General features: G+C 47.0%; 55 protein-coding genes, 2 tRNA genes and 1 pseudogene (2 of these 58 cut by a window edge). 21 read left to right on the top strand and 37 right to left on the bottom strand.

All coding sequences use genetic code 11. From position 1 onward, the window contains the following. The 5 genes from C7R91_RS00635 to C7R91_RS00615 form a co-directional block, all read right to left on the bottom strand. Positions 1 to 6,620 carry the 5' portion of an SDR family NAD(P)-dependent oxidoreductase gene (locus C7R91_RS00635; RefSeq protein ID WP_052773367.1) on the bottom strand. The gene continues 1,639 nt to the left of window position 1, outside the view, so the window shows 6,620 of its 8,259 coding nt (coding positions 1-6,620); the start codon lies at positions 6,618 to 6,620; its stop codon lies off the left edge, out of view. Between the two features lie 20 nt (positions 6,621 to 6,640). Then, on the bottom strand, positions 6,641 to 7,456 hold the full coding sequence (locus C7R91_RS00630; protein ID WP_047068491.1) for a methyltransferase domain-containing protein: 816 nt from the start codon (positions 7,454 to 7,456) through the stop codon (positions 6,641 to 6,643). An 8-nt stretch (positions 7,457 to 7,464) separates the two neighbouring features. Beyond that, a complete protein-coding gene (locus C7R91_RS00625; RefSeq protein ID WP_047068492.1) occupies positions 7,465 to 8,259 on the bottom strand; it encodes an alpha/beta hydrolase in 795 nt (264 codons plus the stop codon). 38 nt (positions 8,260 to 8,297) lie between these two features. Further along, positions 8,298 to 11,600 (bottom strand): ACP S-malonyltransferase, encoded by a 3,303-nt coding sequence (gene fabD, locus C7R91_RS00620; protein WP_047068493.1) that lies wholly within the window; start codon positions 11,598 to 11,600, stop codon positions 8,298 to 8,300. Positions 11,601 to 11,683: 83 nt separating this feature from the next. Further along, on the bottom strand, positions 11,684 to 12,451 hold the full coding sequence (locus tag C7R91_RS00615) for a 4'-phosphopantetheinyl transferase family protein (protein WP_047068494.1): 768 nt from the start codon (positions 12,449 to 12,451) through the stop codon (positions 11,684 to 11,686). A gap of 365 nt (positions 12,452 to 12,816) precedes the next feature. Here C7R91_RS00615 and loaP point away from each other — a divergent pair, with 365 nt between their 5' ends. From loaP to C7R91_RS00595, 4 genes are all read left to right on the top strand, one after another. After that, a complete protein-coding gene (gene loaP, locus C7R91_RS00610; protein WP_047068630.1) occupies positions 12,817 to 13,350 on the top strand; it encodes an antiterminator LoaP in 534 nt (177 codons plus the stop codon). A 241-nt stretch (positions 13,351 to 13,591) separates the two neighbouring features. Beyond that, positions 13,592 to 14,422, top strand: coding sequence for a lipase family protein (locus tag C7R91_RS00605; RefSeq protein WP_047068495.1), 831 nt, complete (start codon positions 13,592 to 13,594; stop codon positions 14,420 to 14,422). 38 nt (positions 14,423 to 14,460) lie between these two features. Further along, on the top strand, positions 14,461 to 15,279 hold the full coding sequence (locus tag C7R91_RS00600; protein ID WP_047068496.1) for a lipase family protein: 819 nt from the start codon (positions 14,461 to 14,463) through the stop codon (positions 15,277 to 15,279). A 156-nt stretch (positions 15,280 to 15,435) separates the two neighbouring features. Continuing rightward, positions 15,436 to 15,846: a hypothetical protein gene (locus C7R91_RS00595; protein ID WP_047068497.1), complete on the top strand. Its 411-nt coding sequence runs from the start codon at positions 15,436 to 15,438 to the stop codon at positions 15,844 to 15,846. Positions 15,847 to 16,151: 305 nt separating this feature from the next. Here the strand turns inward: C7R91_RS00595 and C7R91_RS00590 are convergent, their stop codons facing one another. From C7R91_RS00590 to C7R91_RS00555, 7 genes and pseudogenes are all read right to left on the bottom strand, one after another. Beyond that, complete coding sequence (locus C7R91_RS00590; RefSeq protein WP_015892250.1) at positions 16,152 to 16,286, bottom strand: cyclic lactone autoinducer peptide; 135 nt, start codon at positions 16,284 to 16,286, stop codon at positions 16,152 to 16,154. After that, positions 16,276 to 16,812 carry an accessory gene regulator ArgB-like protein gene (locus C7R91_RS00585; protein ID WP_047068498.1) on the bottom strand — a complete coding sequence of 179 codons (537 nt, stop codon included), beginning with the start codon at positions 16,810 to 16,812 and terminating at the stop codon, positions 16,276 to 16,278. The genes C7R91_RS00590 and C7R91_RS00585 overlap by 11 nt, the downstream gene beginning before the upstream one ends. Beyond that, positions 16,805 to 17,215: a hypothetical protein gene (locus tag C7R91_RS29605; protein ID WP_236697807.1), complete on the bottom strand. Its 411-nt coding sequence runs from the start codon at positions 17,213 to 17,215 to the stop codon at positions 16,805 to 16,807. Before C7R91_RS29605 ends, C7R91_RS00585 begins: the two co-directional genes overlap by 8 nt. Before the next feature lie 678 nt (positions 17,216 to 17,893). Next, a complete protein-coding gene (locus C7R91_RS29600) occupies positions 17,894 to 18,610 on the bottom strand; it encodes a PAAR-like protein (RefSeq protein ID WP_373454617.1) in 717 nt (238 codons plus the stop codon). 592 nt (positions 18,611 to 19,202) lie between these two features. Beyond that, positions 19,203 to 19,463, bottom strand: a complete 261-nt coding sequence (locus C7R91_RS00565; protein WP_047068500.1) for a hypothetical protein — start codon at positions 19,461 to 19,463, stop codon at positions 19,203 to 19,205. An 869-nt stretch (positions 19,464 to 20,332) separates the two neighbouring features. Beyond that, a pseudogene (locus C7R91_RS00560) lies at positions 20,333 to 20,752 on the bottom strand (DUF4280 domain-containing protein); the annotation flags it as partial. 355 nt (positions 20,753 to 21,107) lie between these two features. Beyond that, positions 21,108 to 21,689 carry a hypothetical protein gene (locus tag C7R91_RS00555; protein WP_236697808.1) on the bottom strand — a complete coding sequence of 194 codons (582 nt, stop codon included), beginning with the start codon at positions 21,687 to 21,689 and terminating at the stop codon, positions 21,108 to 21,110. A gap of 535 nt (positions 21,690 to 22,224) precedes the next feature. On the opposite strand from C7R91_RS00555, the gene C7R91_RS00550 reads away from it, so the two are divergent. Next, complete coding sequence (locus tag C7R91_RS00550) at positions 22,225 to 22,614, top strand: hypothetical protein (RefSeq protein ID WP_141336879.1); 390 nt, start codon at positions 22,225 to 22,227, stop codon at positions 22,612 to 22,614. Between the two features lie 172 nt (positions 22,615 to 22,786). Here the strand turns inward: C7R91_RS00550 and C7R91_RS29200 are convergent, their stop codons facing one another. Further along, a complete protein-coding gene (locus C7R91_RS29200) occupies positions 22,787 to 22,951 on the bottom strand; it encodes a hypothetical protein (protein ID WP_162837742.1) in 165 nt (54 codons plus the stop codon). 157 nt (positions 22,952 to 23,108) lie between these two features. On the opposite strand from C7R91_RS29200, the gene C7R91_RS00545 reads away from it, so the two are divergent. Continuing rightward, on the top strand, positions 23,109 to 23,333 hold the full coding sequence (locus C7R91_RS00545; RefSeq protein ID WP_255322473.1) for a tyrosine-type recombinase/integrase: 225 nt from the start codon (positions 23,109 to 23,111) through the stop codon (positions 23,331 to 23,333). Positions 23,334 to 23,458: 125 nt separating this feature from the next. Here the strand turns inward: C7R91_RS00545 and C7R91_RS00540 are convergent. From C7R91_RS00540 to C7R91_RS00530, 3 genes are all read right to left on the bottom strand, one after another. Further along, positions 23,459 to 23,534, bottom strand: a tRNA-Val gene (locus C7R91_RS00540). A gap of 25 nt (positions 23,535 to 23,559) precedes the next feature. Then, positions 23,560 to 23,636 (bottom strand) — tRNA-Ile (locus C7R91_RS00535). Between the two features lie 363 nt (positions 23,637 to 23,999). Beyond that, entirely contained in the window at positions 24,000 to 24,593 is a 594-nt protein-coding gene (locus tag C7R91_RS00530; protein WP_047068633.1) for a phosphatidylglycerophosphatase A family protein, read from the bottom strand. A gap of 176 nt (positions 24,594 to 24,769) precedes the next feature. Between C7R91_RS00530 and C7R91_RS00525 the strand changes: the two genes are divergently transcribed. Further along, a complete protein-coding gene (locus C7R91_RS00525) occupies positions 24,770 to 25,474 on the top strand; it encodes an alpha/beta hydrolase (RefSeq protein WP_047068502.1) in 705 nt (234 codons plus the stop codon). A 2-nt stretch (positions 25,475 to 25,476) separates the two neighbouring features. On the opposite strand, the gene C7R91_RS29195 is transcribed toward C7R91_RS00525, so the two are convergent. After that, the gene (locus C7R91_RS29195) at positions 25,477 to 25,635 is read right to left on the bottom strand and encodes a hypothetical protein (RefSeq protein ID WP_015892263.1); all 159 of its coding nucleotides are present in this window, start codon (positions 25,633 to 25,635) and stop codon (positions 25,477 to 25,479) included. 145 nt (positions 25,636 to 25,780) lie between these two features. Between C7R91_RS29195 and C7R91_RS00520 the strand changes: the two genes are divergently transcribed. Together C7R91_RS00520 and C7R91_RS00515 are read left to right on the top strand one after the other, a co-directional pair. Then, positions 25,781 to 26,290 (top strand): YjcG family protein, encoded by a 510-nt coding sequence (locus C7R91_RS00520; RefSeq protein WP_047068503.1) that lies wholly within the window; start codon positions 25,781 to 25,783, stop codon positions 26,288 to 26,290. A gap of 77 nt (positions 26,291 to 26,367) precedes the next feature. Then, entirely contained in the window at positions 26,368 to 26,823 is a 456-nt protein-coding gene (locus C7R91_RS00515; protein ID WP_047068504.1) for a GNAT family N-acetyltransferase, read from the top strand. Positions 26,824 to 26,931: 108 nt separating this feature from the next. On the opposite strand, the gene C7R91_RS00510 is transcribed toward C7R91_RS00515, so the two are convergent. Beyond that, a complete protein-coding gene (locus tag C7R91_RS00510; RefSeq protein WP_047068505.1) occupies positions 26,932 to 27,831 on the bottom strand; it encodes an NAD(P)-dependent oxidoreductase in 900 nt (299 codons plus the stop codon). Positions 27,832 to 28,031: 200 nt separating this feature from the next. On the opposite strand from C7R91_RS00510, the gene C7R91_RS00505 reads away from it, so the two are divergent. The 3 genes from C7R91_RS00505 (at position 28,032) to C7R91_RS00495 (ending at position 30,114) form a co-directional block, all read left to right on the top strand. Continuing rightward, positions 28,032 to 28,547, top strand: coding sequence for a TetR/AcrR family transcriptional regulator (locus tag C7R91_RS00505; RefSeq protein ID WP_047068506.1), 516 nt, complete (start codon positions 28,032 to 28,034; stop codon positions 28,545 to 28,547). A 111-nt stretch (positions 28,548 to 28,658) separates the two neighbouring features. Continuing rightward, positions 28,659 to 29,081 (top strand): DUF3995 domain-containing protein, encoded by a 423-nt coding sequence (locus tag C7R91_RS00500; RefSeq protein ID WP_047068507.1) that lies wholly within the window; start codon positions 28,659 to 28,661, stop codon positions 29,079 to 29,081. A 127-nt stretch (positions 29,082 to 29,208) separates the two neighbouring features. Next, on the top strand, positions 29,209 to 30,114 hold the full coding sequence (locus C7R91_RS00495; protein WP_047068508.1) for an RCC1 domain-containing protein: 906 nt from the start codon (positions 29,209 to 29,211) through the stop codon (positions 30,112 to 30,114). A 111-nt stretch (positions 30,115 to 30,225) separates the two neighbouring features. Here the strand turns inward: C7R91_RS00495 and C7R91_RS00490 are convergent, their stop codons facing one another. Next, entirely contained in the window at positions 30,226 to 31,071 is an 846-nt protein-coding gene (locus tag C7R91_RS00490) for a PHP domain-containing protein (protein ID WP_047068509.1), read from the bottom strand. Between the two features lie 107 nt (positions 31,072 to 31,178). Here C7R91_RS00490 and C7R91_RS00485 point away from each other — a divergent pair, with 107 nt between their 5' ends. After that, positions 31,179 to 31,541: a hypothetical protein gene (locus C7R91_RS00485; protein WP_047068510.1), complete on the top strand. Its 363-nt coding sequence runs from the start codon at positions 31,179 to 31,181 to the stop codon at positions 31,539 to 31,541. Here the strand turns inward: C7R91_RS00485 and C7R91_RS00480 are convergent. Continuing rightward, positions 31,511 to 32,440, bottom strand: a complete 930-nt coding sequence (locus tag C7R91_RS00480; protein WP_047068511.1) for an MBL fold metallo-hydrolase — start codon at positions 32,438 to 32,440, stop codon at positions 31,511 to 31,513. The two genes, C7R91_RS00485 and C7R91_RS00480, sit on opposite strands and share 31 nt — an antisense overlap. An 86-nt stretch (positions 32,441 to 32,526) precedes the next feature. Further along, a complete protein-coding gene (locus C7R91_RS00475; RefSeq protein ID WP_047068512.1) occupies positions 32,527 to 33,171 on the bottom strand; it encodes a YitT family protein in 645 nt (214 codons plus the stop codon). 283 nt (positions 33,172 to 33,454) lie between these two features. On the opposite strand from C7R91_RS00475, the gene C7R91_RS00470 reads away from it, so the two are divergent. Both C7R91_RS00470 and C7R91_RS00465 read left to right on the top strand, forming a co-directional pair. Beyond that, positions 33,455 to 34,819: a hemolysin family protein gene (locus C7R91_RS00470; RefSeq protein WP_047068513.1), complete on the top strand. Its 1,365-nt coding sequence runs from the start codon at positions 33,455 to 33,457 to the stop codon at positions 34,817 to 34,819. A gap of 71 nt (positions 34,820 to 34,890) precedes the next feature. Next, complete coding sequence (locus C7R91_RS00465; protein WP_047068634.1) at positions 34,891 to 37,305, top strand: UvrD-helicase domain-containing protein; 2,415 nt, start codon at positions 34,891 to 34,893, stop codon at positions 37,303 to 37,305. 155 nt (positions 37,306 to 37,460) lie between these two features. Here the strand turns inward: C7R91_RS00465 and fabI are convergent, their stop codons facing one another. From fabI to C7R91_RS00455, 3 genes are all read right to left on the bottom strand, one after another. Continuing rightward, on the bottom strand, positions 37,461 to 38,234 hold the full coding sequence (gene fabI / locus C7R91_RS00460; protein WP_016742464.1) for an enoyl-ACP reductase FabI: 774 nt from the start codon (positions 38,232 to 38,234) through the stop codon (positions 37,461 to 37,463). Between the two features lie 96 nt (positions 38,235 to 38,330). Further along, a complete protein-coding gene (locus C7R91_RS29190) occupies positions 38,331 to 38,483 on the bottom strand; it encodes a hypothetical protein (protein WP_170207336.1) in 153 nt (50 codons plus the stop codon). A 53-nt stretch (positions 38,484 to 38,536) separates the two neighbouring features. Then, positions 38,537 to 39,262, bottom strand: coding sequence for a ZIP family metal transporter (locus C7R91_RS00455; protein WP_047068514.1), 726 nt, complete (start codon positions 39,260 to 39,262; stop codon positions 38,537 to 38,539). Between the two features lie 233 nt (positions 39,263 to 39,495). Between C7R91_RS00455 and C7R91_RS00450 the strand changes: the two genes are divergently transcribed. Both C7R91_RS00450 and C7R91_RS00445 read left to right on the top strand, forming a co-directional pair. Continuing rightward, positions 39,496 to 40,113, top strand: coding sequence for a MerR family transcriptional regulator (locus C7R91_RS00450; RefSeq protein WP_047068515.1), 618 nt, complete (start codon positions 39,496 to 39,498; stop codon positions 40,111 to 40,113). A 151-nt stretch (positions 40,114 to 40,264) separates the two neighbouring features. Beyond that, positions 40,265 to 41,353, top strand: a complete 1,089-nt coding sequence (locus C7R91_RS00445) for an HD-GYP domain-containing protein (protein ID WP_047068516.1) — start codon at positions 40,265 to 40,267, stop codon at positions 41,351 to 41,353. Positions 41,354 to 41,394: 41 nt separating this feature from the next. Here the strand turns inward: C7R91_RS00445 and C7R91_RS00440 are convergent, their stop codons facing one another. Further along, positions 41,395 to 42,075, bottom strand: coding sequence for a TerC family protein (locus C7R91_RS00440; RefSeq protein ID WP_047068517.1), 681 nt, complete (start codon positions 42,073 to 42,075; stop codon positions 41,395 to 41,397). Positions 42,076 to 42,161: 86 nt separating this feature from the next. Between C7R91_RS00440 and C7R91_RS00435 the strand changes: the two genes are divergently transcribed. After that, positions 42,162 to 42,683 carry a hypothetical protein gene (locus tag C7R91_RS00435; protein ID WP_015892281.1) on the top strand — a complete coding sequence of 174 codons (522 nt, stop codon included), beginning with the start codon at positions 42,162 to 42,164 and terminating at the stop codon, positions 42,681 to 42,683. Positions 42,684 to 42,821: 138 nt separating this feature from the next. Further along, a complete protein-coding gene (locus C7R91_RS00430) occupies positions 42,822 to 43,301 on the top strand; it encodes a chemotaxis protein CheW (protein WP_047068518.1) in 480 nt (159 codons plus the stop codon). Between the two features lie 36 nt (positions 43,302 to 43,337). Here the strand turns inward: C7R91_RS00430 and C7R91_RS00425 are convergent, their stop codons facing one another. The 7 genes from C7R91_RS00425 to C7R91_RS00395 all read right to left on the bottom strand — a co-directional run bounded on the left by C7R91_RS00425 (position 43,338) and on the right by C7R91_RS00395 (position 49,656). Beyond that, positions 43,338 to 44,006 carry a hypothetical protein gene (locus C7R91_RS00425; RefSeq protein ID WP_047068519.1) on the bottom strand — a complete coding sequence of 223 codons (669 nt, stop codon included), beginning with the start codon at positions 44,004 to 44,006 and terminating at the stop codon, positions 43,338 to 43,340. 49 nt (positions 44,007 to 44,055) lie between these two features. Further along, entirely contained in the window at positions 44,056 to 44,652 is a 597-nt protein-coding gene (gene thpR, locus C7R91_RS00420; RefSeq protein ID WP_047068520.1) for an RNA 2',3'-cyclic phosphodiesterase, read from the bottom strand. A gap of 63 nt (positions 44,653 to 44,715) precedes the next feature. Continuing rightward, a complete protein-coding gene (locus tag C7R91_RS00415; RefSeq protein ID WP_047068521.1) occupies positions 44,716 to 45,198 on the bottom strand; it encodes a hypothetical protein in 483 nt (160 codons plus the stop codon). A 149-nt stretch (positions 45,199 to 45,347) separates the two neighbouring features. Further along, on the bottom strand, positions 45,348 to 46,388 hold the full coding sequence (locus tag C7R91_RS00410; RefSeq protein WP_047068522.1) for a hypothetical protein: 1,041 nt from the start codon (positions 46,386 to 46,388) through the stop codon (positions 45,348 to 45,350). A 3-nt stretch (positions 46,389 to 46,391) separates the two neighbouring features. Beyond that, positions 46,392 to 47,213, bottom strand: a complete 822-nt coding sequence (gene surE, locus C7R91_RS00405; protein WP_174769382.1) for a 5'/3'-nucleotidase SurE — start codon at positions 47,211 to 47,213, stop codon at positions 46,392 to 46,394. Positions 47,214 to 47,321: 108 nt separating this feature from the next. After that, a complete protein-coding gene (locus tag C7R91_RS00400; RefSeq protein WP_047068523.1) occupies positions 47,322 to 47,753 on the bottom strand; it encodes a tellurite resistance TerB family protein in 432 nt (143 codons plus the stop codon). A 100-nt stretch (positions 47,754 to 47,853) separates the two neighbouring features. Then, on the bottom strand, positions 47,854 to 49,656 hold the full coding sequence (locus C7R91_RS00395; RefSeq protein ID WP_047068524.1) for an SgrR family transcriptional regulator: 1,803 nt from the start codon (positions 49,654 to 49,656) through the stop codon (positions 47,854 to 47,856). A gap of 134 nt (positions 49,657 to 49,790) precedes the next feature. Here C7R91_RS00395 and C7R91_RS00390 point away from each other — a divergent pair, with 134 nt between their 5' ends. Further along, positions 49,791 to 51,014: an MDR family MFS transporter gene (locus tag C7R91_RS00390; protein ID WP_047068525.1), complete on the top strand. Its 1,224-nt coding sequence runs from the start codon at positions 49,791 to 49,793 to the stop codon at positions 51,012 to 51,014. 10 nt (positions 51,015 to 51,024) lie between these two features. Here the strand turns inward: C7R91_RS00390 and C7R91_RS00385 are convergent, their stop codons facing one another. The 5 genes from C7R91_RS00385 to C7R91_RS00365 all read right to left on the bottom strand — a co-directional run bounded on the left by C7R91_RS00385 (position 51,025) and on the right by C7R91_RS00365 (position 56,381). Then, complete coding sequence (locus C7R91_RS00385) at positions 51,025 to 51,822, bottom strand: ABC transporter ATP-binding protein (RefSeq protein WP_047068526.1); 798 nt, start codon at positions 51,820 to 51,822, stop codon at positions 51,025 to 51,027. Continuing rightward, entirely contained in the window at positions 51,815 to 52,750 is a 936-nt protein-coding gene (locus C7R91_RS00380; RefSeq protein ID WP_047068527.1) for an ABC transporter permease, read from the bottom strand. Before C7R91_RS00380 ends, C7R91_RS00385 begins: the two co-directional genes overlap by 8 nt. A gap of 28 nt (positions 52,751 to 52,778) precedes the next feature. Then, the gene (locus C7R91_RS00375) at positions 52,779 to 53,834 is read right to left on the bottom strand and encodes an ABC transporter substrate-binding protein (RefSeq protein ID WP_047068528.1); all 1,056 of its coding nucleotides are present in this window, start codon (positions 53,832 to 53,834) and stop codon (positions 52,779 to 52,781) included. A gap of 91 nt (positions 53,835 to 53,925) precedes the next feature. Continuing rightward, positions 53,926 to 54,930, bottom strand: coding sequence for an ABC transporter substrate-binding protein (locus C7R91_RS00370; RefSeq protein ID WP_047068529.1), 1,005 nt, complete (start codon positions 54,928 to 54,930; stop codon positions 53,926 to 53,928). Positions 54,931 to 55,061: 131 nt separating this feature from the next. Beyond that, a complete protein-coding gene (locus C7R91_RS00365; RefSeq protein WP_047068530.1) occupies positions 55,062 to 56,381 on the bottom strand; it encodes a hemolysin family protein in 1,320 nt (439 codons plus the stop codon). A 141-nt stretch (positions 56,382 to 56,522) separates the two neighbouring features. Between C7R91_RS00365 and C7R91_RS00360 the strand changes: the two genes are divergently transcribed. Continuing rightward, positions 56,523 to 57,671 carry the 5' portion of a DNA repair helicase XPB gene (locus tag C7R91_RS00360; protein WP_047068531.1) on the top strand. Its footprint extends 516 nt past the window's final position, so only the first 1,149 of its 1,665 coding nucleotides appear in the window; it begins with the start codon at positions 56,523 to 56,525; its stop codon lies beyond the right edge, outside the window.

Here is a 57,671-nt window from a genome sequence, read left to right as displayed (position 1 = left end):
CCCGCTTGGCTGCCGTCACTGTAGCGCACGTATGCCCACATCTCAGAGGTGCACGAGCGGATGATTTCGATTTCCTCCAGGGCAAAAGGCATCACTGGCTTGCGTTTTGCCATACTGTCCGACGACATCACGTGGCGGGAAGAGAGTGTCAGCTCCACAGATGCCTGCAAAGCTGAATCCATCAAGCTTGGATGCAAAACAAACTGATCCTCTGACCCAGTGACCGATAACGGTAAAACCAGCTTTGCCAAGACTTGTCCAGGCCCGACATATACCTTGTCAATTCCTTTATGTCCGAGTCCATAATCAATTTGAATCGCTCTGAAGAACTCATAGAACTCCTCGGATGAAATCACCTGCTCGCTGCACTGCTCTTGCAAAACGGGCAAATCAAGCATGTGCAGCTCCGAGCGCGGAGTAAGTACAGCATTTCCTTGACTGTGCACCACGATCTCAGTATCAATGCCCTCTGCCTCGCTATAGATTTGGTAGGATACCTCACCATCTTCTTCGAGTATGAGTCCCGTATGTACCCGAACAGGCTGATCACCTACAACGATCGGACGTGCCCATACGACATTGTGTAGTTTAATCGACGTAGCCCCGTGGACGTCCTCTCCTACAGCGTGCTCCATCGCGGTTCTTGCCATCTCAAGATAGGCAACTCCCGGCAACACCCGCTGCCCTTTGACTACGTGATCCGCCAAGAAAAACTCTTCTCCCGTGAAGGTGGAGCTAAACCGTTGCTCAGAGAAAGTAGACGTGTTCTGATGCAGCATGGGATGGATCACGGACGCTGCTGTGATGTTATTTGCCGTTCCCCTTGCTCTTGCTTTTGTTTCACTCTCCAGAACCCAATGGCGTTCCTTGGCAAAAGGATACGTGGGAAGTGGGATACGAGAATATTGATCGTTCGCAAACAGCTTGTCATAATCTATTCCATATCCCTGCACAAACAATTCCGCGATCACAGACAGCTGCTCCAAATATTCGCTTGCCTGACTCGTCACATGCAGATTCTCGATGCTTTGATTTCCGTAACGTTTCAATGCGGTTTGTTCACGATGATCTTTTTCATGTAACTCGGCAACAAAAGCCTGAGATGCTTTTCCTGTTTCCAGCCACTTTTTCAGTAGCTGGACAAGCTCGGCTGTATTTTGAACAATGCAGGAGAAGCGGTGATGGAAATGCTTTCTGCCTACTAACAGCGTATAACTGATATTTCCACAATCCGTCTCCGGTGCTTTTTCACAAAACGAAAGTAATTGGGTAACCTGCTGGCGTAGCTGCTCAAAAGTGCGCGCCGACAGCACAAGCAAATAGCCTGGCCTTTTCGCGTGAATCCGCTCTACTTGAGGTGCCTCCTCGATTACCATATGCGCATTTGTACCGCTGGCTCCAAAGGAACTGATCGCCGCGCAACGTTTGGCTTGCGGCTCCACTGACCATTCCCTCAGGCTTGTATTGACATAAAACGGGCTGCCTTCAAACTTAATGTTTGTGTTCCCTGCTTCAAAATGCAGGGATGGCGCTATTTGTTTGTGTTTTAATGACAAAAGGATTTTGATGACCCCTGCAACGCCTGCTGCGATCTGAGTATGACCAATATTCGTCTTGATCGATCCAATCGCACAAAACTCTTTTTTATCCGTATAGGCCCGAAAAGCGCGAGTGAGCGCTTGATACTCAATCGGATCTCCCAGCTTTGTCCCTGTTCCATGAGCCTCGACCATCGTAATTTGCTCAGGATTGATGTCGAATGTATCGTAGACATTGCGTTCCAAGCGCTCCTGAGATTTCGCACTCGGCGCAGTAATCCCATTCGTCGTCCCATCCTGATTGATTCCCGAGCCTCGAATGACACCGTAAATATGATCGCCGCAAGCGATCGCTTCCGAGAGACGTTTCAGTACAACGACACCAGCGCCTTCCCCTGTCGCAAAGCCATCGGCACGCTCATCAAACGTATGGCAGCGTCCTGTAGGTGACAGCATGCCTGCTCGCTTGGCAGACAAATAGAATCCCGGCGTTGATTGAATGAAGACACCGCCTGCCAATGCCATGTCGACCTCACCTGTCCGCAAGGCTTGACACGCCATATGAATCGCCACCAAGGAACTGGAGCAAGCAGTATCAATCGTGACGGCAGGTCCCTGCAAGTCCAGATGGTAAGCAACCCGAGCAGGCACTATGGACTCCATATTTCCCCAGAAGGCTTGGGCGGGAGGATTCTCTCCCACGAGACGATCGTAATCACCTTTGGCGCATCCTGCGTAGACGCCGCATTGGATTCCTTGCACGCCTTGACCCGCATAGCCAGCATCCTCCAACGCCTTCCAGGATTCCTCCAAAAAGAAGCGTTGCTGCGGGTCCATATAGTCAGCTTCCAGACCCGAGATGTTGAAAAAAAGCGGATCAAACAAGTCAATATTTTCTACAAGCCCACCGTATTGATATCCCTCTGCCTCGTCCAAGCCGTACGCTGATAAATCCCAACGAGTCACTTTCGCAACCAAATCCGAACCGTTCACCAAGTGATCCCATAAGTCTTCCGTGTTGCCAGAGGAGGCAAACGTACCGCTCATTCCAATAATCGCAATGGGTTCAGTGAGGAACGAAGCTTTTTCTGACACGCTCCCTTTATCCACTGGAAGCATTGGAGCTGCTTGAATAAATGGCTCGGCCACAATAGCAGAGACGGAATCTTCCCTCTGCTCGGATAGACTGATCTTCTGCCCTAACGCTTGAGCAATAACCTCTTTGTACTCAGACAAAATATAGCCTGTAAGTTGATTTACTGTACTGTAATCAAAAAGAATCGTCGTCTCAATTTCAATCATCAACGCTTGATTGATCTCTTGCACTAATCTAACGCCAAGAATGGAATCCAAACCATAATCTCTGAAAGGCTCGTCCACATCGATCGAATCGACATCGACTTCCAAAGCGGTAACCAGCTTTTCAATAATCATATCCTTCACATAATCCGTCACCGTCTGCTCGGTCACCACAGACTGGCTCGGAAGGTTTTGCGGTGCTGGCTGCGATGAGACATTCCCTTCTGCTTTTGCCTGCTGTACATTCTCGCGCACGATAGGCGAAACAGTCGTACCGACACGAACATCAGGGTGAAGGACGCCATCGCTTTTTCCAATGACAATCTGTTGTCCCAAATCATGCGCTTCCCGAGCTGGAAAAGAGATCGAGTGAAATCCTTCCTTTTCCAATACCATTTGCCAACCTGCCGGAGTTAAGGCAGGAGAACCAGGAATACGTACATCCGTATCTTCAGACAGCCACCAACCCTCCAAAAGACCAAAGGTCAGATGAAGGAACAAGGAATTACTGCTAATCTCATTTAAAAGAACCAAACCGTTTTCTCGTAAAACCGCTTTGGTATGGCGCAAGGTTTTGCGAATATCTTTGGTAGCATGCAGCACATTAGCCGCAATCACCAGATCGTAATATCCCTCTCGTACTCCTTGCTCAGCAAAAGGCGCTTCCACATTAAAAATTTGATAGGTCAGATACGGAACATGCGGTCCATATTCCTTTTGCGCGAACATCAAAAATGCTTTGGAGATGTCGGTGTAACAATATTCTTCAATAAACTGCTGATAAGGCTTCAGCTTATCAAAAACAAAGGTGCTCGTTCCGCCCGTCCCCGCACCAATCTCCATGATGCGGATTTTTGCAGAAGGATCTTTTTTCAACCGTTCTTCCACATAGGTTGCCACTGTCTCTGCGAGCACTTCATTGTAGTGATCTGCCACCGGGTTATTTTTATAAATATGTTGCACCAATTCCATCGAAGAGCCTGGAAACATGACATCCGTAGCAAGTTTCTTACCTGTTACGATGTGCGGCAGAGATTTCATCGTAGCTTCCAACAACCTTATCCGCATTTCCAGATTGGCATCTTCTCGCCATGCCACCTTACGTCGATCCCATTCTTCCCATACCGCTTCTACTTCGATTAAGGTCGGATCGACCACGAGGCATTGCTCTCCATCATAGCCATCGAGGTAGCCGTGACGAGTTAACATCGCCATACTTTCTTCCATCCATTTTTCATAACGCTGAAGAAAGCCTGTTTTTGCCTTGAGGTCGGCGACATTCACACTCTTGTCAGTAAACCAACCGATGGACTGCATTTGCCCCCATAACAGCTTGCAGAGAAGCTCGTCCATCTCCTTCCACAATTCGGGGTGGGTCTTGGGCAAGCGATCCTGTCTCTCTGTTTTGGGCAGCCAATAGCGTTCCCCTCTAAATGGATAGGCGGGCAAAGGCACCCGGATGTATCTGCCGTTTTTATATAAGGAACGCCAATCCAGCTTGTATCCTTTTACAAATAAATCGGCAAGCGTGGCCAGCTTTTCTTTCCTTGCGTGGTTGGATAGCGAACGGTTCTCTGCTACTTCTGCCATTAATTTTTCTCCGAGCTCTTTCAAGCTCTTTTCCAGCCGCACGGAATCTGTCTCATCATGGGCAAAATAATCAGCAGCTGTACCCGTTTCTTTTACTTCCGCGATTTTTTGCCGTAATTCATCCGCGTCCTTGGCAATAAACATGCAACGGTGCGAAAAATGACTTCTCCCGGTGAACAAGGTATAGGAAATATCTTGTTCGTGAAAACGTCCCGCTTCTTTTGCTAACCATTGGGACATTTCATCCATTTTTTGCGTGAGAGCTGACTCGCTCTTGGCTGAAAACGGGAACAAGTAATAAGCTCCTGCTTGCTGAATGCTTGTTTGCGGTTGTACCGTCGGCGCTTCTTCCAGAATCAGATGACAATTGGTTCCGTTCGAGCCCAAAGCGCTCACACCTGCTCTTCGCGGAGTCGCGTCACTCGTATTCCATTCCATGAGCTCGGTATTGATGAAAAAGGGACTTCCGGTCAATTTAATATGCTTATTGACTTCCTTGACGCTGATCGTCGGAGCGATCTTCTTATATTTCATCGCCATGACCACTTTAAACAGACTCGCCAGGCCGGATGTCATCGTGGCATGACCGATGTTGGGCTTATGTGATCCAATCGCGCAAAATTGTGTTTTATCCGTAAACGAACGGAATGCTTCAATCAATGCCTTCACTTCAATAGGGTCACCCAGCTGCGTTCCTGTCCCATGCGTTTCGATATAACTGATCGTCTCCGGATCGACCCCTGCATTTTCATAGGCATCCACAATCAATTCTTTTTGGGCAAGCATGCTTGGTGCTGTAATCCCGTTTGATTTTCCTGTCTGATTCACGCTCGAGCCCTTGATGACGGCATAAATATGGTCGCCATCTTCCATCGCTTTCGCAACTGGCTTCAGTACGACCGCTCCAACACCTTCTCCAAACACCATGCCATTTGCATGATTGTCAAAGGTGTTGCATGTTCCATCGGGTGAGACTACCCCCATTTTTGCGGACATCACAAAAAATTCAGGGGAGCTGTGAATCGCCACGCCGCCTGCAAGAGCCATTTCGGTTTCTCCCCTGCGGAGACTGTCGCAAGCTAAATGAATGGCTACCAAAGCAGAAGAACAAGCTGTATCTACAGCAAGACTGGGTCCCTTGAGATTTAAAAAATAGGAGAGTCTTGCCCCTAACATCGACATTTCATTGCCTAGCATCGTTTGTGAAGAGACACCTTCGGCCAACACGGATTTCTCCTTGTAGTCTGAATGGCGTCCCCCGACAAACACACCAACTTTTCTCCCTGATAACTGTTCAACCGAGTATCCACTATCTTCAAAAGCTTTATAGGATTCTTGCAGGAACAACCGTTGTTGAGGGTCCATACTTTTTGCTTCATCAGGGGTAATATTAAAAAAGGATGCATCAAAGTGATCAATGTTCCTGAGAAGACCGCCGTAATATTGATCCGCTTCCCAGCCACTGCGCGTTATTTCCCCGATACAACTGTCGCCAGACGCAAGATGCTCCCAAAACTCTTCCACTGTATCCGAGCCAGCAAATCTGCCTGCTATGCCGATAATCGCGATATCGGAGTGGCGAATTTCGTTTCTTGTATGATTCGAATGATTCCGTTCATTTTCTAAACCAGTAGGCAAGATTTGGCTGTTGTCTGCTGCTATCTCTGCCGCAAATTGCAGAGAGATATATTCAGCCAGCTCACCCACCGAGGTATAATCAAAAATAGCTTCTACGCCAAGATTAATCCCCAAGTCAGCATTGATTGCTTCTACTAATTCGACCGCTAATACAGAATGGATGCCAAGCTCGATGAAACTTTTATCGAAATTCAAAGTCTCCGTAGGTGTATCTAGTAGTTGAGCAATGATTGTACCCATCTTGCTTGCAATCGTTGATGAACCGTTAGCGGCTTTAGTACGCTCTGTTGTTGGAGCGATTTCCTGATATTTTTCGAAAATGTGCGTGGCTAGTTGCTTGGTATTCTCATGATCAAAAATGACCTCAATCCCCAAGTCAATGCCTAGCTTCCCATTCAACATCTCTACCATTTCGACTGACAATACCGAGCTGATACCTAATTCCACAAAGCTTTTATCAAAATCCAAGGGATTCGTCGTATCTTTTAATAAGTCGGTCATTACTTCTTTCACTACGGTTTCTACATCATAAAATGAATGAAAAAGTACCTTCATACTCGACTCCCCCCTTTCATCTACACTGATTTCTCACCAACAGCCATGTACAGCTGTCTGAGAATGGAATGACCTTCCGTATTCAGCATGTTTCGCCATGCCACAGATAGCTTGCCCAGCGCCTTACTGGATAAATAGCCGTCACGCACCAACTGCACAGGAATGCCTACACCCTCCGACTTTAGAAACATTTCATACCCGAGAAGCTCACTGTGGGCACAAATGACTTCGAAATCTATTTTTCCAAGTCCGCCTTGCTTGAGGACTGTTGGCAGTTCACGACCGATTTTCGGGTTGCCGCCTTCCGCATAGCGTGCCGCACAGTAGGCGTCATACAGCTCTCGCAATTCAGGTACATGCGGGGTGGTCATGATGTGCATCTCGAAATCATTGTCGATAAATACCGCTTTGCCACCTGGTTTTAACAACCTCGCTACTTCACGAACCGCACCGACTGGGTCCGGTAAATGCTCCAATACGAGTCGAGTAATGGCAAAATCATAGGAATCGCTAGGTAAGCCAGTTTCCATAATCGATCCCTCGACTATCTCAAATCGATCCGATTGCTTTTGTGTCAAATAGTTTTTGGAATAATCAACGAGTAGAGGATCAATCTCTAATCCCGTCACTCTGCCATTTGGAAACGCCTGCATGACCTTTTCCATCACGAATCCAGGCCCCGAGCCCAGCTCTATGACCGACATCCCATCTGTCAGACCAAACTCGATATAATGCTTCAGTTCTTTCTCCCAAAACAACTCCACCTGTGATTTCAAACGTTCTATTTCTACCTCAACATTCGTTGCAATGTTTGCGATTTGATAAGAACCTTCCATGTTATTCCCTACCTCCGCCATTCAGATATAGATTCGTTCAAAAAAGCCAAAATGTGGCCAGCAACAGCTTCCCATTCAGGATCAAGCATCATATCATGACTGACATTTGGGAACAGAACAGGCTCGATTCCGTATGTTTTGCCAATTCGGCGCGTTGTTTTCTCAGAAATCATCCGATCCTGCTTGGAGCCGAGAACCAGCATCGGAGCTTTCGCACTGATGTTTTTGGGAACAATTTTTCCATTCATCTCGGTTCTTGCTTTCAGTGATTCAGGCTGCAAGAGCTTCACCCACTCGTCCTTTTTTTCCATCGGCAGCTCCTTGGAAAAAAAGACATTGGCAAGCAGTGAGGCATCTCGTTTTTCGTTATATGTAAACAGTTGCATAGCTTCTTTAAAATTCCTGAACATCAATCGGAATAAGTCACGCATCCCGCCATGTGGAGGAATCGAGGCAACGAGAACAGTACCCGAGATTAAATCTGGATGCTGGTGCAAGATCTTTTGCACAATTCCTCCGCCCATGGAGTGTCCAATCAGCACTGGCTTGTTTCTTAGACGCGCGATTACTTCAAGAACATCATCCATGTAGTCCTGAAGTGTGTAGGAATGAAGATTTTCAAAGCCGTCGCTTTCACCGTGTCCACGAAGGCTCAGTGCATAAGAAGAAAAGCCTTTGTCCGCAAAATAAGGAAGGAAGTTTTTTTCCCAACACCATGCTCCATGACATGCTCCATGCACAAAAAGAAGAGGCGCTTCGCTAGAAACGCCTTGCGGATGGTATTCTATTAGTTCCAAATTCATTTTCGCCGTTCCTTTCTTATTTGAGAGTCATTCCTTCTTTACTTGCTTGAACCTATTAAAGCGTGGATACGCTGATTCAAAAGGTTGGCTGTCTCCTTGAGCAGCATTTCACCGATTTGATCAACATGACGGTCTCTCCAGTTTTCAACAGCCGTTCCCTTCACCCATTGATTAAAAGAACCTAACGCAGGACCGCAGTAAATCTGATAATCCACTTTATAGCTTTCGGCTCCGTCCAAAGCCCAGTCAAAACAGCGGTTAAAATACCATTTGAAAAGTAACGCCATCTTGTATTTAGGCGTTCGTTCCGCTCTTTTCAGTTCCTGAGGCGGGCAAGTCGTTTTCATCTGCTCATACACTTCTTCAAAGCTGCGTTTAAAATACTTTTCCTGGAGCTGCTGCTTGGTTTTCTCATCGATTTCATCAAGCGAGTTGTATTGACGATAGAGGTCGTGCAATTTGTTCGCTCTCGCTGGAAAAAATAAGCCTTTTTTCAACACCTGAATTTTGGCTCCCATTTCAAACATCTCACCCGCTGGGGCATATTCTGTGTCTTGAACATTGGCCAACTGCAACGAATCCTTCACCGACTCGCTGGTCGCCGCCTCCACTGTACACTGGTTAATCGAACCTGTAACAATATAATCTGCCCCAAGCATGAAAGCGACCGCAGCAGCCTCAGGAGTTCCAATGCCGCCCGCAGCCCCGATTCTGATCAGCTTACGGTAACCATACTTGTGCATCATGTTATCTCGGAGCCGGATCATTGCAGGCATCAAAGCAGAAGCTACACCGTGATCGGTATTTCCTCCAGAATCGGCCTCTACCGTTAACTCATCCGCCATCGGAACTTCTCGCAACAGACTCGCTTCTTCCCTTGTAAGCTTTTGTTCTTGCACCAATTTTTCTATCAGATACTCAGGTGCGGGACTTAAAAAGGCTTCCGCTACCTCAGGCTGTGATACCTTGGCAAAAATTTTGTTTGCCGCCTCCACTTGCCCGTTCATCCCCCGCTTTAATCCCTTGGCCCGATAGATGATCAACGCAGGGGTAATCGCCATAAACGCAGATGCTTCAATCACCCTCACTTGATAAGCAAGATACAGATCAACGATTCTTTCTTCCATGGATGGATCACTTGGATGATGCAACAAATTCATCCCATACGGCTCGCCATGCTGTAGTTCACGTTGAATCTGTTGGATGGCTCGCTCGATTCTATCCAGCTGTAAGCCACCGCTTCCGAAAAAGCCCATCATCCCGGCTTTTCCCATTTTAATGACCAGCTTTTCCGATGAAATTCCCTTGTACATCGCTCCTGCCAGGTAGGGATATTTCAGTTTGTAGTCCTGTTTAAATTGCTGATTCCCCAGCGAAAAAGCGGTAATTCCTTTTGGCTGCTCCGTGGCGCTCGCTCTCTCTTCGGCCTGTACGTTGACAGAAACCGGCTTTGCCTCTTGCTCCATGTTTTCTTTCTCTTCTTCCACATCTATGATCAGCGGCTCTGCTTCATTTCGGATCGTAGTTACTAATTTGGTCAACACAGTACCAGGGCCGACTTCTTCTATTTCGTTTTCCCCCACGGCCAGGAGATATCGAATACTGTCATTCCATTTCACTGGGTGTGTAATTTGTTCAACCAAATTCCGTTTCACATCGCTCTGTTTATAGGGTCTTGCGTGGACATTTGAAATTACAGGAATCGTCATACTGGAAAACGCAAACTGATTCAAATAGTTCTCAAAGCTCTGCTTCGCATCATTCATGTAACGGGAATGGAATGCTCCGCTCACCTTTAGCGGTATGTAAACTTTTACGCCCGCTTCCTGAAAAACAGGGTTGGCACGCTCGATATCTTCTTTCCGACCTGCAATCACAAATTGGGAGGGAGAATTGTGATTGACAATATCGATGCTGGTCAAATGATTTTCATGTAATACCCGTTCCACTTGCTCCAAAGTGAACCCGATCACAGCCGCCATACCTCCACCCACGGCCTGACTCATCAGCTCTCCCCGTTTTTTCACCAAATGCAGCCCTGTCTCAAAATCAAACACCCCTGATGCAAAAAGCGCATTGTACTCACCCAGGCTGTGTCCCGCCACATAGTCAGGTTTTTTCCCGGTTTCCTTCAGTTTCTTCAGGTAGCTAAGCGCATTTACCACGTACAGAGCTGGCTGGGTAAATTGCGTTTTACTTAACTGTTTGTCTGGATCATGCAGACATAATTCTTTAATGGAATAACCTAATATCTGATCAGCTTTGGCCGTTATTTCTGGAAACTCATCAAAAAGAGAGCCCCCCATTCCTTTTATTTGGGAGCCCTGCCCTGGGAAAACATATGTGGTCATTTTTCTGCCTTCCTTTCTATTTGTATTCAAACGTTTCTTTGAGAATAGCTGCTTGATGCGCTCTACATTTTCGCCGTCCTTTTTAAAAGGCGTGATAATCGAGTAGCATTCTGACTGTGAATCTTGCCGCAGATTTCGCTTTGTAAAATTACTCAAATTCCCTGCTGGTCCCAAATCCAAATAGATGTAGCTCTGCTGTTTCTCCAGCTCTTGGACAGCTTTTGGAAGCTGCATTGGCTTTCGCACGACTTGCCAAAAGTAGTCAACTGGCAGTTCCCTCATAATCTCACCATGAACACACGATACAAAGGGAATCTGGGGAATTCCAAACGATTTCTGTTTCAATACCTCCCGATAATGTGGTTCAGCCGGATCGATGTAAGAGGAGTGAAAAGCATACGACACGGGTAGGCGTTGACAAATAATCCCCTTGCCTTTGACATAATCCTCCATGCGTTGTAACTGATGACTGCTCCCAGCAATGACAAAATGCGAATGAAAATTCACCGCTACCAACTCGCTATTTCGATGCAAGAGCGGCTCTTGGTCATACAAATCGGGATTGTGGAGAATCGCAAGCATACTCCCTTTCTGACAATACGTTTCGTAAAGGGTGGCTTGTTCCACCACGAGTTGCAGCAATTCTTCCACAGGCATGATCCCAGACACAGCCGCCGCCACAAACTCCCCCAAACTGCTCCCCAGACAATAGTCTGGCTTTATTCCACTTTCCATGAGAACCTGGGCCAGAGCGTATTCCACCATGAAAATGGCGGGATGCGTATAAAGGGTGCGATCAAATAGGTCGTCGCGACGCTTCGTGCCATCATATAACTGGGCAAGAACAGACTCCCCGATCAGGGCATGTACCTTTTCATCTAGCCTTAGCATCCATTTGCGAAATACCGGATTCTGATCAAAAAGGTCTTTCCCCATCTGATAGTACTGAGACCCCTGTCCAGAAAACATAAACACAACAGGCTTTTCCATGTATGATGCACCCCTTGTTTTTATAAAAGGTTTTTATAAAGAAAACTCCCCACAGCCTGGTCAATTGACCGCTAATGGGGAATTCATAAGCGATTTGTCATGCATTGTTCTATCTCCTGGAGTACATCCTTTACTACAGCAATACTCCACTCTGTCTTTTTCGGGTAGGTGATCGAACATACATAGTCACCAAGGATATAGGAAGCAGTACGGTATTGGGGAAAGTTTTCAAAAAGACTAAACACAACCCCATCCCTTACCTCCACTTGGCTTATTTCATAGATATGAAAAGATGTTGTTAAGCCTGTCTTCAAGATTTTGGATAACGCTTCCTTGACTGTCCAGAAAAGAGTGAGAGTCGCTTCATAGGAATAAGGCAAGCGTGACAACAAGCTGCTCTCTTTCACAGTCATTTGCGTCTCCAGAACTTTATTTCTATCAACGCTAATTCTCTCTATATCAATCCCCATCGGTAGTTCTTCCGAAAAAGCAATGGCGGCTGCAAGATCGTCACAGTGGGTGATACTCACTTGGACATTGGTTGTATTCGGCAAGTTCACGACAGGGTGATGAAGAATGCCCTGTGCAATACATATTCGGTCTAAGCTGTCTTCTCCAGTCAGAAACGAAACGGCTTTTTTGGCGACATATCTCCCAGTCAGGTAGCTTTTGACTCTCCTCTCAAACTCCAGATGAAAATAATACTCAAATTCTTTTGGGTGCAAGAATTTTACCATTTTAAAAAAATCAGCGGGAACAGAAAAGTAGCCAATGCTCAAGCTGGCACGAAACTCTCTATTCGTAGCTTTTATAACGAATTCTTTCGTAAAGATCTGTGGGAACACATGCATCCAATCTCCGCCTTCTCTCGTTCTACGACTATGCCAAAGGGCAGAGCTTCCCCGGTTCGTGGGTAAATAGTTATACACACTACCGTTTCTCCGTATGACCTCCCCAGTTCCTTTAACGTGCCGAAACAGCGATTAAATTCCCTTAGAGATATTACTTTCGATAAGAAGCTTATGTAGCTGAAGCGTTCTATTTATACAGAATGTTACAACAACCGCATTTATTGCATAACACGAAAGAATTGGATATATTTAGTATAATACCACAAATTTTGAGAATTTATCTACTCAATCATTCCTATTTTTTGGTAAGCAGTAAGCACTCCAGTTACTTACGAATCTACTTCATAATGAAAGGATTGCTCATCTTGAAATGGTATGCCATCTTTGTAGAATCCGGTAAAGAAGAAGTCGTTCAAAAGTACCTCAGACTCTATTTTAATGAGCAGTATTTAAAGTCCGTTGTACCGAAGAGATTGGTTCCAGAGAAAAAGTCAGGCATTGTGTATAATGTCCTAAAGAATATTTTTCCTGGATATGTACTTATTAAGACTGAAATGACTAACGAAATGTTCCATAAAATCAAAAATATTCCTAGGAGTTTGCGTTTGGTCAATAGCGGTAGTTACTATTCGCAAGATGAGGGCGCTTATTATTCGAGCATTGACGAAAAAGAAATCACCCCGATTCTCCAACTCATGGGGAACGGTGAGGTTGTCGATTATTCAAAAGTTTATCTAGAAAATTCAAAGGTGATCGTAGAATCTGGTCCCCTCAAAGGACTAGAAGGCATTATTAAAAAAGTGGATAAACACAAAAACAGGGCAAAAATATTTCTAACCTTTATGGGAGTAGAGAAAACAATTGATGTGGGAATTGAAATCCTCTCAGAACCTTTGTAAATGGGGAGCGTTGCGACGCGCCCCTTTTCCTTTTTCTACCACATCCCTTTATAATTCGTCATCGCAATCCCCTCTCCTGTCCGATAAGCAGTCATATATTTTCTTCATACAAGCACGCATTTCATCGTAAAAACATAGGCTCATGGTAAGTGTCATTCGAATAGCCTTGCCCTGCTTTCATTTGGGAAAGACAGATAAAGGCGTTAGATTCTTATTCTTGTTTGGAAAGGAATTTGTCTGCATGGTTTTCTCGGACGAAGACAACATGTTTACTAGTCAGGCTGCCATTTTCCTTGCAGCCATGAGCTATCAGACTTATCTACTATTTTTTCAAGGGAAGCTTATCTTACCCAAAGGTTTTCAGCTTCGATACACGATTCGGGCTTTTGCAGATGCAGAGAATCCAACAGAACATGTTTATGGTTTTGTAGCAGAATCTAAAGATCAAGTTATCATTGCCTTCAGAGGGTACGCGGCATATCCAGCAGACCTTTTGGCAGCCTACGACATTTTGCAAGTTCCCTATCCTTTTGTGAAAGAGGCTGGAAAGACCTCACGTGGATTTACATGCCTGTATCAATCAACGCGGGAGCGTTTCATCAGAAAAATAAAACAGTTTTCCGGGTCAAAAAAGCTCTTTATAACTGGACACAACTACGGCGGTGCTCTGGCTGTGCTGGCAGCTTTAGATATTGCAGTAAACACGCAGTTTAGGCACCCAATCGTTTACACCTATGGCAGTCCGCGTATTGGTGACCCCACCTTCGCTTCACGCTTCAATAAAGTCGTTGTAAATAGTCTGCGCATTGTCAATGTTCACGACTCTTTTCCTACCTTCCCCGATCAAAAATATCCGCCTCCTTTTACCCAGGAAGGTATCTATTATCAACATGTAAAAAACAAGTTCCCTCTCTCGTTTCAACTGAATAATACGCCTCGTAACGATAGTATCGCCTGCTATTTTCATAGCCTCACTCAGTATGACCCTGATTACGCCCACACGCTCTGTGTGGAAAATCCGGGGTTTTGTCCCGATACGGATACGTGTATTCCGTTTCAAGGTAACTGCTAGCTTTTACAGCCTTGAAACTTAGAAAGGGAGACACATGAATGGTCGATCGTATTTATAACAGCGAAGATGCGATTTTACTTGCAGCCATGATCCATCAGGCCTATCTGCTTTTTGAAACAGATTCACTCATCTTGCCAAAAGGATATCGTCAGCGCTCGACGATTCGAGCAATGGCTGGTGTAGAGACGCCGGAGCCGGAGGTATTTGGTTTTATAGCCGAGTCATCAGACAGTATCGTTGTTACTTTTCGGGGAACACGAACGTTTAACGACAATGAGTCTGATCAAGATTTGTATCAAGTCCCCTATCGTTTTGTCAAAAAAGCAGGAAAGACTCACCGCGGGTTTACTTGCATTTATCAATCCGCGAGAGATGAATTGATTCGGGAGTTGAGCAAGCTCTCTAGATCGAAAAGACTATTGGTTGCTGGACACAGTTTAGGGGGAGGCTTGGCCGCACTTGCTGGTTTAGATATTGCGGTGAATACGAAGTTTACGCGACCCTTTGTGTATACGTATGGGAGCCCTCGTGTCGGAGATCCTGTCTTTGCTTCGCGGTTTAATGAGACTGTAAAGAACAGTATTCGGATCGTGAATGTTCATGATATTATTCCGACTTTGCCGTCCAAGGTGTATCCGCCTCCGTTTACGAAAAAAGGATTGTACTACCAGCATGTGGATCGGAAGTATTTGTTGGATTTTCAGTTGAATAGTTTAGCTGTAAGGAATCATGAAATTGTTTGTTATTTTAAGTTTCTCGCGCAGGAGGAGCCTGGGTTTACGGAGAGGTTGTGTGTGGAGAATGAGGGGTTTTGTCCGGATACAGGGATGTGTGTGCCGTTTTTAGGGGGATGTTGATTCCATTGAATCACTCTCTTTTTTTATGTCCTGTTTATCACGCGGTGAGATGCAAAAAAATATTTATTGATAATCATTTTCAACGATACTATAATGGTTGTAATTTCCAAATATTTACTTTCGCTCATGAATGAGCCAAAAAGGAGGCATTACGATATGAAAAAAGCTATTTTAGCAGGGGCATTAGGAATTGCAGTACTTTCTGGTGGATATTTGCCTGGATTAGAAGTCTCAAAAGCTAGCGCAGCAACAACGGCTTTAGACACGCAAGAGGTTACGAAATACTATTCTTTGAGTTCATATGAAGTGACGCAAAAAGAATCTTTTTCACTTAAAAAGGGAGAGGAACTTACAATTTTTGTAAACAATTCAGGATTCCCGATTTCTTATACAGTCTTTGGTGCGGATAATCAAGTGATTGGTACATACCCCGCTAATTCACCATACGGACGCGTCTTCCAAGCAGAAAAAGACGGCAATTTTTCTGTCCAATTTCAAGCCGGAGCGAATTCCTCCTATATGAAAAAAATGAATTTTACAGCCAAATTCTCTATTTCTAAGCGTTAGGCGTATGTAAAAACAGTAAGGGGCTGTCTCAAAAGTCGATTTTCCGACTAAGAGACAGCCCGCTTGGATTCATTAACGATTCAAAGACGCCAATGGAACCAGCCGCAGTAAAATAAGAAACCCCCTTGTCTAACAAGGGGGTAGATAATTTGCAATGCTCTGAAAGAAGCAGTCTATAAGTACCATACAATCATACGCGAATGATCTGTTATAAAGTTAAGATTTACAAAAGCGCAATGAGGCAACCAGTTTTCCCCGTTCGAACTGAAGTCGAGTGAGAGATGGTCTGTGTCGTTCATTGCTCCTTATTTCTTTAATTCTTCTGGAATTTCAGGTTTCCCCACGAAACCAAAGGATGCTGTAGATACTGCCAGTACCGCAACGAATGAAGCAATTGCTGAAACATGCTTCGCTACGAACATCATCGCTTTATTTTTCATCTTTTCCACCTCCTTTCAGTGGAATTAGCGTCAGTGCTTGCACAAAGAAGGTCTTAACCAGTGTCTCGCTTTCTATGAAAAATAATGAACTGACGATGGTAATTGAAATGATCTTGAGGAGTAAAGTCTGATTCTGTTTGAATAGTCGTGATTGCATTTCCATATCTTGCGGTGCAAAAAGTGCTACCAAGACTAATGTGATGATAATTATCGGGGTGACAAAATCATTAGGAAGGGTGATAAGAGGGATGAATACAGCTCCCACAATACTTGTCATCGTGCAGTAGACAGACGATGAATAGTGAAATCCTCCTGAAAATTGGCGCAGGACCAAAAATCCGGCCAATGTGAGTAATGTTCCTTGGAACGTCCCTATCATGAGTGAAATGGTAAGGCTAATCGTAATGATGAGCAGCATGTTGATGATAAGGATTAACCCAAACTTCATGGTAGGGACTGACTTTGTTTCATGTGGATTGATCGACTTTAGTTGTATGGCTATTCTTTCAGCAAGAGTTTCAATCATATTCCCCATCCCTTTTTATAGCCAGCCATGCCAGTATCGTGATTCCGATTGCCATTCCAAAGAAAATCCACACCAAGGAACCAATTCCATATGTACTTGCTAATTTAAACAAGACCGTTATCAATACACCTGTTACAATGATCAGTGACAGAATCACCATGTTGATTCTATGATAAAGAGAGAAAGGCGCTCCGTCTCTGACAAATGTAAATTGCAGTCTACATTTCCGAAGTCCATAGCATAATGCAAAGGTAAGTAATGCGGAGATTGTCTGGAATATGAACCCTGTGTTGATGCTTCGATCCTCTAACGATTCAATCGTTTCTAGCGTTCCTATGACGGTCAGGAAAAACACTTCCATCATCTGAATACCCAAGTAGATTCCTGCTGTTATAATGGTCATTAAGGCAGCATGTCCCCAATTCACGTTCCATACCAGGACTAATGCCCCAAAGATTATGACGACTTGAGCTATAGTCGCATAGTCTCCATATGGTGTAAATTGCCGCAGCCCAAACGAGAAAAGCATTAATACCAGACTCACAAAGAGAATGCGGTTGATATGAACAATAAAACCAAACCTAAATAGCGTAGTCATAAGAGCAAATATTGCAAGGTATTCCAATGTTGAAAATAGGACAAACAGCATGGAACTTTTTCACCTCAATTACTTATTGAGGGTTATATTCTACTAGAAACGACAGATTCCTTCTTGTTTTTACCAAATTTGACATTTTGGAGCGTTCAAGCTCCATTGAGCACAGAAGAATGAGTTTTGAAGAAAAAATAGTTGGGGTACAAGTTTTCAAGACCACAAAAAAAGAAACCATGATAGCACGAAGCCAATCAAGGTTTCTTTCCGGTAAGTTTTAAGGAATTACCTTTTTGAAATTTGGAATGTGTGAAGTAAGTTCTGAAGGTGCACCAAATGGTATTATCTTTGCTTGCTTAGGAATATCAATCCTTGAAATATGCAATCCTTCTAAACAATCATTGCACCAGATTAAAAAATATCCCTCTCTCTTCTGATTATCTCCAATAAATTCATACTCAATATTTTGACCGCTACAGTTAGGACAAATCAGCCTGAATGTGGTAACCGAACCATTTCAGGGTCTCTAATTATTCTAACTTTTACACCATCTAATCCAATTCCTGCTAGTTCTGCTAAACGCTTAACTTCTTTTAATTGCATAGGTACTTCCAGATGACTAAACTCACCAACGTTTGCTGTTCGACGGTATAGTTCTATACCTTCACCTGTCATCTTCTCCCCTTTCCTTGCCGCATCCACTAAATTTTTAACGTTTTTACTTCTCCCCAGTGTTAGTACACCTAAGGCAATCCCACCGATTGCAATTCCATCCGCGAGATCGATTTTTTCATCCCGTAGCGTATCCAAGTCTTCTTGCATTGGCTCGATATAGCCTTCCCTCACAAACACGCCAACACCCTTGGGCAAATCCTGAGCTGCCATTTTCAAACCTTTTGGCAAATCAATAGTTGCTTTCTCCAAGGCCCCCGGCAATTCACTTGCCGCTTTTTGCATCGCAGCTGGAACATCTCCCAGCATCGAGATTCCTTTGACGAAACTATCCCACATTCTAGGCTTTTCCTGCGGCTTTTCGCAAGCTGGTCCTTGTCCAAAACCAGCAGCGGGCGGACCGGTATTTGTTGACGACTGAATTCCTACCGTCACACCACCCAAATCCTGCCCGTCATCTTCAATCTTGATCTGCCCACAATAGAAACACATATTTGTTGATTTATTTAGCAATGCCGGATGTCCACCGACCATTTTGTCCGCTTTCCCATCTATCCATGGCATTGTCGTCAGAGGTATGCACGGCATTGGCGTACACACTATCAGTTTACAATGAGTCGAGTCCTTTCCTGCCAAGCTAGTCCTGCCTCTGTTAACTCGTGAGTCACCCTATCATGCATAGCGTTGTGCTACTTGTCGCTGAGAGAAATAAGGTTGCAGTCCACGAATGCTAGTTCTGGATAAAACTCTAGTAGGTATATATGATGCACTGTAGTAGTTGGTTTAGTCTTACCGTACCGCTTACTCTCTTGACACATGTATTGATCTCTCCGTAAGATGGCTGCCCGCTTCCGCTTCCAACACCGTGACTTGTACACCGACTGGCTCAATACTCTTCCCCCTTTCGAATTTGTCGGACTAAAACAAAAGCCACCCAGGTATATTCCCCTGAGCGGCTTATTCATCGTGCGTACACTTAGTATTGCAAAAACCGTCAAAAGCGTCAGATGTGTCAACCAGTTAGATAACCTCAACAATTTTATTACTTGTATGAGGAATTGACACCGCACTGGGGTATCGGTCAGGAGACAAAAGCCCCATTATTAGTAAACATGGCAATCACTTCTTAATCATAGCTTACCAATCTTTTTCCTATTAAATCCTCGGCATTATAGTCTCCAGGCTCTAATTGAAGAGTTATGGATTCTAGAGGACTAATGTATTCCCGCCCATTAACCAATGCAACTCCTTTTACATTATAGGACTTTGAATTATCGGTCTCATCATGAAGAACTTTAGCCTTTAAATCACCATTTGCCTTACCTTCGATAGCAACTATATTGGCAACTTTGATAAAGAAAGCTGTTTTGACCTCAATTGAAAACATATTCACCCTCCTCAATTCCCTAGTTCATCAAATTGTTGTCTCAAATCTCTTAATCTATTAATTGTATCTCTTGTTTCAATGTTCGGAATGCCGTATGCCTTTCTGTATTTTATTAGTTTTTCAGCAGCTTCAATTTCCACGGTCAGTACTGTTCTTGGCGTTTGGTCGGGGATTTTCCCTGCTCTATATTGCGCAGTATGAATAAACTCTTCGAATACAGCAGAAGTCGTTGGATTCTGCCTTAATTGTATTGTCTTCTCATTCCAAGTGACAGCCTCTGCCCCACGGTAATCTAAATATCTTATCGCTTCTTCTGACTGGTCAATTATTCCCCCCTGTTTTTCAAATGCTTTTTTCATCCTATCAAATTTAGCTGGATTCATAGAACTAGTGGAATCCCCGGTGCTTCTTGTAAGACCTACACTTGTCCTCTTCTTTCCTTTTCTTGCCGCATCAACTAAATTTTTTACGTTTTTGCTTCTCCCCAGCGTAAGTACACCCAAGGCAAGTCCACCAATTGCAATTCCATCCGCAAAACCAACTTTATCATCCCGCAACGTATCCAAATCTTCTTGTATTGGCTCGATAAAGCCTTCCCTTACAAACGCTCCAACAGCCTTAGGTAAATCCTCTGCCGCCTTCTGTAAACCTTTTGGCAAATCATTAGCAGCTTTCTCCAAAGCCCATGGCAGTTCACTTGCCGCTTTTTGCATCGCAGCAGGAACGTCTCCCAACATCGAGATTCCTTTGACGAAATTATCCCACATGCTAGGCTTTTCCTGCGGCTTTTCGCAAGCTGGTCCTTGTCCAAAACCAGCAGCAGACGGCCCGCTATTTGTTGACGACTGATTTCCTACCGTCACACCACCCAAATCCTGCCCGTCATCTTCAATCTTTATCTGCCCACAATAGAAACACATATTTGTTGATTTATTAAGCAATGCCGGATGACCACCGACCATTTTGTCCGCTTTTCCATCTATCCATGGCATTGTTGTTAGAGGTGTGCACGGCATTGGTTTAAGTACACCATTGTTGACTGCTGTGGCAGAAGCGACTGTGGGATTTTGTAAGCTGCTGCACTTTCCGAATGGCATGATATTTACGTTAGGAACAAAATCCATGATGTTCATTTGCGGCTTTCCTTTTACAAAAACACCATGGCTGAACGGCATTTTCAGCCGACTCTGTTTACTTCCGCTGCTGCATGATAAAATGGCTCCCACAACCACGTAGCTCTTGCGTTCAGCACTTGACTGCTGGATATTGATACCTTCAATATTGGGCAAACAGTCTCCTCCTCTCTGTAAAGGTTTCTATACAGATGGGAGATTCTCATGTTGATCGATACGCCTGATATCCAATCTAATATAAAAAGGGAATAATGCCCACGTAATGAAGTATCGGATGTGGAACGCACACTAACAATAGACACAAAGTAACAAACACATCATTATAACCATAGGTTTTTAGAACCACAAAAAGCCACTCGGTTCATTCCCGAGGGCTTCTTCATCATGGATTGCCTGAGTATTTATGCATCTGCTCTTCTTTAAAAACGTCATTCCGCCAACCTTTCAGGAACCTAACAATTCCTCGCTGTACAGCTCCTTTGCTAATCGGTTAACGATATCCCGCTTCATCTCATTTAAATAGTTGTCGGGAAACTCCTACATGTCGGGCAATGCTGTTCATACGCATCCCGTCCATCATACATTCAAGGACTGTTCTGTACTTGTTATCCTCAAGATTATTTGCAAAATCGCTTATTTGCCGCACCTTCTCTTCAAGGCTTTTCATTCGCTCGATGCGCTTTTCATACCGTTCTTCCGGAATGGTCAAGGTGGAGAGGCGTAAGCCTTTCCCGCTCGGCATGCCTGCAGCATTGCCATAGGTAGCGACCAATTTCTCTTGTATCGACGGATTCGAAGATATCACCTTGTCTATTTCCTTCCTTAGACGCTCAACCTCTTTCACCATCCAATGGTAATCCTTGATTTCTTCCTCTACCTTTTGCACAACTTCAAGAGCTGGCTCAAGATTGATATAGGCGAGCTGCCCGTTCCGATCCAGTAATCCTTGATTCTCTATGATGTAATTGTCCCACTCCGGGCAGGTTTCGATCTTACCAACGTGGAGGTTGTAGACACTACAGATTGATTTTTTACCCCATTGAGTAGCTGGACATTTTTCACCTACACCACCTCCCCTTTTCTTAATTCTCATTTAACAAATCGTGTGTTGTGTTACCAATTTCGAAGTAACGGCTACACCATCCGTACTTTCTACAAAACTAAATATCTATTAATCACTTTACTAAAAGCCGTTTTTGTATTACCATTTACTGTAAACAAAACCATATTATTAGGAGGGACTAACAATGCAAAAACAAGATTTGTTTGATTTAGATATACAGGTGAAATCTGTAAGTCTAGTGAGACCAGACTTGCACAAGCCTAATATGACCCAATGGTGCATAACATTTGTTGGACGCTGCAGCTTGTCTTGCTGAGAAAAGCAGTCTTTTAACATAAGTCGGAATACAAAATTTCCAACCCACTGGCGACAGTGGGTTCTTGTTTTGTCTTAAGTAGGTAATTTGCCCATTTTCCTCAATTACCGTTGTGTTAAGTCCCCTCACAATTTAGTTCAATAGCAACTATTTTCCTGATGATAGACTTACCAAAATATGGTGTTTTTTTCGTAGTAACTATTCTTTTATAGTGAGGTGGATATTATAAAGAAAAGGTTGAAACCGGTATTGTCCATCATGATGTGCGCATCTTTGCTTCTTAGCTCCGCAAGTGCTGCAATTGCTGCTAAACAAAATCCAAATGCGACGGTGTTTTTAGGGACTTACGAAGACATCCCTTTTGGGATAGCAGGTTGGTTAAGTGAGGGATGCGAAGCAACTAAGTCCACAATGAAATTGACAGTTAGTAACAGTTCTGGTGAAGGCAATTTTCAAGTACAAAGAAGAACAAGCAAAGATGCACTTTGGTTGGACTTAGGAACTGGTATTACACGTCTGAATGGTCAGGGTACCTATACTGACTCCTTATCTACCACCGTTGGTTACGAATATAGAATTGTTATTATCAAACCTCTTTGGGCTAACGGATCACCAAAAGGTGCAGTATATTGTGATTGAGTTGGAATAACTCTCAAGTTGTATATGGGGGTGGTGTCAGCTACGCTGGTACTACCCTGCATCTCATTTTGACACAATAGCATCTAAACCCATTCTCTTCCTCCTTGACACTATGAGCATTTTGTATCCGGCGGCGCATTTGATCCGCACCGCCGGATACACTTATATCAATTTAATTAATCAATCCGTGTTTTTCTTCTGCCTCAATTGCCATTTCATCCACATGCCCTGACAAGCATCCCAAGGTACAAAAATGTTCGACAGAAGGTTTCTTGCTTACCAATATCCACTCAGGCTTGTCAGCCACGATCTCTTCATCACAAAATACACACTTCATACTATCCCTCCTTGTTTGTGGGTGAAGAACAGAGGATTACTCCACTTGATAAACGTGTGCATTGTAGTCTTTGTTGGCTTTCCCGAGTAAGTAGACCAGTTGCTCAGATGACGGCCGACCACAAGACCCTCGCAACCTACTGTGACACTACGAACGAATCACGAAGAAAAGCGGACTCCCAGTCATTTGTTTTCACGATCTACGTCACATTCACGCCACTATGTTATTACAGATGGGCGAGCATCCTAAAGTTATATCTGAACGTCTTGGGCATAGCCGGTTTGGATTTACAATGGATGTATACAGCCATGTCATGCCGGACATGCAAAAAGATGCTGCTGACAACTTCGAGAAAATGATGAAACAGAAACGCTCAAAATGACTTTAGTTGAATAAAGGTTGTCAAAATGTTGTCAAGCGACAACGTAGAGGGATTTTGTTGTCAGGGTGGATGTACGAGGACATAAGAAAAACCCTTGATTACCAAGGGTTTCAACATTCGATATATGGTGATCCGGACTGGGTTCGAACCAGCGACCCCCACCCTGTCAAGATGGTGCTCTCCCAACTGAGCTACCGGATCATGGGATATGTGTGTGATCGTTTAATGGTGGGCCCTGTAGGACTCGAACCTACGACCAATCGGTTATGAGCCGACCGCTCTGACCAACTGAGCTAAGGGCCCGAATCGTATCGGACGTCGATCACATTTATTACTATACAGCATCGTAAAATGGATTTCAAGAGGAAATGAATAATTTCTTGTAAAAATTTTCACTCGTACCAAAAGAACACTAAGAAACCCAGTGAAATCGGGCTTGTCTTCACCTTGTAAAAAGCCATTCCCCACCGCTGCTGCCCACATCGCCCTACAAAACAGGGGATTACCTGCATGATGGCATCACTTCATACATGACTGCATCAAGCATATGAGCTGCACCGGTGAAGAATTGGCTCCTGCCAGACGTAAGGTGATCCAATAAGGGTACAACAACAAACAAGATAATTAGGTAACGATTGAAGCAAACTCCTTCATCCCAAACCGAACCTACCCCGCCTGCTCCGTCCCTTTCCCTTTCTCCTCGACACGCAGCTCCGCTTCCTGTAGCTTCAACGCCTCACTTCGTGCCAACTCGGCCTCCTGCTCATCTCTCATCCGATGCGCCATGCGGCTAGAGGCATTGGCTGCCACACTCGCCACGAGGTCGTCCAAAAACGTGTGAACACGTCCCTCTGCCGATTTGGTATCCAGCCTTTTAATCACGCCAACCTTGTGTTTATCCAAATGTCCAAAGGTGGTAACCGCGATACTTCCATATCCGAATACGGAGCCTAGCGCCAATGTTTCGTCGCATCCGAACAGTCCTTCATCTGACGCGATAATGGATTGAAGCGGCTCAGACAAGAGGCCCTTCTCTGCTAACGTATCCAACTCAACGCCAACCAGGATGGCGTGCTGCATTTCCCTTTTTTCCAAGACTGCTTTTACGCTCTCGATGCACTGCGCCATCGTGAGATCTGGATGGTAAGGCGATTGCATGAGATAGACGATCTCTGCGATATCATCCACCGTCACTCCGCGTTCTGCCAAACGTGCGAGAGCAGCGTTTCTGACTTCGATGCTGTGTACTTGCTTCTTCATATAAGAGACAACCCCTTCCACAAATCGAGTGAAGTCGTTTCCTACCATAGTATCACACGCTGACCAAATTGCGACAATCTTTCGCCCAAAGCCTGACTCTGCACCCAAACTCTTGGGCATGCCCGCTCGCTCCTGTATAATAATGAACAGAATATCCCATTAAGGAGGACAACGCAGTGGCCCTTGAGGAAATCATCTTGGAAAGCCGGCATTTGGGGACGCCGGAAAAGCTGATTGTCTACACACCCCAACGCTACTCGCCACTCTACTCGTATCCAGTCCTCTACGTGCAGGATGGAGAAGACTACTTGGCAATGGGCAGGATGGCTTCTTTGCTGGATCAATTAAATCGGGACAAAGAATTGCCTGATATCATCGCTGTCTTTCTCCCTGTCGAGAAAAGCAGACGAAACGACCGTTATCATCCGGATGGCAAGGAGCACATGGCCTACCGACGCTTCCTCGCCGAAGAAGTCGTGAGCTATGTCGATACGCATTACTCTACACATCCTTTGGGAAACGCACGAACACTGCTTGGCGAATCTTTGGGCGGGGTTGTCTCTCTGTTCACTGCTCTTAACTATCCGCATACGTTTGGACAAGTTGCCTGCCAGTCGATTGCCATGGACGCAAAGTTAAATCGTCTGGTAGCTGACACTGACTTTTCCGTACCGCAAACCATTTATTTGGAAATCGGGACAGAGGAGACTGCGGTAAGCACAGGCCGAGGCACATTGAATCTTCTAGCAGCCAATGAGGAACTGCGCGAGATTTTGGGCACGAAAAAAGCCACCCTCGTTTATGAGACGTTTGAGGGTGACCATACGTGGGGCCATTGGCAGCGTAATCTACCGCGTATGCTAAAGACGCTTTACGGGTAAACTTACCGTGGCTGTTCTTCTTGTGGACCTTCATCCTTGATAGTCGATACGAGTGCCTCTTCGAATTCTCCTTTTCGTATCGCGGTCAAGATCGTGAAGGTCAGCACAGACAGTAGAAGCAGGACGAGAAAAATGAATGTGATCATCATAGCCGTATGCATGCAGTGCGGCACCTCCTTGCACTACACAGTCTTTCCTTTGGCGCAAGGAATATACGGACCCACGCTTAACATTACACAAATGAAGAATTTTCTGTTAAAATAAGTTCTTGTAGAGCATGATAGATAGTAAGGAGGAGTGGTTCTGATGATGTACAGTATCGTAATATTCCCATCTAGCAAGGTGCAAGAAGTAGCCAACTCTTACCGGAAACGTTATGACCCAGGCTATGCTTTGGTTCCTCCATATATCCGTTTGAAGGAAGCCTTTGAGCTGGACGAAGCCAAGCTGCCTGAGCTGGTGAGCCATCTGGAGCAAGTTGCCTCCTCTACCGACAGCTTTTCAGCCCAATTCCATCGGGTATCTTCTTTCCACCCTACCAACAACGTGATCTATTTGGCTGTGCAAAACAAAGAACCATTTAACGAGCTGCATCAAAAGATTGCCAATCAATGTGTGAATGAAAAAGAAACCTACGCATACGTACCGCATCTGACCATCGGGCGCGACCTATCCGACGATGAGCTGCGGGATGTAACCGGCCAACTGAGCATGGCAAAAATTGACCTGACCAGCGAGATTGATCGCTTCCACTTGATTTATCAGCTTGAGGATGGCATCTGGAGCGTTTACCAGACTTTCCTTCTCAAAAAATAAGCACCCTTTCCTCTAACACCAACCCTCCCCGCGAATAATCGCAGGGAGGGATATTTTCTAACAAAGGACGAATACCGATGAACCTGCAAACCTACCAGATCCAAAGAGTCACCACTGAACAAGAATTGGCGGATGCCCTGTCCGTACGCCGAGTCGTTTTCATCGAGGAACAGGAAGTACCGGAAGAGTTGGAAATCGATGAGCATGACACACTGGATGGCGGGACGATTCATTTTGTGACCTACCGCGATGGAAAACCAGTGGGCGCAAGCCGTATCCGTACCTACGCACCTGGGGTGGGAAAAATTGAACGGGTGGCGGTTGCCAAAACAGAACGCGGTACCGGACTGGGCCGCCAAATCATGCTCGCGATGGAAGAGCTGGCCAAACAACACGGGTATGACAGCCTGAAGCTAAACGCACAGACACAAGCCCAACGGTTTTACGAAAAGCTCGACTATGAACCTTTTGGCGACTTATTTGACGATGCGGGTATCGAGCATATTGCGATGGTCAAATCCATTCGCGAATAACAGAAGCTGCGTGCAGCTCCATTCCCTCATTCGGAAAAACAACCTCGTTTTCGCTCTGATCATTACGCGAAGCGAGGTTGTTTTTTCATTTTGCACCAGAGAAAAGAATTATTTCACCAGCGGCTTCCTGATTGCCTCAATCACGCGATCAAAAGAGTCAGCACCGTAGCCCTCTGCTACTTTCTGTGTGGCCAATGCTAGCAATGGCATCAACCAATCAACGGGGATTCCCTGTTCCTTGCTGGCATGGATGATGTGTTCAAGTCCGAGCTTGTTCGTATTCAAATTGGACACATCGGTCGTGAAGTTTCCTTCATCACGCGCACGTGCGGCAACCGGATCTGATAAGAGCGGGGCAATCAAGTGATTTATCCAGTTGGTTGCGTATGGAAGAAACTCTGTTGCTGTTATGTTTGCCGTACTTAACAAGGCATGAGCATGCATGGAGCCATACCAAGCCCCATACATCATGGTGAGCAGCGACAAATCATAGATCAACGGAACACCATAGTCTTCACCAAGATAGGCAGCGTTCCCTCCCAACAGTTTCAATGTCGGTTCATATGCTTCAAATAGAGCCTTCGACCCGCCGTAGAAAATGAGTGTTTCGGGCAGTCCGATCATTTGAGGCACAGCCATGATCGCTCCATCGAGATATTGTCCACCGCGCTCGCTCACCCATTTTGCTGTCTTGCGCGCATCCTCAGGTGTTCCGGTAGTAAGGTTGACGATGACACGCCCTGACAGTTCACTTTCCAAGGGCTCCAGCAGCTCTTGCATGACTTTGTAGGTTGATAAGCAGACAACGACCAAGCTGCTTGCCGCGATTGCCTCTCTCACACTGCCCGCCAGCATTGCTCCCTTCTCGACTAGACCTTTGGCTCTATCTGCTGAACGGTTCCAGACAGTCGTTGGATGACCGCCTTTTAAAAAAGCATCCGCGAGTGCTACCCCCATATTGCCAAGGCCGATGACTGTTACAGTCGCAGGAATTGATGTTGATTTCACAAGTCGACACTCCATTCATTTTATTTTTTGCAAGCGAGATGATCCGGCGCTTCATGCCAGGTCTATCGCTCTTGATTGCGATTCTAAAGCTTTACACTAGTGTGAATGTCAATACAAAAATCAATGCTTCTTGACACTCCACACCAGGTGGAATAACATAGAAACGGAAACATACGATACCGTATCTTTTGGGGTGAACCATGCAATACGTACGTGAAGATTGGATTCGGGCGGGGCTCGATATGTTAGCTGAAGCAGGTATTGACGCTGTTCGTGTGGAGCCTCTCGCCAGAAAACTAAAGATCAGCAAGGGAAGCTTTTATCATCACTTTCCAGATCGTCAAGCGCTACTGGACTCCATGATCGACTATTGGGAGGAGCATGCGACCGAGCGGATCATTCGCGCGCCACACTCGGACAATATGTCGCTGGAACAGCTGTTGTCGAACGTTTTTAGCAGCGAGCGAAAAATCGAAGCCGCTATCTACAACTGGGCGAAACAGCATCCTGCCCTTTCCAAACGTCTCGTAGAAATCGAGCAGCGCAGGATCGGCTTCGTTGCCTCCTTATATGAGAAAAAAGGGCTGGCTCCCGCTGATGCAACGGCACGCGCTCAGCTCGCGTACCTCCTCTATGTTGGTTGGCTCGTGCGCAGAGAGCTGGAAGCACCTTTTGATATGTCCACACCCTTGCATCATTTTATGGCTTGGATTTAATTACCCTCTTCCTGCCTGACAGACCGTCTGTTGCGCAGGGACCTTTTTACCCAAAACATACGGATGCGTATTTTTCACAATAATCCTAACGAATCGATAGGAGGCATTCCTATGACGCATGTTTTTTCAATCTCATCTGCTATCTTCTTAGTCATCGTGTCTTTGCTGCATTTTTATTGGGCCTGCGGAGGAAAATGGGGGACCGATTCCGTCATTCCCACAACAGCCGATCATTCACGCCGGACTTTTTCCCCTGGGAGGGGCGGAACGATCGTCGTGGCCTGCTTGCTGGCTTGTGCCGCTTACCTTTTGCTTGCCCAGAGCGGTTATCTATCGCCTGTAATAGCTCCTTCTTTGATTCAATGGGGATGCATTGTCTGTGCCGCTGTATTTGTCCTGCGCGCTGTGGGAGACTTCAACTACATTGGCTTTTTTAAAAAAGTAAAAAATACGAAGTTTGCCCGTCAAGATACGGCATTGTATACCCCTCTTTGCTTGTGGTTAGGGATATCATTTCTTATCGCATTGTTTTAAGCTCACCAAACACCCTCTTCCTATTGTTCTGAGTAATTAAAGTTGTGGACTGAAAAATAAAGTGTTAGACTGGCAGCGCGTTGAGCTGACAGGCAGATTAACAATGGAACGTACAAGGAGGTAAAACATGGATTACATTTCACCGAAAGAAGCATTGTTAAAGGTGAAACGGTGGTCTAAATGGTCTAAAGATACCATTGCGGCGGGGCGTCGTCATACCATTGGACTTAAAGCAGACGGCACGGTGACGGCTGTAGGTGATAATAAATTTGGCCAATGTGAGGTAAGCGGCTGGCGCGATATTGTGGCGGTCGCAGCTGGTAATGTTCATATGGCGACGAACACGGGTAATGCTCATACCATCGGTCTTAAATCGGACAGAACTGTGGCTGCTGTGGGTTGGAATAAGTATGATCAATGCAATGTAAACAACTGGCGCGATATTGTGGCGGTTACGGCAGGTTGGTGTCGTACCATTGGGCTTAAATCGGATGGCACAGTGGTAGCAGTGGGCCGAAATAATGAAGGTGAATGCAATGTAAGCGGCTGGCATGATATTGTGGAGGTCGCGGCGGGTGACTGGCACACCATCGGCCTTAAATTGGACGGCACGGTGACGGCTGTGGGTAATAATCGGTATCGCCAATGCAATGTAAGCGGCTGGTGCGATATTGTGGGGATCGCGGCGGGTTATCTTCATACAATTGGTCTTAAATCGGACGGTACGGTGACGGCTGTAGGTTTGAATAAACATGACCAATGCGCTGTAAGCGGCTGGCGCGATATCATAGCGATTGCGGTGGGTAGTAATCATACCGTTGGCCTTAAATCGGACGGTACTGTGGCTGCTGTGGGTTGGAATGAGTATGGGCAATGTAATGTTAGGGAATGGCGCGATATTGTGGCGATTGCGGCGGGTTGTGCCCATACCGTAGGGCTTAAATCGGACGGCACGGTGGTTGCTGTGGGTGATAATGAATATGGCCAATGCGATGTAAGCGGCTGGCGTGGCATCCAACTGCCCGAAAATTAGTTTTCAATATTATTACATCGCAACTCAGGTTGATGAGAGCTCAATAAACAACGCCATGAAGCCGCAGACTAAAACTTTATTTTTCAAGTCATAGTCTACGGCTTTTTATTTTTACACCTTCCGCTTCTCTGCGATCGCACGTAGCTGTTCTACGGCATCCATCTCTGCGGTATGTGAGCCGAGCATCGCATGAAACGGCTCCTCTCCACGCCAGCCATGGAAATCAGAACCGCCCGTTACAACAAGTCCGTATTGGGCTGCCCACTTGCTGTAGCGCATTTTTTGTACCTCATCGTTGTCTGGGTGGTTGACTTCAATCCCGTCCAATCCGAATACAATCAACTCTTCGACCAGCTCATCATCGTCATATAGACCTGGATGAGCCAGCACCGCCACTCCGCCAGCCTCTTTGATCAGCGTGATCGCTTCCTGCGGGGTAATGCGTGGAGGATTGACATAAGCCGCTCCTCCTTTGCCCAAGTACTTATCGAAGGCCTCTGCGATCGTTGAAACGACGCCCAGCTCCATCAATTCTTCTGCAATATGAGGTCGCCCGATGTTTTTGTCCGTGCCCTGCTTGCGGCGGTATACCTTTTCCAATGAGATGTCGATACCGAGCTCTTGCAGCCGTGCGATCAGCAGTTGGTTACGCTCATGCCTTGTCTCTCGCAAACGGAAGAGTCGCTCTTCAAAAGCCGGATCTTCATAAGGGACAAAATAACCGAGAACGTGAATATCCTGCCCCTTCCCTACGGAGCTCACCTCGACTCCTGGAATGATTTCAACACCGAGTGCGCTGGCAGCCTCGATTGCTTCTGGAATTCCTGCTACCGTGTCGTGATCCGTGATCGCCAGTGCAGCAAGTCCTGCCTCCTTCGCCAACCGTACGTTTTCCGCAGGCTCGCAGGTACCGTCTGACGCTTTTGTATGGGTATGCAAATCTGCCATAAGTTTCATCCTCGTCCACTCCTTCTTTTCTTTATTCTTCAAGTCTGAATCGGTATTGCCGTACATAGTATGAGACTAAGTTCGATTTCTCAATGGTTGAACCGAGGAGGATGTCCATGCGGTTAAAAAACAAGACCCTTACCGGTGTCGTTCAGCCACTCTCTTATGTTGACAAAATGCTGCGGCAACAAGGCTTTCATCGATCAGGCGGGGACAGTATGCCCACGTACGATGTCGTCATGTACGATTCTGCCAGCAGCAGCGCGTATTTTTTGCGCATTCCTACGAACTACACCAGCACAACAACCGGAAAAGGGGAACTGAATGTCAAACTGGGTCATCCGTATTTGGAAGCAAAGTTCTATATGAACACCTCATCCGAAGAAGTTTTTTTCATTCCCAAGGCAGTCCGCGAAGCTGCAGAGCATAAGCTAGCAGAAATCGCCGATTACCTTTCTGCTCCCTCGGCTCCATCCTGAACAGTTCTCCACAGCCACCGATTTTGTTCAAACCGGTATGCCACTCTCTTTGTTTTCTGCAACCCGACCAAGTACCCCATAAACGCTGTCCGAAACAGGACATAACTCGAAGCATTCTCTATGGAAATGTGTAACCGCTCACACAGGAGAGTTAACGCTTCGTCTGGTGTTCTCTCCTCTACTAAAATGTCGCAGATCACCGAGAAAATCCGCTCATGCCAAGCAATATTTTTGTTCACGGCATCTTGAGAGGTGGTGGTATATGCTCCGTGCCCAGGCAAGTATCCCCTGTAGTTGGTTGCAAGCAGTTTATGAAGACTGAGCAGGGTCTCATTGGCATCCACAAGAAACGGCAGCTTGTGCTTTTCCAAAACCTCTTCGCCTAAATAACTGTCGGCAGCGAAGCAAATCTCGTCACAGACGACGCCAACCTGTTGCCAGCTATGCCCCGGCAGAGAAAGGATAAAGAAAGGTACGTCAGCAATTTCGATCCCTTCATCCAGTGGAAGGAGGTGGTCTACCCGAGAAGGCTGCGCCAGCAAAAACTTGTTTTTGAGATCCTCAAGTGGGGCTGCACCCATGTTCAAGTAAATGGGCTCAAGTATGGGATTCCGAATGATCGCCTCTTCCAGCGGTGGCGCATAGACCCTTGCTTCGGGCCAGCATCCGAGCAAGTAAGCATTGCCGCCGAAGTGGTCGGCATGAGAATGTGTCTGAATAATTGCACACAAGGGCTGGGCGATAGCGTCCAGTCCTTTCTTGATTTTTTTGGCGTTTTGGGTATCCAGACCAGAATCAATCAGGATCGCTCCATGCTCACCAATGACAAGTCCTATGTTAACATGACCGGGAAAATAGCCGACACGCTCCGTTATCATTTGAAATGCTTGTCCAGACAAAACAGTCCCTCATTTCATCCTTTTCCTATTTATTTTCTCCAAAATATCGCCTTCCCCTTCCCTGTTCCTAAATGTCGTACTCGTGATTACATAGAACGTGGGGAGTTATCATCCACTTTTCGCGAAATAAGCGGGCCTATTATCGTATACGGTGGCAAAGGTCTCCCGAGTCCACTGAACATATGCGTGGTTGCCGCAACTGCGACGATTGTCAGCAAAGAGAAAATCATTCTCTCCATCCCGATCGTCTGCGTAGAGCAAAGTACGATCAGCCCATCGATTAAAAAAATCAGCAAAGCAACGCGCAGCTTGTATCGTCTGGCAAGAAATTGCGCGAGCAGGTCTGTCCCGCCCGTATTCGTCTCGTAGGCAAGCATCAAGCCGACACCCATTCCGATTAATACACCGCCAGTAACTGCGGAAAAAGAAGTTGACCATAGATTCCAACCACGCATATCCGAGAGAATGTCTATAAAGAAAGCAGAAATCAGCATGCCGTGAAAGCTGTGAAAAAACAATCTGCGATCATAAAAAAAGACGATGACATACACAGGGATGCTTATCAAAATCATTACCAACCCCGTCGGCATCTGCATGTAATACGTCGCCAACAAACCGATCCCGATCATGCCTCCTTCCATTAGGCGATGCGGAACCAAAAACAGATTAACCCCAATGCCTAGAAGCACGCTTCCTGTGAGAATCGCTACACTTTTTTGCAGCCAGTACATGTCGCTCCCCTCCTTGGATCGTGCTCGTTTATGTTTATGATCGGAAAGAAGCAGGTATGTCCAAGCAGCCTCAGAATGCGCTCGTTCAAATCGGAACGTTTTGACTGTTCGGTTGACCTATTGGTATACTTACGAGTAACAAGAAAACCTGTAGAGTGGCTCATGAAAAGCATTTCCATTGCAGGTTTTAGATCGAATATTTATCTGTTTTTGGTCGTACACGTAAAATACCATTATCGTATCGGAGGTGAATGCTCCACCTTTCGCACTGCGGGAGGCGGAGGTGTGCTTGGAGAGTCCGATCGGGGAGATTACGCTGAATCTGCTGCTTGTGGTATTTTTGGTTCTTCTAAACGGCTTCTTCGTCGCAGCAGAATTCTCGTTGGTAAAAGTTCGCCAAACTCGTCTGACCCAGCTCGTCAGCGAAGGCAATAACAAAAGTGCCCGCTACGCGCAAAAAGTCACACGAGAGCTCGATGCCTATCTGTCCGCGTGCCAGCTCGGAATTACGCTAGCTTCGCTGGGGTTAGGCTGGGTCGGTGAGCCTGCCGTCGCCCATTACGTCGCGCCCGTCATGGCATTTTTTCATTTCCCATCTTATTTGGTCGGTCCGACCTCACTTGCGATCGCTTTTGCAATCATCACATTTTTACATATCGTATTCGGAGAGCTTGCGCCTAAGTCTTTGGCGATTCAAAAAGCGGAGGCCACTTCCCTATGGACTGCCGCACCGCTCATGTTCTTCTACAAGCTGAGCTACCCGCTCATCTGGTTTTTAAATGGAGCAGCCAATTTACTGATCAGACGCCTTGGAGTCGAGCCTGCCACCGAAAACGAATCTGCTCATACCGAAGAAGAAATCCGCCTTCTCATGAACCAGAGTCATAAAAGCGGTCACATTGACCAGACAGAGATGGCTCTCGTCGACAATGTCTTCGTGTTTTCCGAACGTCTTGCCCGGGAAATTATGATCCCACGGATTGAAATGATTTGCCTATACGACGACAACACGTTTGACGAAAACCTCGAAATCATGAGAGAATCTCGCCATTCGCGCTTTCCCGTCGCCCATGAGGATAAGGACAGGCTGATTGGCTTTGTGCACATCTCAGATTTTTACCTCTCTGCGCTGACGACAGGGAAGGCAGAGTTAACTGATTTTCTCCGCCCATTATTAACGGTGCCGGAGTCCATGGAAATTAGCCACGTCTTGCGCTTAATGCAAAAACGCCGTTCCCAGCTCGCCATCGTGATTGACGAATACGGAGGTACAGCAGGGTTGTTAACGATGGAAGACATTTTGGAGGAAATCGTCGGTGATATTCAGGATGAGTTCGATGAAAATGAGCGCCCTGAAATTGAAGAAAGCTCTAGCAATACGCTCTCGGTTTCCGGCAAAACTCTCTTGACAGAACTGAATGATTACATATCGATTGAAGTCGTTTCCGACGAAGTCGACACCATTGCCGGATGGCTCTACAGCCAGTTAAATGAAGAGGTCGCGAAAGGCAAAACCGTCACATTCCAAGGCTATCTTTTTGCGATCAGCGAACTGGAAAACCATCGCATTACACGGGTGAGCATCACGTATTTGGGAGCAGAAGATTCGTCTGCTCTTCCTGAGGACATCGTGTCGCTGCACTCCTAATCGAAAAGAACGACCATAATGGCAAGTGTCCCCTGCCGACAGGGGGCACTTCTTGTTTCCGAGGTGTCATGATGAACTACGCTTTACTAGACAACAAACCCATCCTGTTGCTACCACAGAACTACAACCGCATACCGTTTTGGCGCATGGCTGCCCGGCAGGACAAGGTACGCTGTCCAGCCTGTGCATCGGCGCTTCGTCTTCATGCTGGCATCAGCTTTGAGCCTCATTTCTTCCATCCGGAAGGAGCAGAATGCCCGCTTCTGACGGAAAATGGTCCTGCTCCGCTCGATTCGCTGCAAGCGATAAATGAGACGGCTGCCACTGCTTTTCAGGCTGTCTTGGCTATGGCTGAAAAGGAGCACAGCGACGATAACGCGAAAGAACCACTTGCTTTCTCAACTAAGGAGCAGAGCGAGGCATCCATAGACGCAGACGAAACAAATACAGCGACCATCGGCTCCTTTCGCCTTCCAAAAAAGCGAACGATCGGTACAAGCACGACGCCTTCCCCGCCAGCTCCAAAGCCACCGGTTTTCCGCAAACGCTTGATGCCGAAAAAGACCATCTCTCACATGGCTGAGCAAATGCGCGACCAATCGCTGCACCCGGGACAACAGCAAGCGGTGCACGCTACCGAGGGACCTTTTCTCATCCTCGCGGGAGCGGGAAGTGGCAAGACGCGCGTCATGACTGCACGCACGACTCACTTGATCTCAGAGTTGGGTGTAAAGCCGAATCAAATCATGGTTGTGACCTTTACGACCAAAGCCGCCGATGAAATCCGTCAGCGTATTGCCCGGCAGTTACCCGCTGGACAAGCCCGTGAGCTGATTGCCGGTACGTTCCACAGCATCTTTTACCGAATGCTCTTGCATCACCAGCCAGAACGCTGGGATCAACAGCGCCTTTTGAAAAAGGATTGGCAAAAATGGCGATTGATGCGGGAGACCGGTGCACTGCTCGGTCATGACGACCTTGCCACGCTAAAAGAAACAGAGATCACCGAAGCACTCGGCATCGTTAGCCGTTGGAAAAACGAATACATCCTCCCCCATGAGGTCGCGTATCGGGAAGCAACGAACGATGCAGAAAAACGGGCGATCCAGCTTTATCCTCTGTACGAGGCCACAAAGAAAAAGCATCAATGGTTTGACTTTGACGACATGCTCATTGGCTGCTACGAAATGCTGCGCGATGACCCAGGGCTTCTGCGCCGTTATCAGGAACGCATCACCTATGTGATGGTCGATGAGTTTCAGGATATCAATCGCATTCAGTATGAGACGGTCAAGCTATTAGCCGCTCCACAAAACAATTTGTGTGTCATCGGGGATGACGACCAGTCTATTTACGGCTTTCGCGGCAGTGATCCGCAGTACATCTTGGGCTTCACCAAAGACTTTCCGCAGGCGTCGACATTTACACTCGAGGTCAACTACCGTTCCCATTCCTCGATCGTCAGTCTTGGCTATTCGCTGATCGGTCACAACCGGGAGCGTTGGGCAAAGGAATGTCAGTCCTTTCATCGCGAGGAAGGCGACACGTATTTATTCGAGCCGGAAGATGAAGAAGAACAAGCTTCCCGGATCGTCGATGAAATTATCCATCGTCGTGAGCAGGGCGCCATTTTGGGTGAATGCGCGATCTTGTACCGCACCAATGAATCTGCACGCCCCATTTTGGAGCGCCTGAGCGAAGCAGGGATTCCTTTTCATTACACGCAAGAGGAGGATTCCTTTTACCAACGCCAAACGGTTCGCTGGACGCTCAATTATTTGCGGCTCGCGTTAAACCCGGATGACACCGATGCGCTTAAAGAAATATTGTCGACCCTCTACATCTCAGCCGAAATGTGGAATGTCTTGCGCAGCCAAGCCATCATCGAGGACAAGCCGATTCTGCACGTTCTTCCGCATCTGACACAGCTCAAGACGTATCAGCGCAAGCACATGCAGCAAATCAATGAGATTCTCACCGCGTGCAAGGATGTTCCACCTGCTCAGGCGCTGGAGCTCATCTATGAGGATGGCAAACTGCGCGACTATCTAAAAAAACGCGCGAAAGACCGGGAAGATGGCCGGGAACGTTGGAGCGATGAGTTGCAGCAAATCCTGGCAGCTTCCAAGCGCCATGCGACGATTAGCGATTTTTTGGCTTATATCGATCAAATGGCTCGCCAAGAAAAAGAGTGGCGCACGATGCGGCCACTCCCTGACGAAGCTGTTCATGTTTTAAGCATCCATCGGGCAAAAGGTCTCGAATACGACCACGTCTTCTTGCCTGATCTGGTAGAAGGTGCCCTTCCTCATGAGTACACATTGGATGAGCTGCGAAAAGGCGGCTCCGGTGCGCTTGAAGAAGAACGCCGTCTCCTATACGTCGCGATTACCCGGGCCCGTCACAGCTTGTGTATCGGTATCCCCCGGGAGCGCTTCGGACGAAAGACCCGCACCTCCCGCTTCATCGCCGAGATGGGCAGGTAAGTACTGAAAGCCGCCGCCCATATAGATCAAAAACTCTTCCATGTTCGTAATCAACGGAAACATAAAAAAACAGGCCCCCTTTCACGCATCATTTTTTGGGTATAGTATGCGAGAAAGCGGGGCCTGTTATTCTTTTTCGGGAAATTGACTTCTGGTTAGCCGCCCATAATGCTGTAGCCAGCATCGACGTGCAGAATTTCACCCGTGATTCCTCGGGAGAGATTGCTGAACAAGAAGAGAGCAGTGTCGCCTACTTCCGATTGATCAATCGTGCGGCGCAATGGCGCTTTTTCCTCAATTTCTTTCAGTACGGAGTTGAAATTGCGGATTCCTTTTGCAGCAAGCGTACGGATTGGACCAGCGGAGATCGCATTGATACGAATGTTCTCTTTGCCCAGGTCGTTTGCCAAATAACGAACAGATGCATCAAGCGCAGCTTTGGCTACACCCATCACGTTGTAGTTTTGAATTACGCGCTCACCGCCAAGGTAAGTCAAAGTCACGATGCTTCCGCCCTCCGTCATCAACGGACGAGCAGCACGAGCAACTGCGACCAGGGAGAATGCGCTAATGTCTTGTGCCAATGCATATCCTTCGCGGGAAGTGTTAACGTACTCGCCTTCGAGCTCTTCCGTTTTCGCAAACGCAATGCAGTGCGCTAGACCATGAATAACGCCCACTTTTTCTTTGATTACAGCAAATGCCGCTTCGACATCTTCATCCTTCGTGACATCGCAATTTACCAACAGCGACTCTACTCCCAATTTTTCCGTGAGTGCTGCCACGTTTTCACGCAGACGCTCCCCTTGGTACGTAAAAATCAAATTCGCTCCAGCATTATGTAAGGATTGCGCAATTCCCCAGGCAATGCTGCGGTGGTTTGCTACGCCCATGATGACGATGTTCTTTCCTTGCAACAATGTATTCATTATGTATCTGCCCCTTTCCCAACTTATTCCCCTGCATTATAACCGATCTTGTCCAAGGATACGAGTGGATAAACGGGAGGGGCAGTGTAAAAACCTTTAATCGGTACTTCCAGGCTGATCGGTTAGCGTAGATAGAGCTTCAGAGGAAGCCCACGATTCCTGCAATGGATTCAACGATGTCCCCATGACCGGGAATTCAGTCAATGACTGCAAGAGATCGTCTGTTTTCATTTGCTCTTGATGGTTCATACTGTCAGTCCACACTCCTTCCTCCAGACTAGACTGGCTAGGAATGGGACCTTTTATGCATGTAAGTGACTCGCGTGTAAAAAAGCAGACAAAATCAGATACACGGCCATCGCGCCAACAAAATAAACCCCGTACTGTGCCTTTTTGGTTTGTCCGATATATGGGACGAGATGGCTGGCGGATACATACAAAAAAATACCAGTCGTCATGGCCAGCATAATGCCAGACCAATTCGGCGGAAACATTCGCTCAGCAAAACCAAAGCTGAGAGCTCCTGCAATCGTCGCGATCCCAAGGGATGTCGCCCCCCAAAATGCTTTCTTTCTCGAGTTGGTCGCTGCCAACAAAAGAGAGGCTATGGTTACACCATCGGGAATTTTGTGCAGCAGCATCGCCACCAACACGGATACCCCAACTTCTGAATCCATCCGCAAGCTTGCCACTAATGAGACGCCTTCGACAAATGCATGCAATAAAAAACCCGTCATGACCCCAATCATTCCGGTGGACCCAAACTCTCCGCTCGACTTGCTGATTAATTCCAGAGCAAAAAGCGTCACAAAGCCAACGAGCACAAAAGGCATCAACCACAAGCTCTTGTCAGAAAACACATGCGGCATCAAATCCAGCAGCGTAATCGCCAGCAGCAGCCCAGCCCCTGCACTGATCATCGCAAACAATGCCTCGGATGACCAGGCACGCAAACATAACAGCAGTCCCCCGATACTGCTCGCCAAGGCAGCAGTCAAAAGGACAATCCAGAAAACAGATTGCATCATCCGGTCCTCTCCTCACCCAACGAGCAAAAACATGCTTACTCCTTCCATATGTACGCGCCTGTCCCGGTCATTATGAGCAGACAGCCAATTTAGACAAAATACGACGAGCTGTCCGAATCGGACGAAAGATCACTAGTTTTTAGAACCTTTGTCGATTCTCTCTTACCCGGAAAATTTTGGTGCTATAATGAGTCCACCGGGAATACCGAGAGGAAAAAAAGGAGTGATTCGGGATGGATGTACAGGTTTGGATGGCTTCAAAAGAGGTAGCTGATCGCCTTGATGTGCATGTTCGTACACTGCGTAACTGGCTGGACTTGTTCGTACCTGCTCAGGAACGTCTAAAAAATCCGCAGGGTCACTATTTGATCAGCGAAGCAGGCTTTGAACTGCTCAAGGAAGTGAAGGAAAGAAAAGACAACGGCAACAGCTCGTTAAAAGATATTCAGCGCCAACTGATAGAAGAAGGTCGCCTGTCCGAGGAAATGCTAATGGAAGAAGAACTCGCAGGTGCGGAAGAAACCGCTGTTACACTCAGCGCCACAAACAAGCTGGGAACGGGCATGCGAGAAGTGGAAATGACAGTCCACGAGACACTCGTCCAATTTCAACAGGAGCTCACTCAGCTCTCCTCTATGAATCATATGCAATCGACCATTCTGCAAAAGATTGCGGACATTGAAGAAATGCAAGAGTCCCTCCGCTTAGAAATGCGCCGTGTTACCTTTGAACTGGATCTTATGCAACAACGCTTAACTCGTCGCAAGGAGCGCTATGCCCGCTACGAGCCTCGCTGGTCACTCAATCCATTCCGCTGGTTTACCCGTTCAGATCGTGCAGCAGAACAGTAAAGAATTTGAGCAAGGAAAAAAATGACAATTAAAAGAAGTCCCTCAACAGCGGTAGTCTCCCTCTGTTCAATTGTGATAAAATGGAACTATATGAACTGACTGATAATCAGGACTATTTACATTCCATTAAAAAAGGACTGGGGCTTTCGTTGTGAGAAAATTGCATGTTACTTCGGTGAAGCCTGGCGATATCATCGCAAAGAGCATATTTCAGGAAAATGGGAACGTTCTGTTGGGGATCGGGGTACAACTAACTCCCCGTTACATTGAACGACTTGTTCAATTGGGAATTGATACCCTTTACATCCAAGACAAGCACACAGAAGATATCATGCCGGAAGATGTAATCCGCGATGAGACACGTAAAGAAGCCGTGGATGCCGTGTACAAAACGATGACCACCCTCATGGATCAGCCGCAGATCAAGCGCCGTACGTCCGTACCTGATTTCGGGAGCAGTTTTCAAAAGGTTTTTCGGGAAATCTTTCAAGACTTGAGTAGTCGCAAAGACATCTTGGTCAACCTGTCCAGTCTTCATGTATTGGACGGTTACCTTTTTCATCACGCTGTCAATGTCGCCGTTCTGTCTGGTGTGGTCGGGATGGCCAAAGGCTACAACCAGCAGCAGATGATGGAATTGGGCATTGGTGCGCTTTTGTTCGACATCGGCATGACACAGGTTCCTAAGGAGCTCTGGACCATGCGTACTGAATTAAGCGCAGAAGAACGGCAACGTGTCCAATACCATACCGAAGAAGGCTTCAATATTTTGCGGAATCAACATAATATCTCGGTCGTCTCCGCACACTGTGCGCTGCAGCACCACGAGAGATACAACGGAACAGGATACCCCCGTCAGCTCTGTGAGAAAAACATTCACGAGTATGCACGCATCGTGGCAATCGCGGATGTTTACGATGCCTTAGTTTCCCCGCGTCCATTTCGGAAAAGCTACTCGCCGAGTGATGCTACCGAGTATCTGTTCGCCACAGGAAACACCTATTTCGACCTTGACCTGCTCAAGCTATTCTTGCAGCACGTCGCCATATATCCAATTGCTTCTACTGTATTACTGAGTACAGGACATACCGGAGTCGTTTCCAAAGTGAATCCATTGGCAGTGAATCGGCCCACGATCCGTATTTTAACCAATGAAGATGGATCTGACGTAGCCAGCCCCTATGAAATCGATCTGTACGATAAAGAATGGATGAGCGTGACGATCGTCAAAACCTTATAGCCCAAACACAAAGCTGAGATTCATTATTCATCTCAGTTTTTTCATGCGTGGGTACGTGTTGTTTTCGTACGCTGTAAATACCCCCTAACTAACACGAGAGCGACCAATCCGATTTTGATCGCATATTCGAGCCAACTCCTCCCTGCGATCCACTCACGCACCGTATTTTCCATGAGAATCATATTCGCCGCTGTCACTGCCAGCACACCTGAACCAACATAAACAAGCCATACAAAGCGCTCCATCGCTCTTAAAATGAGCTGGCTACCAAAAACCATGAGAGGCACACTGATCAAGAGGCCCAGCACGATGAGGACGATGTCTCCTTGCGCTGCCCCCGCAATAGCGAGTACATTATCCAGTCCCATCATTACATCTGCCACGACAATCGTCTTGACCGCTTGAACCAAGTCTTCACTAGAGTTGATTGCTTCCTCTCGCTCGTCCTCGCGCAACAGGTTGTAACTGATCCATAGCAGAATGATTCCGCCAATCAGGTACAAATACGGGATTTTCAGCAAATAAACAGCAAGAATCGTAGCGATCACGCGTACGATGATAGCAAGAAACGTCCCCCACAAAATGGCTTTTTTTCGTTGTTCGACAGGGAGCTTCCGACAAGCGATGGCAATGACCACCGCATTATCTCCACTTAATACGAGGTTGATGGTTATGATGAGTAGCAGCGACGAAAAAAAAGCAGATTCAAACAAAGGATGCACCCTCCCTGAACTTTTTGAGCCCAACTCGCCACCCTTGTACGGTGCCCCTGATTTTTTGTATGATGGTAACGAGGAGGGTTGTCGAAATGTCGAAACAATTCGTTATAGAAGCGATCATGTTGGCTATCTACGGGGAGTTGATGGTCCCATCGCAACCAGTAGAATATCTGATACCCGCGTCGACAATCTATGAATTGGACGAATTTATCCAGAGTCCTGAACCTATCATGCCCTACTCTGCTGATGATCAGTATGTCCGACGGATTATGAAAGAAATGAGCCAGTTTTTTGCCGATCCATTCAATCGCAAGCGAATGGAAAAAGGACTGATAGCCCCATGGTCCAAGGTTCCCTTTTCTTTTCCGAACGGCGTGACCCTGACGGTGGTAAAAGTAGAGGACAACGCCATGTGGGGGGAGATATTTGATCCCGTAGAGACACAGCTATTGTTGACGGCCATGAAATTTGAGGCCCCACTTCTCACAGACCAGCCTGATTATCAGGATCGGATATTGGAATATATCGTGCCTGTTCAATTTTACGATGTGGATGATTTTGATTTCGCGCTCGAGCAAGGAATTTCATTGAACGACCTTCGTGAACCATAATCAAGTGCTTGTCTTTCCAATCGATCCTCTTGATCGTTCATAAGTCTTTGCCTAAGACAAAAAAACGTCCTGAGTAGGTTTGTCCATGGTACAATATGGGTAAAGACATGGAAAGCGGTTCGGGGAGGAATCATGCACATGGAAATGACGAAAAGAAGCAACGGTTCGGATTGGGAAGCAGAAGCAGCTGTTGACCAACAGATTTTGTTTAGAATGGGGAATGAATATTACGGACTGTCGATTTCGCTCGTACGTGAGATCATCAAGCCGCTGCCCATTACACGATTTCCAAAATCTCCACCTTATGTCGAAGGAGTCATTGATCTGCGTGGGCGGATTTTACCGATAATCAACTTGCGGAAAATGTTTGATTTGGAACCTATGGAAGAAACCGATGACACTCGCTTTGTCGACTTGCAGATGGATGGGTTGAACATCGGGATTATCGTGGATGCGGTCTCTGAGGTCATGAATATTCCGGAGAGCTTGATCGAGCCTGCACCACCCATTATCGCTGGTGTAGAGGGCAAGTATTTGCACGGTATTGCCCGATTGAACGACAAGCTGATCATGCTGCTTGATGTGGATGAAATTTTTGGACAGTGGAAAAAGAAGTAAGTGGCAGTGTAAAGCCCAGTGCGAAGATGCACTGGGCTACTCTCTTCCTCCGCTTGCTAAATACGCAAAGTTGACCCACACCATCTCTTCGATTCCCAAAATTTCTTTGAACAGGTCAACCGAGTCGTACAGCAGTGAAGCCCCTGTGTCGTCATCGACGTTCGTCAACAACTGCAAATCAAAAAGGGAACGTAACTGCTGAATCTGCTTCGGACCCACGATCCGACTGAACGACTGCGGCTTGATACGTGTGATCCCTTTACCTACCTCGCGCCGATACAACTCCGAACGCACTACCCTCTCCAGTATGTCTTCATACTTTTGCCGAACGTCCTCGCTGTCTACAATTCCTTCCTGCAGGTCAATCTCTGGGTAAAGCCTGCCAAACTCGGCTTCCGCCATTTCCACATCGAGCGAGTAGCTGATTGTCGCTGACGCAACCTCGAAGCCTGCATCGAACAAGCGAAAGCCCCAGCCGTTGTCCTCAGCGTCATGAAACCAGAGGAGGGGAACGAATTGCTTGGACAGTCTCAGCAAAAAATCAATCGTCATGGAGGTTTCCAGCCACTCATCCTGCAAGAAAAATGCATTCCAGTCGCTGTTGACGTTTCTGTGGAAGTATGGCTGCTCTGTCTTGGATAAGGCAATCAGTACTTTCGGTTCGTATTTGCGTGGATAAAGAATGCCGGTCGTGAACTCACCCATCCGTTTTCCACCGCTTTCTGGAAGGCTTCCCTGATCCTTTCTTCTTAGTCTATTCAGGCAACGCTTGTTTTTTGCTGTGATCTTTATCAAACGTGCTCGTGTGGATAATCGTATGTACCGCGCCCTCCGGCAACAGCTCAGAACGATACAAATGGAAATGCCGTGCCTTCCATTGCGGCGGCTCCTGGGCTAAATAACGTTCATTCCAATCCAAGAGGGCTAGCTCATCCCCACTGCGATGCGGACCACGTGCAAGCGTAATATGTGGCCGATACCGCTTCCGATCGTAGGACAAGCCTTCGTGCAATTCGAACCGTCTGCCCAACAATAAATGCAGCTGCTTGAGAGAAGAAAGCTGACCGCGCAATCCCAGCCAGAGCACGCGTGGATGCAGGGCATTCGGAAAAACCCCAAAGCTGCCAACACGCAGGGAAATTGGCTGGATGATCGCGCTGACAATATCCATGTCCTCACAGATAGCGGGTACGAGCGACTCATCCACTTCTCCAAGGAAATGCAGAGTCAAATGCAAATTAGCGAGAGACTGCCACCTGTCTACCGTCACATCTTGCTTCAACCGTTTTTGAACATCGGCAATATAAGCGGCAGCCTCAGCTGGAATATCCAATGCTATGAATAAGCGCATTTCTGTCCTCCTTCGAAAAAAATAGCCCTCCTGTGACGGAGAGCCATTCTCTTTCATGCCGCGTTAGGCAGCCATCATCTTTCCGGTTACGATTCCCAAAACACTCCTGACATATTCCGCAAGACGATTCGTTCCAGGCTGATAGGTAAAGCGCAGGGTCAGCTCACTGTGACCCACATGGCCAGCGGGAGGGATATTCCAGAAATACTCTCCTTCCCCGTATAAAAACTCTTCAATGCGTTGCTTCTTTCCTTCGATATCGATACTCGGATCATGCGTCAAAGAAAACTTCATCCTAACAGAAAACGAATCTGTCCAAACGTGATCGCGCTTATGTAATTTCCCATGAATGACAACTAAACCGGCTTCTCCCCACAGATTGTACTCGAGCAAAGCCTGAAACTGCGGATGTACTTGCAGCTCCAAGGCAGGAAGCCCTCCTTCGATTGTAAGTGCATGACGTTGTGCCAGTTGCTCAACCTCCCCTTGAAAACGGTGGGCGCATTCAGAAACAGCCTGGAACAAATTGGGTTCAACAGCGTACATCGTCGTCACCTCTCCCCAATGGAATGTCTGTCTTACCTAATTCGAATTCCCGCTTGTCATATCCTTTGTTGAAAAATGACTTATTTACCCATATTTCATCGAAGACGAAAAAATTCCGGGGAGAGTCTTTTTTCACAATCTCTCAACAATTACAGGTAAGGGACAGGCATTCCTGGAAACGCTTTCGCAAACACCTGCGCGAGTCGGTTCTGTACCTCTTCATCCAGCTCCAAATGATAGAGGCGACCGCTCTCATAACGCAATAGTGGATAGGCTCCCAACTGCAAGGGAGAAGCGTCCTGCGTCTGCACGTACTCCGGCAAGGTCATCAAAAAGCGCGAGAACGGATTCGCTTCATCCTCTGACATATGAACGACCTCGAATAAATGCGAGAGACTTGGCGTCAGCACGAGCATCGCGTAATCGCCCGCTTCCGCAGCCCATACAGTAAACGACGTATTCCGGACCTCGCTGCGGGCGTGCCTGCGCATGACCCATACTGCTTGCTGCACAGTGCTCATCAATAAATGCTGCGCTCCTTCTTCACCATGGACATCTCTCATGTGCTTGTAACGCAATAGGAAGGCCATCCCGGATTCTGTTAAAATAGATGCAGGCAAGCTCATCGCTGAGATGCTTTCAGTCTCATCCTCACGCACCTGCACCTCTTCTGGGAGTGTATCGGGTGTTCCCTCATAAAGCGCCTGAATCATCTCATGCGTACGAGCCACTTCCGCTGGCGAAAAAGAAATCGACTCGGAATAGATGTGGGTAAGCTCACAATCCGCGTAAGCCAAGTAGTGCAAAGAAGTATACGGCTGCTCGATCAATCTCAATGCCATGCTTCGCTCATGAGCACGCGCTATGTCGAACGTCAAGGGAAACCCAAGTGGATTCAACGGGTCCGACAGTGTCCAAATGACCGCGAGCAGTTTATTTTGATACGTCTTGAATTCGAGCGAAACGGCATCTCTCGTCTGCTCACTGAAAGCATCCACCGATTCGAACACCAAATACAGCTCCACTTCCCCAGTGCCACTAAGACGGACAAAGTAAGGAAGCCCCTCTTCCTCTGCCAGCTTGTACAAATCGTGATAAACCACTGGATCGAGCACCTCTCCCTGTGTTGACTCGTCTGGAGAACACAGGGTGTCATCGGGGGTTAGCGGAGGAAAAAAACCATCGTTCATGCGTTATTCCTCCTGTTTTCCCCAAGCTTTTAGCAATGCCCAATTGTCCATTTGTTGTAAGAGAGTCCGATCTGTCGCGTCAATGTGGACAGGGGTAATCGCAATATAGCCATGCTTGAGCAAATCATAGTCCAGCGGCTCCGCAAGTGGCATGACTTGAGGATACTCACGGGCCAAATAATAGCCTTCCGCTTCTTCGCTATATTTGTCTTCATAGTGGTTCATGGACAGGGTGGCCGGAACCATTCCTTTTACCTCAGCCAGCGGTACATGCGGGATATTGATATTCCAGAATACCTCTGACGCCAGTTCTCCTTTGACCGCGCGATCGCTGAACTCTTTTACAAGCGGACGAATCATCTCCACTACATCGCCGTAGTTGTCTTGATCGAACCAGTTATCATAGGAAAGGGCAACACCAGGAACACCCAAGATTACTGCTTCTCTGGCACCGCTGCACGTACCGGAGTAATAAATATCACGACCGAGATTCGTCCCGACGTTAATCCCCGAGAATACAATATCCGGCTTTTTCCCATGTTCAAACAGGAGATGGTAAGCAGCTTTTACACAGTCTGCAGGGTTGCCATTGACCGCCCACGCTTTCACCGGCATTCCGTAAAAATCACGCTGTTCAGGCGAGAGGGCACTCCGATAAGTGATCCCATGTCCGACCCCGCTTTTCTCTTCGACCGGTGCTACGATATAGACTTCCGCTCCCTCCAAAGTGAGCAAAGCTTCTACCAACCGCTTGATACCAAGAGCATCGATGCCATCATCATTCGTAACCAAGATCCGCAAAATAGGGTCTCCTCCTTCATCCATAGTGTTGCCATTTGCTGAGACGTTATTTTTCTTATTGTACTGTAGAAAACGAGGCTGCGCCAAGCTTCCTCCTCAAAGGAAAGGACCCCAATTATATTGGGGCCCCGGCTATTCTTCTACAATATCTTTCCATCGTTCGCGCCAAACAATCCCTTCGCGAATCCACTCTTCTACTTGACGCTGCTTTTCCTCCGAGATTCCGATCAGGCAAGCGATGCGGGCAATCTCTTTTGTCTCCGACGCGGATAGCTTCCGATCGATCAATGCCATGTGGTAGAGCTTGCGCATCATAACGAGCTTTTCAGCCTGGGTCATGGCTACCAGGTCTTCCACGATCACTTCCGGACGCTTTGGATAGTCCATATCATCCATTAAAATTTGTCGTTCTTTCAATGTAAAATGCTCCGAATTCACGATTTCATGAATACGGTCCATTTCTTTATTTCCTATATAACCGTCAGCGTGCCCGACGCAGATCATCAAGCGAATGGACGCAAACAAAATGTGTTTGTCCTTTTCGATTTTGGTATACACCGGCATAGTTCCTCCTCAAAAAACTTTATGAGCATAATAAATATCTACATATGATAATACGATGAAAAACGAAAGCGGTTTCACATGATTATGTGACAAATTTATGCTATTCCCTAACAAAAATGCGCCTGAAATCAATCCAGCCATAGGCATCCAGGCTTACACCAGATAACCGTGGATGTGCAAGCATTTCTACCCGATTCGAATAAAGTGGGACAAACGTACTGCAAGCCGCAAGCGTATGCATAATGCTGTCCACGCAAGCTTGTCGGTCTTGTGCTGTTTGGACGCACGACACGCGGTTCATCCAATACGCGATCTCTTCCTTTCCATGCGGATCTAAATGATGAGAAATACTCAACGCACCAGCGTGTAGAAATTCTCGTAAAGAGAGCTCCTCCCTTTCATCTACATTCGCACTATCTACAACTAAATCGGCCTCTTGTAATAATAAAGGCGAGGCAAGCTCCTCCGGGGATGCATACCTGATCTCTATGGCAATTCCGTATTCCTTGCACGTTTTCTGAATCCACTGTGCATCTTCTATATGATCGGGGTCTGGATACGTATAGAGCGACAGCGCCTCTCCCTGGTACCCGCTCTCTTTGAAAATACGATCGAACTCCTGGGAATCCGGTACCTCTTTTTGTTCTTGGAACGAATCAGTTCTACCCCAGATGACTACTTTCTCCCTCGTTCCCTGTAGCTCTTGTCTCAAAGCTTGTCCACAAATGATAGCAACCATGAGACTCCGAAATTCGCTATGTGACAACGGGCCATTTTTTGCTCCATTCAAGCTGACGTATTGAAAACAATCTTCCAATCTTCCAATGTCGCTCCATGTCAGAAAGCTCGTATCCCGATGATCATTCGGAGCCGTTACGGATAACAAGCTCTCATCTGCCTGTGCTTCTGCTGCCATTCCAGGTACGCACCAGATTTCGATTCGGTCCAAGAAGGGCCTTCCCCCAAAATAAGGCGTGAACGCTTCCAGCACGAGCATGGAATCGTCGTTGCGGACAACTCGAAACGGCCCCGTTCCTACTGGCATTTGCGCAAATTGCTCACCCATCTCCAGAACGTAATCACAGGGGACTATCGCCATGTATTCCTTGCTCAATGCCTGTAAAAACAATTCATCCGGCATATGCAAAGAAATCGTCAATACGTAGTCATCTTTGACGGTAATCGATTCGATTGAAGCGGCTAGCCAGCGATGTTTATAGGAATGCTCCATCAAACGAAGCAAGGAAAAGCGCACATCATCCGCAACAAGTGGACGGCCATGATGGAATAAAACACCTTTCCTCAAGAAAAAAGCCCACTGCTTTCCTTCCTCACTAGCCTCCCAATAAAAAGCGATAGCGGGTTCAATCCGTCTCGTGACTGGATCAAACTGGACCAGAGAATCAAATAGCTGCTTGACCATATGTGACTCGGAGCGCAGGAGAATATGAATCGGATCAAGCCCTGCGAATGGTCGGCTGTAAAACAAACGCAAGGTATCGACTCTGCCCTTACCTCCCTTTTCCCGCTTCACACGATGTCCAAACTGACTATTCATCCATCGTGAAAATTTTTCACCCAAAACCGGAAAATTCACCCTATATTCGTCGATCATATCCCGTGCAGCACGAATCTCCCCTTTTTGCACGAGTTCTTTGGCTACGCTTATGATCAGATCTTCGGGCACTAGCAAGCATGTCAATACAGATCGATTTCCTCGCCCTCTCCCCGGCTGCCAGACTACCCATCCCTGGTTTTGCATTTTTTTCAAAGTCAAGGTCGCATTCCGCAAAGTACAAAACAAAATCGAAGCAACTTCAGCTAACGATATTTCAAGCGGATGCCCTATCGTTTCATTAGGCCGCCCCGTACACAAACGCATGTATTGTTCAACGAGTTGCATCTTGCCACCACCAATTCGCCCATAAAACATGAAAAAGCTATTCGCCTAATCGTACGCTTTTTCTCCGGTCTTTGCCACCTTACAATTCTAAAAGCACCAACTAACCGGAAAAAGCCGAAAGAAAGGATTTTCTTATGTCACACATTCCTCATGCACTCCGTCGATTCTTTGCTGCGTATCCGGCACTCCTCTGGGTCCGTTTGTTCGGCGAAACGCTCACCTCACTATCCAGCGCCATGATCGCCCCGTTTCTCGTATTGTACCTGAGCGAGAATATCGGCGGCTCTGTCACCATGACCATGCTCGTCATTGGTTTGCAGCCCTTCTCCGAGATTTTGCTGACGCTATTTGCTGGTGGCATCACGGACCGCTATCGCCGAAAAACAATCATGCTACTCGCCCTTTTCTTGCAAGGCTTCGCCATGTTGGGAATGGCTTGGGCCGACTCCATGCTCGGCTTTGCGATCCTTTACATCATCAACGGTGCTGGCCGTTCCCTATTTATCCCTGTCAGCCGCGCGCATCTCGCTGATACGATTTCCTCTGCACAAATGGCCGGTGCCTTTGCCCTTCTCAGTACTTCTAGCAGTATTGGTGCCGCATTAGGACCTTTAGTCGGAGTCATTATTTATAAGTACGATCCTGCTATGGCATTTTTGTTTACTGCGATCTCGCTTTTGATCTACGCTATTGCCGTCTGGTGGAAAATCCCGCAAACTCCGCTGCCAGAAGCTCCTGTCGAAGAAGCAGCAGGCGTACGTTCACGCGGCTCCTGGCATGCTTATCGACCAGCCCTTGCCATTATGCTGCTGTCTTTACCGATCAGTCTGTTTTACTCGCAAACCGAGACGAATCTTCAGCTTCATCTGAAGTATACGCTGCCAGACTATTTGCAAACACTCGCGTTGCTCATTGCAGTAAAAGGGGGCCTGCTGCTTCTGTTCGAGTATTTGCTTGTCAAATGGACCCAGCACTTGCCGGCTCGCCTGTTGATTAGCGGCTCGTACATCTGTTTCCTCATCGTATCCTTGGGCTACGCCTTCATCGACAACGTACCTGTCCTTCTCGCCTTGCAAGTGTTGCTCGTCATCGGAGAAAGTATTGGTCTGACTCAGTTGATGGCCTTCGTCACCCGGATATCGCCTGTCACAATGCGCGGGCGGTACTTCGCGATTACAGGAACGCACTGGGATATTTCCCGCATGTGCGGACCTTACTTGGGCAGCCTTGTCTTGCTGAATTATGGCGGCATGATGCTTTTCATCATTGTCGCAGGCATCCTACTAATCGGTGCCGGATTCATGTACGTGTATCTTTCTACCAACGAAAAAGCCTCCCCGCTTGAACAGGAAGGCTGATTCGATCCGGTTAGGTTAACAAGAAGCGATCTTCACTGAAGCTTTCTCCACCGCGGGCTGTTTCGAATGCTCGAAGCAGATCCTGCGGTTTCATCGTCCGTTTTTTCTCATCCGGAATGTCGAGGATGATTCCCCCATCGTGGAGCATCAACAGACGATTACCCATGTTCAACGCTTGTTCCATATTATGCGTGACCATGATTGTCGTCAGTTTATAGCGCTCTACGATTTTTTCCGTTAATTCTACAATGAGCTGCGCCCGTTTTGGGTCAAGCGCTGCTGTATGCTCATCGAGGAGCAAAATCTTCGGCTCCGTGAAGGTAGCCATCAACAGGCTCAGCGCTTGTCGCTGTCCCCCTGAGAGAAAACCAACTTTGGTCTTCAAACGGTTCTCCAGCCCTTGATCCAGCTGCTTGAGCTGCTCACGGAACAGCTCTCGCTTCTGGTTATTCACCCCAAATCCAAGTGTACGACGTCTTCCCCGCCCCAATGCGATTGCCAGATTTTCCTCAATCGTCATGTTCGGCGCTGTACCTGCCATTGGGTCCTGAAACACTCGGCCGATCAGACCTGCACGTTGGTGCTCCGCCAAGCGCGTGACATCTTTGCCGTCAATCGTAATGCTCCCGTTATCTGGGGTCAGTCCGCCGGAGATCATGTTCATCATCGTCGATTTACCGGCACCATTACTACCAATAACGGTGATGAACTCCCCTTTCTTAACATGCAGATTGACGTTTCGAAGCGCGATCTTTTCATTCACTGTTCCTGCGTTGAATACTTTATTGACGTTTGTAATTTTAAGCATCGCTGCTTCCTCCCCTTGCCGAGCGTACCGCTTGCTTTTTCCAGATGCCTTTTGCCACAGTTGGGACAGTCAGGGCAATGATAACAATCAGCGCAGTAATCAGCTTCATGTCAGAAGGATTGAGTCCTGCATCCAGAGCGAGTGCAATGACCAAGCGGTATACAATCGAGCCGAGAATGACAGCAAGCGTCACTCGGAAAATCGAAGAGCTGCCAAACAAAACTTCCCCGACAATAACGGAAGCGAGACCGATGACGATCATCCCGATCCCCATTCCTACATCCGCAAAGCCTTGGTATTGGGCTACCCACGCACCAGCTAAAGCTACCAAGCCATTGGAGAGAGCCAACCCGATAATCGTTGTCGAATCCGTATTTACCCCAAAGCTGCGGATCATCTTCGAGTTGTCACCTGTCGCACGCAAATCCAGACCCATATCCGTATGCAGGAACCAGTCGATGATGAGCTTTAACACCAGAACACCTACGATAAAGATGATTGCTACACCAGACAGCAAGGTAACTCCACCTACGGCCAGGTTCGGAATGCCCATATCCTTCACATAAGTGAACAAGGTATCTTCCCGCAAAAGAGGCAAATTCGCTTTTCCCATGACACGCAAATTGATCGAGTACAAGGCGATCATCGTCAAGATCCCCGCCAAGAGAGCGTTAATCTTTCCTTTGGTATGCAAGACGCCCGTAAAAGCTCCTGCCAAACCACCTACGATGAAAGCCAGCAGAGTGGCCAAAAACGGATTGGTGCCATCGATAATGAATTTGGCTGCGATTGCGCCTCCCAAGGCAAAACTACCATCTACGGTCAAGTCAGGAACGTTTAGGACTCGGAAGGTCAGATATACACCGAGAGCCAAGATACCAAATAGTAAACCTTGCTCAATGGCTCCCATTATTGCCAGTTGATTCATAGAAGAAATCCTCCAATTACTGCATTTATTACTCGATCACTTGCCCAGCACGGTCGAGCATGGCCTGCGGAATCGTCACACCCATTTTTTCCGCTGCTTTTTTATTCAATACGAGCTTCATGTCTACTTGCACTTCAACAGCCATATCAGCTGGCTTCGCTTCACCCTTCAGGATTTTCGTTGCCATATCAGCTGTTTGCTCGCCAAGCTTCGTGTAGTCGATCCCGTAAGTGGCAATCGCTCCGCTCTTCACAGAGTTTTCTTCACCAGCGATGACCGGAATTTTTTGTGCTTCAGCCACACCGATCACAGCTGCAATCGAAGATACGACCATGTTGTCAGTCGGTACGTAAAAAGCATCGACTTTGCCCACCATGGACTCAGCTGCTTGCTTCACTTCTGTCGCGCTCGTAATCGCCGCTTCTTTAATTTCTAAACCAAGCTTGCTGGCTACAGCTTTTGCCGCATCCACCTGTACTTTGGAGTTGACTTCACCAGAACTGTAAATGATTCCAACAGATTTCGCATCAGCTTTCATTTCTTTGATCAGCTTCAATTGCTCTTCGACAGGGTTCATATCCGATGTACCGGTTACGTTCGCTCCCGGCTTGTCCATCGCAGCTACCAGACCAGCTTCTACCGGGTCTGTTACCGCAGTAAACAGGATCGGAATTTCTTTACTGGTTTGTGCGGCAGCCTGTGCCGTTGGAGTCGCAATGGCCAATACCAAATCTACTTTGTCAGCCTCGAATTTTTGGGCAATCTGAATGGCTGTATCCATGCTAGCCTGCGCGGATTGCACATCGATTTTTACTTGCTTGTCCTTTTCGTAACCGTTTTTAGCCAGTTGGCTGATAAAGCCCTCTCTTGCCGCATCCAAAGCAGGGTGTTCAACGAATTGGGAGATTCCAATTGTCAGCTGCTTAGTTTCCGTAGACGGAGCAGGTGCCGTCGTGGTCGAAGGAGCTGGTGTAGAATTGTTTGCAGGGGTAGCACTTTGCTGTCCACAAGCGGTAACAGACAAAAGCAATAAAGGAAATAAAAAACTCTGAAAAATTTTAATACTCTTCTTTTGTTTGAACATTTAGTGAATTCCCCCTCGTGAATTTTTTTCTACAGTTTAACATGGATAAAACGGTTTTAAAAGAATAAAAAGAGAGCATGACGCTCTCTTTTTACTTGATGATTTCTTTCGCCTGTTGTTTGAGTGCCTCAGTAATAGTGAGCCCAAACTTTGCAGCAGCTGTTTCATTGATATACAAATCAGCTTGTTTCGAAATCTCTACAGGAGTATCAGCAACACTTTGCCCTTTTAAGATACGGGCAGCCATATCGCCAGTTTGTTTACCGATTTGGTAGTAATCAATCCCATACGTAGCAACCGCTCCTCGTTTCACTGTATCGGTATCAGAAGCAAATACAGGGATTTTGTTTTCCTCTGCTGCTCCGAGTACCGCTTCAAACGAAGATACAACGGTGTTGTCAATTGGGATAATAATGGCATCTGCTTTACTAGCAAGCCCTTGAGCTGCCAGCTGTACTTCAGATAGCTGCGAAATGCCTGCCTTGATGATTTCTACGCCTTCTTTTTGCGCTGCGTCTTCCAATTCCTTGACCTGTACCTCTGAGTTGATTTCCGAGGTCGTATAGATCACACCCAGCTTTTTCAGATCAGGCAGGAAGGTTTTTACCAGCTTCAATTGTTGTTCCATCGATACTTTATCGGACGTCCCGGTCACATTTTTGTCTGGCTTCTCCAGACTGCCGACCAGTTGAGCCGAGATCGGGTCTGTTACGGAACTGAAAATAACAGGTTTGTCAACAATCGCCTTGGCTGCAGCCTGAGCGGATGGCGTCGCAATCGCTACGACAATATCCTTTTTATCTCCGGCATACTTCTGTGCGATCGAGACTGTATTGTTCATATCACCATGGGCGTTCTGGGAGTCTACCTCCAAGTTCTTGCCCTCTTCATAGCCAGCATCCTTCAGACCATCCAAAATTCCCTTATGAATAGCATCCAGCGCAGGGTGCTCCACGAATTGCGTCAGCCCCAGCTTTACTGTTTGTCCTTGGCCTGTCGTTGCTGCTGTCTCTGTTTTTCCACCTGTTTCGTTGCCACATGCTGCCAAAGAAAACGCCAGCAATGCGGTCAGTACCATACTGACTGCTCGTCTCATCTGTACTTCCTCCTCTAGTCTCTACTCTCAGCTGCTCTAATCACCCTAAGCAATTAGGCTCATTGCCATCTATGCAACTTGTGTCCCATTATAGCAATTATATTACGCATTGAGAAGCCCCCATTCCTCCCTTACGTGGAATTGATTTCTTCCTCTGCTTTGCCGACTTTCTTCACATATACCCTGGTGATTCTGTAATGGTCGACCTCTCCCACGACAAATTCGTACTTTCCTTCTTTTACCCGATCCCCCACGCGCGGCGGATGGTCGATCTGCATGTAGATCCAGCCAGCCAGCGTATCTACATCGCTCGACTCCAATTCGATGTCCAGATAATCGCCCACTTCTTCCAATAACATACGCCCGTCCAATGACAGCATGCCGTCACTGCGTTCTACCTCTGGGCGTTCATCGTCAAACTCGTCCTGAATGTCACCAACAATTTCTTCCATTATATCTTCGAGGGTCACCAGCCCGGCGGTCCCTCCATACTCATCAATGATAATCGCCATTTGACCTCGTTGTTTTTGCAGCATGGTCAACAACCGGCTGATCGAGATCGTCTCCGGGACCGTCAAAATCGGACGCATGAAGGTCTGAAGGTCATGGCTCTCTCCTTCTAAAAGCCCTGTCAACATATCCTTGATGTGCAAACTACCGACAACATGGTCCTTGTCACCATCCACTACTGGATAACGGGTAAACCGTCCGTTTTGGACATGCTTGACGTTTTCGTCAAAGGGATCGCGCAGGTTCAAGACAACCATATCTGTACGGGGAACCATGATTTCTCTTGCCATCGTCTCCGAAAAATCAAAAATATTATCGACCAGCATCAGTTCGGTTTGATCAATCAAGCCGCTTTTATGACTTTCATTGACGAGAATGCGAATCTCTTCTTCTGTATGTGCTTCCTGATGCGGCTCCAACGATATATGAAAAAGCGCAAGAAAACGACTCGCGGCCCAGTTCAACATTTGAATAAAGGGATACATGATTTTGTAAAACAGTTGAATCGGCTTCGCTACCGCCAGTACCACCTTTTCGGAGTATTGAATAGCCAACGTCTTAGGAGCCAGCTCCCCCAGCACGATATGCAAAAACGTAATCACCGAAAAAGCGATAATAAAGGAAATACTGGTAACGACCGTTTCATTTAAATGGAAGTAACGAAAAACTGGATGCAGAAGATGCGCGACGGCAGGCTCTCCCAGCCAACCGAGCCCTAATGAAGCCAGCGTAATCCCAAGTTGGCATGCAGAGAGGTAGGCATCCAAATTGCGCAGGACCCTCTCGACGTCAGCAGCGCGCTTGTTTCCTTCCGCTGCGAGCTGCGCAATGCGCGATTCTCTTACTTTTACGATCGCGAATTCAGTCGCAACAAAGAACCCGTTCAGGAGAACGAGGATCATGACCAAGATCAAATTAAACACGTTTCCCCAAATTGCCATGCTCCCCGCCATCCTTTCCGTCCATGCTTTGGGATATTGTTTCCCATCGTAGCCAAAATGTTACCTGTTCGTTTTTCTTTCTTTTTGAGATTGTGATACCATAGTGCTGATTCCTATGCCTTTTGTTACGAGGTGAGTCTATTGTCCTACCGTCCAGACCTGCCCTTGATCGTTCAAAGCGATCGGACGATATTGTTGGAAACACAGCATCCTTTATTTCCCGAGGCCAGACAAGCTATCAGTGGTTTTACTGAGCTAATCAAGAACCCAGAATACATCCATACCTATCGGATTACCCCTTTATCGCTTTGGAATGCGGCTGCATCCGGTCTCACATCACAAGAGGTAACAGACGTCCTTGGCAGCTACAGCAAATACGGTGTCCCACCCACCATCGTCAAAGAAATTGAAGATACGATGCGAAAATACGGCTTGTTTCGTTTGGAACGCATTGGCGATCAACTCGTATTAATGAGTGAAGACCCGCTTCTTTTAGCAGAGGTGACCAGTTATAAATCAATCGCTGCTCTTTTTGAGAATGAGTTCGTCATCAAGAGCTATGCGCGCGGACTGATCAAACAAGAGCTGATCAAGCTCGGGTTTCCTGTTCAAGATTTGGCGGGCTATACAGAAGGCGAATCCTGTGCAGTCAGCTTGCGGGAAACGACATCCCGTGGCAGAGCTTTCTCTTTGCGTCCTTATCAAAAAGAAGCTGTCGATGCCTTCTATTCCGGAGGCGCTGTGACCGGGGGAAGCGGCGTTCTCGTCCTACCCTGTGGTGCTGGAAAGACAGTCATTGGGCTTGGTGCCATTTGCCAATTGAAAACAGCCACGCTGATTTTGACCACGAATACGACATCGGTTCGCCAGTGGATCGCAGAGCTACTGGACAAAACAGGACTTGATCCAAATATGGTCGGGGAATACACTGGTGACAACAAAGAAGTCAAGCCAATAACTGTGGCGACTTATCAAATTCTTACATACCGCCCCACCGCCGAAGATGATTTTCCTCATCTGAAACTCTTTTCAGAGCGCGACTGGGGGCTTATTATTTACGATGAGGTGCATTTGTTGCCCGCACCCATCTTTCGTGTAACTTCTGGGATTCAAGCCACTCGCAGACTTGGGCTGACTGCTACTCTTGTTCGGGAAGACGGGCGAGAGGAAGATGTTTTCACGCTGATTGGCCCCAAAAAGTACGAGGTTCCATGGAAAGTCATGGAAGAGCAAGGCTGGATCGCAGAGGCGCATTGCCGAGAAATTCGACTCCCCTTTGAGCCGAAGTGG

Source organism: Brevibacillus formosus (assembly GCF_003013405.1).
In the GTDB taxonomy this organism is placed as follows: Bacteria; Bacillota; Bacilli; order Brevibacillales; family Brevibacillaceae; genus Brevibacillus; species Brevibacillus formosus.
The sequence above is the reverse complement of the archived record's forward strand: the minus strand, read 5'-3'. Positions and strand labels throughout refer to the sequence as shown.

Excerpts from the sequence above, each read along its gene's own strand:
- C7R91_RS00630 (WP_047068491.1), bottom strand. The coding sequence starts at position 7,456 with ATGGAAGGTTCTTATCAAATCGCAAACATTGCAACGAATGTTGAGGTA.
- C7R91_RS00625 (WP_047068492.1), bottom strand. The coding sequence starts at position 8,259 with ATGAATTTGGAACTAATAGAATACCATCCGCAAGGCGTTTCTAGCGAA.
- fabD (WP_047068493.1), bottom strand. The coding sequence starts at position 11,600 with ATGGAAAAGCCTGTTGTGTTTATGTTTTCTGGACAGGGGTCTCAGTAC.
- C7R91_RS00615 (WP_047068494.1), bottom strand. The coding sequence starts at position 12,451 with ATGCATGTGTTCCCACAGATCTTTACGAAAGAATTCGTTATAAAAGCT.
- C7R91_RS00605 (WP_047068495.1), top strand. The coding sequence starts at position 13,592 with ATGGTTTTCTCGGACGAAGACAACATGTTTACTAGTCAGGCTGCCATT.
- C7R91_RS00600 (WP_047068496.1), top strand. The coding sequence starts at position 14,461 with ATGGTCGATCGTATTTATAACAGCGAAGATGCGATTTTACTTGCAGCC.
- C7R91_RS00595 (WP_047068497.1), top strand. The coding sequence starts at position 15,436 with ATGAAAAAAGCTATTTTAGCAGGGGCATTAGGAATTGCAGTACTTTCT.
- C7R91_RS00590 (WP_015892250.1), bottom strand. The coding sequence starts at position 16,286 with ATGAAAAATAAAGCGATGATGTTCGTAGCGAAGCATGTTTCAGCAATT.
- C7R91_RS00585 (WP_047068498.1), bottom strand. The coding sequence starts at position 16,812 with ATGATTGAAACTCTTGCTGAAAGAATAGCCATACAACTAAAGTCGATC.
- C7R91_RS29605 (WP_236697807.1), bottom strand. The coding sequence starts at position 17,215 with ATGACCATTATAACAGCAGGAATCTACTTGGGTATTCAGATGATGGAA.
- C7R91_RS29600 (WP_373454617.1), bottom strand. The coding sequence starts at position 18,610 with ATGGTCGGTGGACATCCGGCATTGCTAAATAAATCAACAAATATGTGT.
- C7R91_RS00565 (WP_047068500.1), bottom strand. The coding sequence starts at position 19,463 with ATGTTTTCAATTGAGGTCAAAACAGCTTTCTTTATCAAAGTTGCCAAT.
- C7R91_RS00555 (WP_236697808.1), bottom strand. The coding sequence starts at position 21,689 with ATGAGAATTAAGAAAAGGGGAGGTGGTGTAGGTGAAAAATGTCCAGCT.
- C7R91_RS29200 (WP_162837742.1), bottom strand. The coding sequence starts at position 22,951 with ATGAAGTGTGTATTTTGTGATGAAGAGATCGTGGCTGACAAGCCTGAG.
- C7R91_RS00530 (WP_047068633.1), bottom strand. The coding sequence starts at position 24,593 with ATGAAGAAGCAAGTACACAGCATCGAAGTCAGAAACGCTGCTCTCGCA.
- C7R91_RS29195 (WP_015892263.1), bottom strand. The coding sequence starts at position 25,635 with ATGCATACGGCTATGATGATCACATTCATTTTTCTCGTCCTGCTTCTA.
- C7R91_RS00520 (WP_047068503.1), top strand. The coding sequence starts at position 25,781 with ATGATGTACAGTATCGTAATATTCCCATCTAGCAAGGTGCAAGAAGTA.
- C7R91_RS00515 (WP_047068504.1), top strand. The coding sequence starts at position 26,368 with ATGAACCTGCAAACCTACCAGATCCAAAGAGTCACCACTGAACAAGAA.
- C7R91_RS00505 (WP_047068506.1), top strand. The coding sequence starts at position 28,032 with ATGCAATACGTACGTGAAGATTGGATTCGGGCGGGGCTCGATATGTTA.
- C7R91_RS00500 (WP_047068507.1), top strand. The coding sequence starts at position 28,659 with ATGACGCATGTTTTTTCAATCTCATCTGCTATCTTCTTAGTCATCGTG.
- C7R91_RS00495 (WP_047068508.1), top strand. The coding sequence starts at position 29,209 with ATGGATTACATTTCACCGAAAGAAGCATTGTTAAAGGTGAAACGGTGG.
- C7R91_RS00490 (WP_047068509.1), bottom strand. The coding sequence starts at position 31,071 with ATGAAACTTATGGCAGATTTGCATACCCATACAAAAGCGTCAGACGGT.
- C7R91_RS00485 (WP_047068510.1), top strand. The coding sequence starts at position 31,179 with ATGCGGTTAAAAAACAAGACCCTTACCGGTGTCGTTCAGCCACTCTCT.
- C7R91_RS00475 (WP_047068512.1), bottom strand. The coding sequence starts at position 33,171 with ATGTACTGGCTGCAAAAAAGTGTAGCGATTCTCACAGGAAGCGTGCTT.
- C7R91_RS00465 (WP_047068634.1), top strand. The coding sequence starts at position 34,891 with ATGAACTACGCTTTACTAGACAACAAACCCATCCTGTTGCTACCACAG.
- fabI (WP_016742464.1), bottom strand. The coding sequence starts at position 38,234 with ATGAATACATTGTTGCAAGGAAAGAACATCGTCATCATGGGCGTAGCA.
- C7R91_RS29190 (WP_170207336.1), bottom strand. The coding sequence starts at position 38,483 with ATGAACCATCAAGAGCAAATGAAAACAGACGATCTCTTGCAGTCATTG.
- C7R91_RS00455 (WP_047068514.1), bottom strand. The coding sequence starts at position 39,262 with ATGATGCAATCTGTTTTCTGGATTGTCCTTTTGACTGCTGCCTTGGCG.
- C7R91_RS00450 (WP_047068515.1), top strand. The coding sequence starts at position 39,496 with ATGGATGTACAGGTTTGGATGGCTTCAAAAGAGGTAGCTGATCGCCTT.
- C7R91_RS00435 (WP_015892281.1), top strand. The coding sequence starts at position 42,162 with ATGTCGAAACAATTCGTTATAGAAGCGATCATGTTGGCTATCTACGGG.
- C7R91_RS00430 (WP_047068518.1), top strand. The coding sequence starts at position 42,822 with ATGGAAATGACGAAAAGAAGCAACGGTTCGGATTGGGAAGCAGAAGCA.
- C7R91_RS00425 (WP_047068519.1), bottom strand. The coding sequence starts at position 44,006 with ATGGGTGAGTTCACGACCGGCATTCTTTATCCACGCAAATACGAACCG.
- thpR (WP_047068520.1), bottom strand. The coding sequence starts at position 44,652 with ATGCGCTTATTCATAGCATTGGATATTCCAGCTGAGGCTGCCGCTTAT.
- C7R91_RS00415 (WP_047068521.1), bottom strand. The coding sequence starts at position 45,198 with ATGTACGCTGTTGAACCCAATTTGTTCCAGGCTGTTTCTGAATGCGCC.
- C7R91_RS00410 (WP_047068522.1), bottom strand. The coding sequence starts at position 46,388 with ATGAACGATGGTTTTTTTCCTCCGCTAACCCCCGATGACACCCTGTGT.
- surE (WP_174769382.1), bottom strand. The coding sequence starts at position 47,213 with ATGGATGAAGGAGGAGACCCTATTTTGCGGATCTTGGTTACGAATGAT.
- C7R91_RS00400 (WP_047068523.1), bottom strand. The coding sequence starts at position 47,753 with ATGCCGGTGTATACCAAAATCGAAAAGGACAAACACATTTTGTTTGCG.
- C7R91_RS00395 (WP_047068524.1), bottom strand. The coding sequence starts at position 49,656 with ATGCAACTCGTTGAACAATACATGCGTTTGTGTACGGGGCGGCCTAAT.
- C7R91_RS00390 (WP_047068525.1), top strand. The coding sequence starts at position 49,791 with ATGTCACACATTCCTCATGCACTCCGTCGATTCTTTGCTGCGTATCCG.
- C7R91_RS00385 (WP_047068526.1), bottom strand. The coding sequence starts at position 51,822 with ATGCTTAAAATTACAAACGTCAATAAAGTATTCAACGCAGGAACAGTG.
- C7R91_RS00380 (WP_047068527.1), bottom strand. The coding sequence starts at position 52,750 with ATGAATCAACTGGCAATAATGGGAGCCATTGAGCAAGGTTTACTATTT.
- C7R91_RS00375 (WP_047068528.1), bottom strand. The coding sequence starts at position 53,834 with ATGTTCAAACAAAAGAAGAGTATTAAAATTTTTCAGAGTTTTTTATTT.
- C7R91_RS00370 (WP_047068529.1), bottom strand. The coding sequence starts at position 54,930 with ATGAGACGAGCAGTCAGTATGGTACTGACCGCATTGCTGGCGTTTTCT.
- C7R91_RS00365 (WP_047068530.1), bottom strand. The coding sequence starts at position 56,381 with ATGGCAATTTGGGGAAACGTGTTTAATTTGATCTTGGTCATGATCCTC.